Raw genomic sequence first — 55,338 nt, forward strand, 5'->3', positions numbered from 1 at the left:
GTTCTGGTCGGGGAGGGCGGCCAGGCGGGCGGCGTACGTCTCGCGGCGGGGGTCGCCGGGCGGGAGCTGGCTGAACCAGCCCCGGTGCAGGTCGGCGATGGTGCTGCGGGGGCTGCGGCCCTGGCCGGTGCCGGGGAAGGAGGAGTGCCCGGCGAGGGCGAGCCCGTGCCGGGCGGCGTGCGCGGTGACGAGGTCGGCGGCGTCCGCGGCGGGGCGGATGGGCCGGCCGGCGAGGGCGGCGTCGATGTCGCTGCCCACGTCGTGCGCGGCGGCCTTGTCGACCGTCGTGACGTACACCCCGCCGGGCCGCAGGACGCGGGCGCACTCGGCGAGGACGGCGTCCAGGTCTTCGGGGTCGGGCAGCAGGTGCAGCAGCCAGACGCTGACGACGGCGTCGAAGGTGGCGCCGGGGAAGGGCAGTCGGCGGCTGTCGGCCCGGACGAGCGCGCCGGGCAGCCGGGCGGCGGCCCGGCGGATCATGCCGTCCGCGAGGTCCGCGCCGGTCACGCGGGTCGCGGGGCGGGCCGCGGCGAGCCTGCGGGTGACGATGCCGGTGCCGCAGGCCAGGTCGAGGAGGCGGCCGGGGCGGTCGGGTATCAGGTCGAGGACGGCGGCCGCGGCGGCTTCGGCGCGCTCCTCGCCGCCGCGTAGGGCGTCGTAGTCACGGGCTTCCTTGTCGTAATCGAGCACAGCGCTCAGTGTGCGCCGTGTCCCGGTGCGATGTCCTCCACCCTGCGGGCGAGAGCGAAGTCCTTCTCGGTGAGGGTGCCGCCGGCGCTGTGGGTGGTGATGGTCAGGTCGACGGAGTGGTAGCCGAGGGTGCAGTCGGAGTGGTGGTCCAGCTCGTCCTGGATGCGGGCGATGTGCATGACCAGGGCGGCCGCGGCGAAGTGCGAGGCGAGCCGGTAGGTGCGGGTGAGCCGGTCGCCGTCCGCGGACCAGCCGGGGAGCCCGGCGACCCGGTCCTCGATCTCCTGCGGCGACAGCGGTACGGCGGCCATGGCGCGGCTCCCTTCGGGTGGGGCGGATCTCCTCCCAGCCTGCCACGCGCGGGACCGGGGCGGCCCGGCGAGGCGTCCGTGGGACCGGGGCGGCCCGGCGAGGCGTCCGTGGGGCCGGTGCCGGCTGGCGCACCGCCGATTCCGGCCTGACCTGGCGCGTCCGCGTCCGCGAGGTCGTTGCGGTGCGCGCTTCTCGTCTAGGGTCGGGGTATGACCATGGTCGCCACCGAAGCTTCCGTGTCCACCGCCGCCCCCGACACCAAGGGGGTGGGCCCGCTGCTGCGTGCCTGGCGGGAGCGGCGCCGCATCTCCCAGCTGGAGCTGGCCCTGCGCGCCGACTCCTCCGCCCGGCACATCAGTTTCGTGGAGACCGGCAGGTCCCGGCCCAGCGAGGAGATGGTCCTGCGGCTCGCCGAGCATCTGGACGTGCCCGTGCGGGAGCGCAACGCGCTGCTACTGGCCGCCGGTTACGCACCGCGCTACCCGGAGACCCCGCTGGACGACCCCGCCCTGGACGCCCTGCGCGAGGGCATGGAGCGGCTGATCCAGGGCTACGAGCCCTATCCCGCGCTGGTGGTGGACGCCGGGTACACGGTGGTGGCCGCCAACCGGGGCATCACGATGCTGCTGGACGGCGTCCCGGAGAAGCTGCTCCAGCCGCCGAACGCGATGCGGCTGACCCTGCACCCCGAGGGCCTGGCCCCGCGGATCCGCAACCTGCGGGAGTGGCGCGGGCATCTGGTGGCGCAGATGGAGCGCCAGCTCGCGCTGCACCGCTCGGACCAACTGCGCGCGCTGTACGAGGAGGTGACGGCGTACCCGGTGCCCGAGGACGCGCCGGGTGAGGAGCCGGACGAGCCGGTGCCGTACTTCGCACTGCCGATGCGGGTCGAACACGAGGGCCGGATCCTGTCGTTCGTGTCCTCCATCTCGACCTTCAACACGCCGATGGACGTCACCGTCGCCGAACTCGCCATCGAGACCTTCCTGCCGGCCGACCCGGCGACCGCCAAGTACCTCCAGACCCTGGCGGGTTGACGGGCCCGCTCGCGGGTTGACGAACCTGTGATCCTTTAGTGCGTTCGATCCGCTGTGCGAGCGGGCCGCGCGTGACAGACTGCTGCGCGCCAGGGCGGCACGGCAGGGGAGGGCGTGGCGTGAGTGAGCGGCGGGCCGCACCCACCGTGGGGCAGGTGGTGCTCGGCAAGCGGTTGCAGGAGCTGCGGGAGGCGGCGGGCCTCAGCCGGGAGGAGGCCGCCGGGGTGCTGCGGGTCGCGGCGGCGACCGTACGGCGCATGGAGACGGCCGAAGTCGCGCTGAAGATACCGTACTTGCAGGTACTCCTGGACACGTACGGGGTGGCGCGGGAGGAGGCGGCCGCGTTCGTGCGGCTGGCGGAGGAGGCCAACCAGCCGGGCTGGTGGCAGCGGTTCCACGATGTGCTGCCGGACTGGTTCAGCCTCTACGTCAGCCTGGAGGGCGCCGCCCGGATCATCCGTTCCTACGAGCCGCACTTCGTGCCGGGGCTGCTCCAGACCGAGGCGTACGCGCGGGCGGTGCTGGAGGCGGGGACGATCGGGCAGAGCTCGCCGGAGGCGGTGGAGCGGCATGTGGCGCTGCGGATGGAGCGGCAGCGGCTGCTGGAGCGCGCGGATCCCCCGCACCTGTGGGTGATCATGGACGAGACGGTGCTGCGGCGCCCGGTGAGCGCGTCCCCCGAGGTGATGCGGGACCAGCTGGACCGGCTGGTGGAGTGCGCCGAGCAGGACCGGATCACGCTCCAGATCGCGGAGTTCGCGGCGGGCCCGCATCCGGGGACGTACGCGCCGTTCACGCTGTTCCGGTTCGCCGAGCCGGAGTTGCCGGACATGGTGTTCACGGAGTATCTGACCGGCGCCCTGTATCTGGACGCGCGGCGGGAGGTCGCCGCGCATCTGGAGGTGCTGGACCATATGACGGCGCGGGCCGCCTCGGCACGGCGCACGCGGAAGATCCTGCGGGAGTACCGGGCGCGGTTCTGAGCAGGGCGGGCCGGCCGGTTGTCAGGGGCGCGGGCCCGCGCCCGGCTCTCCGTCGTACGACTTCCCGGTGCCGCGCCCCACTCTCCCTCGTACGGCCCCGGAGTGCCGCGCTCCGCAAGGGAGCGCGGCACCCGTGTCGGCCGACTCCGGTCCGGCTCAGGCCAGTTCGGCGGTCAGGGTGATGGTCGTACCGGTGAGCGCCTGGCTGACCGGGCAGTTCTTCTTGGCGTCCTCGGCGGCGGACTGGAAGCCCTGCTCGTCCAGGCCGGGCACGGTGCCGATCACGGTGAGGTGGATGCCGGTGATGCCGGTGCCGGGCTGGAAGGTGACGTCGGCCTTGGTCTCCAGCTTGGTGGGCGGGGTGCCGGCGCCGGTCAGGCCGTGGGCGAGGGCCATGGAGAAGCAGCTGGAGTGGGCGGCCGCGATCAGCTCCTCGGGGCTGGTCCTGCCGTTCGGCTCCTCGGCGCGCGACGGCCAGGTCACCGGGTAGGCGCCGATGCCGGAGGAGTCGAAGGTGACGAGGCCCTTGCCGTCGGCAAGGTTGCCTTCCCATTCGGTGTGCGCGGTGCGCGTGGTGGCCACGATGGTTCCTTTCGCGAGGGTGCGGTTCCGTTGCCGGGTGTCCGGGATCCCTATCCGATCACATCGGGGCGGCGCGGGCGGGGGTTCGGCGGCACCCCGTGGGACGCGTCGTCAGGCGGCCCGCTCGTCCTCCTCGGCGGCGGCCCCGGTGAGCGGGACCTCGGGTCCGGACAACTCGCCGAGCCAGCGGCGCAGCACCCGGTGCACCCGCTCGGCCCCGGTCAGCCGCTCCCCCGGTGCGACCGGCGCGGACAGCTCCAGCGGGGAGAGCAGGAAGGGGCAGGACTGGGCGCCGCCGAGCCCGCCGTGGGAGCCGATCTGCTCCTCGAAGGCGAGCACCTCGCCGTCGGCGGGGTCGTACGCGGAGTTCACCATGATGTCGGCGGTGTGCGGGAAGGAGTGGCTGCGGCGCACCGCCTCGACGGCGCCGGGGCCGAAGCCGGCCAGCGGTCCGGGGTCGCGGTCGAGGTCGGCCAGCGGGATCTCGGTGCCGCCGGGGCCGAGCAGCACACCGTCGTGCGCCTCGCTCGCCACCAGGAGGAAGCCGATGCCGGGGTGGTTGGCGAGGGTGGTGAGCAGGGCGGGGTGGCGGGCCTCGATCTGCTCCTTGGTCATGCGGTGGCGCACGTCCGGGAAGGAGACGAGGCCGAGGTTGCCGGAGGCCAGCACGATGGGTTCGCGGCGGCGGGCGGGCCGGTGCCGCTCGCCCTCCTCCACGGGCCGGCGCAGCGCGGCGCGTACGGCGGCCCGCGCCTCGGTGCCGCTGCGGGTGCGCTCCGCGCGGCGCGGCACGTGCAGTCCGCAGCCGGCCCGTACCAGGTCGGCGAGGGTGAGGCCGTAGCGGGCGTGGAAGGTCTCGCCGGGGCTCTGCCCGTGGTCGGAGAGGACCACGAGGCGGTACGGGCGCGGGGCGTGCTCGGCGACGCGGGCGAGCAGGGCGAGGCAGCGGTCGAGGCGGGTGAGCACCTTCGCGGCGTCGCGGCTGTGCGGTCCGGAGTGGTGGGCCACCTCGTCGTAGGCGACCAGGTCGGCGTAGACGGCGGTGCGTCCGGCGAGCATGTCGCCCATCACCGCGGCGACGACGACGTCCCGTTCCACGACGGTGGCGAAGGCGCGGACCAGCGGGTAGAGCCCGCCGCGGGAGACGCGGGGGCGCCGGCGGCGGATCCGGGCACGGGTGGACTCGCCGATCTCGCGGGCCACCTCGGCGAGGAAGGACAGGGCGGTGCGCACGGCGTTGGCCGGGTCGGAGAAGTAGGCGAAGTACCCGGCGCGGGAACGGTTCTCCCGGCCCCGGCGGCGGGCCGCTATGGACAGCACCAGGGCCTGTTCCCCGGCGCCGCCGCTGAAGAGGTTGCCGCGGCTGGCGCCGTCCTCGGTGAGCAGTCCGCCGTCGCCGGTGCGGGCGATGGCGCGGCGCTGGAGTTCGGCGGCGCTGGTGGGCCGGTTGCAGACCATCACCTCCCCGCGGTCCTTCTCGTACCAGCGGAAGGCGGGCACGTCGTACGTGCTGCCGTGCAGGATGCCGAGCTGGCTGGCGCCGGTCTGGCTGGACCAGTCGGTGTACCAGGGGGTGAGGCGGTGGGTCGGGCGGGCCGCCGGGGGCGGGTCGTCCGCCGCCAGCCAGTGGGCGACCGTGGGCATCAGCCCCTGTTCCACGGCCGCGGTCAGCACGTCGTGGCCGACACCGTCGAGCTGGAGGAAGACCACGCCGGGGGTGGCCGGGCAGGGCGGGTCGGTTCTCCGGCGGCGGGCGGCGAGGCGGTGCAGCCGGCGCCGGTACGCCTCGTCGTCGCGCACGGCGAGCGCGCCGCCGGTGGCCGAGGCGACGGCCGACATGACCGCGGCCACGATGACGGCGGTCTCCGGCGCGACCGCGCCCCGGCCGGTGGGGTTCAGGCGCAGGGCGAGCAGCAGCAGGGAGCCGTTGAGGAAGAAGACCAGCAGGCCGAGGACGAGGGCGGGGACGAGCAGCAGCAGCCGGACGAGCAGCGGCCATACCACGGCGGACAGGACGCCGAACGCGCCCGCGCCGAGGGCGGCGGTGAGGGCGATCCGGGTGGCGCTGTCACCGTCGGCGGACTGGAGCCGGAAGTCGGGCAGGAGCAGCGCGAGGACCAGCATGGTGAGCGTGGAGACCGCCCATACGGCGACGCTGCGCCCGATCTGGCGGGCGATCCGCCGCCATCCGGCCCCACCGGTGATCCGCCGCCACGCTACGCCCCGCACGCCCGCGCTTCCTCCGCCTCGACCCTCCCCCGCCGCGCGGCGAGGCCACCGTCCCGGCGCACCGCGGCGACCGGGCCGCCCTCCACCTTGTCATACCGGCCGGAATCCACTCGAAGGAGTGACGCCGGCCTCACGGCCCGTGGTGCCGGTGGGCTCACCGTCCGTCGTACCCGGCGGTCGGCATGGACAGCCGGCGGTGCACTCGGGCCTTCATCTGCGCGTCGTACGACGGCTCCGCGCGGCCCACCGTGACCACCCGCACCCCGCGCCGGGCGCACTCGGCGGTGAACTCCTCCACGGAGGACAGGGCCCGGCGCAAGACCCGCAGGCTGGGCGCGACGAACACGTCCACGCCGGGGCGTACGCCGTCCCACAGCGCGCGGTGGTCGAAGCGGAGCCCGCCGACGAGCAGTTCCCGCGCGACGACGTAGCCGTGCTCGTGGGCCCAGCGGGCGCACATGGCGTGCTGGGTGCGGCTGTCGACGAGGAAGGGGTCGGCGTCGAGTTCCTCCAGGGGGGTCAGGCTGGCGATGGCGATGACCCGTGCCGGTGTGCGCGCGCCGGAGGCGCCCCGTGGTTGTCCCATGGCGTCCCCCCTCACCTCCGGTTTTCGCCGCCGACCCTACTCCTGCACGTAGGCTTCGGACAGGCGCGTGAAGGAGGCGAAGAAGGTGCCGGTGGAGATCACCTGGTGGGGTCATGCCACCTGCACGATCGAGGATTCGAACATACGAGTGCTCACCGATCCCCTGTTCGCACGTCGCCTCGCGCATCTACGGCGCCGGAGGGGCCCGCTGCCTTCCGCCGAGGCCCGGCGCGCCGACGTGGTGCTCGTCTCCCATCTGCACGCCGACCATCTGCATCTGCCGTCCCTGGGGGCGCTCGATCCGGGCACGCGCCTGCTTGTGCCCCGAGGCGCACTCCGGGTGGTGCCCGGCGTGCGCCGGCTGCGGCACCTGCGCGTCACCGAGGTGGTGCCGGGGGACGAGATACGCGTCGGCGACCTGCTGGTGCGGGTGGTGCCCGCACGGCACGACGGGCGGCGGCTGCCGGTGGGTCCGCACCGCACGCCCGCGCTGGGCTTCGTCGTCGAGGGCGAGGCGCGGACCTACTTCGCGGGCGACACCGGGCTGTTCGACGCGATGGCCGACTGGGTGGGGCCGGTGGAGGTGGCGCTGCTGCCGGTGGGCGGCTGGGGGCCGTTCCTCGGAGAAGGCCACCTGGACGCGGGCCGGGCGGCACAGGCGCTGGACCGGCTGGCGCCGCAGGCGGCGGTGCCGGTGCACTACGGGACATACTGGCCGATCGGCATGGACGCGGTGCGCCCGCACGAATTCCACGCGCCGGGCGACGAGTTCGTACGACTGGCCGCCCTGGCCGCCCCGAAGGTGGCGGTGCACAAGCTGGCGCACGGGGAGCGCGTCCGGCCGGCGGCCACCCGGTGAGCCGGCTGTCCGCCGCCGCGGTGCTGGCCGCCGCGACGACGTCGGCGGTGCCGCCGGAGACGACCCAACAGGCGCTCGGCTACCCGTCGTTGTTCCTGCTGGTGCTGATCGGCGCGCTGGTGCCGGTGGTGCCGACGGGGGCGCTGGTGAGTTCGGCGGCGGTGGTGGCGTTCCACCAGACGGCGCCGTTCGCGCCGGCGCTGGTGTTCGTCACGGCGTCGCTCGCGGCGTTCCTCGGGGACGCGGCGCTGTACTGGCTGGGGTGGCGGGGGATGCGGTCGCGGGGCGGGTCGCGGTGGCTGGCGGCGATACGGTCGCGGGCCCCGGAGGAGCGGCTGGCGCAGGCGCGCGGGAAGCTGGCGGAGCACGGGGTGGCGGTGCTGGTGCTGTCCCGGCTGGTGCCGGCCGGGCGGATCCCGGTGATGCTGGCGTGTCTGATGGCGGAGTGGCCGCCCCGGCGGTTCGCGCGGGGGAATGTGGCGGCGTGTCTGGCGTGGGCGGCGACGTACCAGGTGATCGGGATCGTGGGCGGTTCGCTGTTTCCCCAGCCGTGGGAGGGCGTGGTGGTGGCGGTGGTGCTGACGGTGGTGGTCAGCGCCGTGCCGGGTGTGGTGCGCCGGTTCCGGTAGCGCCGCGGGGGTCGCGTGGGGTCCGCACAGCGTCCCGCGCCCCTTGTCCGGGGCGTTTCAGTCGAGGGTTCTCGACGATCCGATGGGCATGTCCCACAGGTCTTCTCTGGGCAGGCCCGCCTTTTCCCAGGCTGCTTGCACACGGGTCAGTGGTTCGAGGACCGGTTCCGCCGAGAGGATGAAGGTGGCCCAGTGCATCGGGGCCATCCGGCGGGCGCCCAGGTCGAGGGTGGCCTGGACGGCTTCCTCGGGGTCGCAGTGGACGTCGCTGAGCCACCAGCGGGGGTCGTAGGCGCCGATGGGCATCAGCGCGAGGTCGATGCCGGGGTAGCGGCGGCCGATGCGGGAGAACCAGTGGCCGTAGCCGGTGTCGCCGGCGAAGTAGAGGCGCGGGCCGCCGGGGGCGGTGAGCACCCAGCCGCCCCACAGGCTGTGGCAGGTGTCGGTCAGGGTGCGCTTGGACCAGTGGTGGGCGGGCACGAAGTCGAAGCGCACGCCCGCCAGTTCGGCGCCCTCCCACCAGTCCAGCTCGGTGACGCAGGTGAACTCGCGGCGCCGGAACCAGCGGCCGAGCCCGGCCGGGGCGAACACCGGGGTGTCGCGCGGGAGTCGGCGCAGGGTGGGGGCGTCCAGATGGTCGTAGTGGTTGTGGCTGATGACGACCGCGTCGACGCGGGGCAGCCGGTCCCAGGGCACGCCGACGGGGGTGATGCGGGCCGGGGTGCCGAGGATGCGGCGCGACCAGACCGGGTCGGTGAGCACGGTCAGACCGCCCACCTGGACGATCCAGCTCGCGTGCCCCGCCCAGGTGACGGCGAGGGTGCCGGTGCCGGCGCGGGGCAGCGGGGCGGGCGCGTACGGCAGCCGGGAGATGTCGGCGAGGCCCTGCGCGTCGGGGCGTACGGCACCCTCGCGGGCGAAGCGGGCGAGGGCCTTGAGGCCGGGCAGGGGCGCGGTGAGCCGGTCGTGGAACGTGCGCGGCCACACCCGGCGTTCGCCCAGCGGACGGGGTTCGGCCAGTGGCGGGAAGGGGGGTGTGCCGGGGGCGGGCGGGGCGGCCGTCGTGGTGGTGGGGGCGCCGGTCGCCGTCGCCGTACCGGTGTCGGGTCCGGTCGCCGGCGCCGTGCCGATGTCCGTGCCGGTCGACGTCGAGGTCACAGGAGCCGTGGGCGAGGTGTCGGACGGCGGGGTCGATCCGGGCTCATGCGTCTGCTGCGTCATCGAGGGGGCTCCCGTCGCTGGGCGTCGTCGCGGAGATCGTCGAGGACCGACCTCAAGGAGATCAACGAGCTTTGCACAAAAGGCAATTCCCACGGCGTGGATGACGTGAGGGCTTGCGCGCGTTCCTCGTCCGTGCCGGCCAGCAGCGGCCCGGTGCCCAGCCGTACGCGCGGCGCCGCCAGGTCGTCGCCGAAGCGGTGGCCGCCGGGCGCCGGCATGCCGGTCGCCGCGGTGAGGAAGTCCTCCAACTCCTGGGCGTCGCCCACCCCTTGGGCGGCGAGGGCGTCGCGGAAGGGGCTCAGGTCGGCGTACAGGTGGCGGCCGGCCTGCGGGGGGCGGGCGACGGCGCCGGCGGCGGTGACCTCGGCGTGCGCGGCGGCGGCGAGACGGGCGTGCAGCCGTACCGCGGCCGCGCGGCGTTCGGTGACCGGCGGGGGTTCGTCGAGGGCGTAGCAGGCGGCCGCGGCGACGGGGGCGGCGAGGCGGGCGCCGAGCGCGGTGAGGATGTCCAGGACCCGTGCGTGCAGGCGCCGTCCGCCGTCACCGGCGGGGAAGCGGGCGACGGCGGCGGGCCAGCCGGGCGGCAGCAGGGCCCCGGCCAGGTCGGTGACGACGGTGACCCGGTCGGGCCGCATCTCGGCGGGGCTGAGCAGGACGGTGTCGTGCGGCGCGTGCACGGTGTCGCGCCAGGTCTCGTCGCTCACCAGGTGCAGGCCCTCGGCGGTGGCGGCCTCCACGGTCTCGTGCAGCAGTTCGGGCGGGGCGACGGTGGCGGTGGGGTCGTCGGCGACGGACAGCACCAGCAGCCGGGGGTCGCCGCCCTCGGCGCGGACCCGGCGCACGGTCTCCAGCAGCGCGTAGGGGTCGGGCACGCCGCCGCTCTCGGCGGGCGTCGGCACATGGAAGACGGGCCGGCCCAGGACGCGGGCGTAGGGGGCCCACCAGGCGGCGCAGGGGCGGGGTACGAGGATGTCGGCGCCGTCTCCGGCGAGCGCGGCGGTGAGGGCGAGGAGCAGCGCGGGGGCGCCGGGTCCGGCGGCGATCTGGTCGGGGACGCAGGGCAGCGCGCGCCGGGTCCAGTAGCCGCAGGCCGACTCCAGCAGGGCGGGGGCGCCGCCCACGGGCGGGGCGTCGGCGCGGCCCGCGGCGGCGGCGACCACGGCGGTCAGTTCGGGGAGCACGGGCAGGCCGTCGCCGGGCAGCGGGGGGCCGTAGCGGACCGGGCCGTGGCCCTCGGGGTCCGTCCGCCGCATGTCCGCCTCCGCGCAGTCCGTGGTGCCGCCCGCCCTGGGCCGTGCCGTCCGGTGTGCCGCCCAGGGGTCGCGTCCTGCCCCGCGCCGGACGGTGCCGGGGGTACGGCGAACGGTGGGTGGTTCCGGTGTTCCGCTGTTCCGGTGTTCTGGTGTCTGGTGGGTCGGGTGGTGTCCTTCGGGATGCTGTGTACCCGCTGGGCGTAACTCCATGGCCGGCGCGGGAGTTGTGCGGGTCACATGCCCAGGGGCCGCTCCCCCGCGCCGTCGCGGACGCGGCCGTGGAGCCGGTAGCCGGCGCCCGCGCAGGCGGCGGCGATCAGGGCCGCGCCGGCGGCCAGGGCGGGGACCGAGTCGCCGAAGGTGCCGCCGGCGCCGGCGGCGACACCGTGCCCGCTGCCGGTGCCGCCCGCGGCGCAGCCGACGCCCTCGTCGCCCTCGTCGTCGCCCTTTCCGGGGCTCCAGCCCGTGTCGCCGTTGCGGTCGTCGCCGCCGCCGTCGTCGTAGGTGTCGCGGGAATCGTACGAGCGGGAGGAGTCGTCGGCGCCGTCGGAGTCCCTGGAGGAGGTGCGGGGTTCGCGGCAGGAGTCGTCGTCAAAGTCCGCGCAGGCGCCGGAGCGTGCGCCGTCGCACGCGTGGTCGTCGTCGGCGCAGGACCCGCTTCTGGCGCCGGTGCACTGGCGCGCGTCACCGGTACAGCTCTCCCCCGCCCGGCACTGGCTGCCGGTCCCGGTCCCGGCGCACGGTGTGCCGGGGCCACCGCTCGCGCGGGTGTCGGGACCCCCGCTCGCGCGGGACGTGGGTCCGGGCACGCGGCCCGCGGTGCCTCCCGTGTCCGGTGCCGGCGCCCGGCTGGTGCCCGGCATCCGGGGCTCGGGGGCGTTCGTGGGGGCGCAGGTCGCGGACCCCGCGCCGGGGGTGGCCGCCGCGGCGAGGGCGACGGGGCCGGTCAGGGCGAGCGCGGCGCCGGCGGCGAGGGCGACGGGCAGGGCGCGGGCGGTGCGGCGCATGGAGGGGCTCCTCGGGAGCTGCGGCGGACTGCGGAACGGGACGGCGGACGGGGGCGGCGGGAGGTGGATGGCGACCGGTGGGCGGGAGGTGGATGGCAAGAGGTGGATGGCGGGCGGATGGGCTGACAGTCGTACAAGCGGGGTCGCGGGCGTCGTCGTAAGGGCGGCGTGGTCGTAAGGGCGGCATGGTCGTACGGGCGGCGGGGCCGGTGGTACGGCACCCGCGCCGTCCGGCGCCCCGGAGTCGCACTCCTGCCCCTCAGCCATCACAGCCCGCCGCACGCCCCGGCGCGCGCGGCCGGGCCCCATTCGCGGGACGCGGACGGCCGGCCGGGTGACGGCGTGGCGCGAATGGGGCCCCGCGGCGGGAGTCACCGGCCCCGAGAGGTTTTCCGGTCAGCCCACCGGTGACTCGGTCAACGCTGACCGGATCGTCCGCTCCGCAACCCCACCGGGAGGTCCCTCCATGAGCACGAAGGTGTCCGACCACATCCTGGAGCGTCTGCGCGCCTGGGATGTCGAGCAGGTGTTCGCCTATCCGGGCGACGGCATCAACGGGCTGCTCGCCGCCTGGGGCCGCGCCGGGGACAAGCCGCGCTTCATCCAGTCCCGGCACGAGGAGATGTCCGCGTTCGAGGCGGTCGGGTACGCGAAGTTCAGCGGGCGCCTCGGCGTGTGCGCGGCGACCTCCGGGCCGGGCGCGATCCACCTCCTGAACGGCCTGTACGACGCCAAGCTCGACCACGTCCCGGTGCTGGCGATCGTCGGCCAGACCAACCGCACCGCGATGGGCGGCTCCTACCAGCAGGAAGTCGACCTGCACACGCTGTACAAGGACGTCGCCTCCGAGTTCGTGGAGACGGTGACGGTGCCCGAGCAGCTGCCGAACGTGCTGGACCGGGCGATTCGCACGGCGTACGCGCGGCGCTGCCCGACCGCGCTGATCATCCCCGGCGATGTGCAGGAGCTGGACTACTCGCCGCCGACGCACGCGTTCAAGATGGTGCCCTCCAGCCTGGGCATGAGCGAGTGGACGGCGACCCCGACGGACGAGGCGCTGCGCCGGGCCGCGGAGGTGCTGAACGCGGGCGACAAGCCGGCGATCCTGATCGGGCAGGGCGCCGCGGGCGCGGTCGCCGAGGTGCGGGAGATCGCGGAACTGCTCGGCGCGGGCGTCGCCAAGGCGCTGCTCGGCAAGGACGTGCTCAGCGACGAGCTGCCGTACGTCACCGGGCCGATCGGGCTGCTGGGCAGCCGGCCGTCGTACGAGCTGATGCGGGACTGCGACACGCTGCTGACCATCGGATCCTCGTTCCCGTACACCCAGTTCATGCCGGAGTTCGGCAAGGCGCGCGCCGTGCAGATCGATCTCGACCCGCACATGATCGGGATGCGGTACCCGTACGAGGTGAACCTCGTCGGCGATGCGCGGGAGACGTTGCGGCGGCTGATCCCGCTGCTGGAGACCGACCGGGGCGGCCGGGAGTGGGCCGACACGGTGGCCGCGAGCGTGCGGCGCTGGCACGAGACGATGGACCGGCGGGCCGCCCTCGAAGCGGACCCGATCAACCCGGAGTACGTGGCGCGGGCCCTCGATCCGCTGCTCCCGGACAATGTGATCCTCACCTCCGACTCCGGTTCGGTGGCCAACTGGTACGCCCGGCACATCACCATGCGGCCCGGCATGCGCGGCTCGCTGTCCGGGACGCTCGCGACGATGGGGCCCGGCGTGCCGTACGCCATCGGGGCGAAGTTCGCGCACCCGGACCGGCCGGTGGTCGCGCTGGTCGGCGACGGCGCGATGCAGATGAACGGGCTGGCGGAGATGATCACCGCGGCCAAGTACCGGGACCGCTGGACGGACCCGCGGCTGGTGGTCGCGGTCTGGAACAACCAGGACCTGAACCAGGTGACGTGGGAGATGCGCGCCATGGAGGGCGCGCCGTCCTTCCTGCCGTCGCAGGAGATCCCGGACGTGCAGTACGCCGCCTTCGCGCGCTCGCTCGGCCTGGAGGGCATCCGGGTGGAGAAGCCCGAGGACGTCGAGGCGGGCTGGCGGGCGGCGCTCGCCGCGGACCGGCCCTGCCTGATCGAGTTCCTGACCGACCCCGCCGTGCCGCCGATCCCGCCGCACGCCACCTGGGAGCAGATGGAGGCCACGGCCTCCTCCATCCTCAAGGGCGACCCGGACCGGGGTTCGGTGGTCAAGCAGGGGTTGAAGGCGAAGGTCCAGGAGTTCCTGCCGGGCCGCACCCGGCAGTAGGCGGCGGTGTCGGTGGTGCCGTACCGGGTACGCGGTGCGGACGTTCGACCCCTGGAGGGAGATATGCAGCGAGGCAGTGACCGGCTGAACGTGCACCGGGACGACGAGATGAAGCACGAGCTCAAGGGGCTGCTGCGGACCGGGCACCCGACCCGCGTCGAGGAGTGGCACGACCCGGAGCCCGCCGCCGACGACGACCCGGAGGTGACCGGCGGCCCGGTCGGCGGGATCGGTTCCCCCGCGTCCCTGGAACGGGTGCGGCTGGAGCTGGCCCGCAGCCTGAGCCGCAGCGCTTTCCCGGCGCGGCCCGGCGAGCTGGTCTCGGCCCTGCGCCGGGACAACGCGCCGGACCCGCTGGTGGACGCGGTGGCCCGGCTGCCGCGCGGCGAGCGGTACCGCAATGTGCAGCAGCTGGCCGAGGCGCTGGCGGGCGGCGGATGAGCGAGGACCAGGCGGCACGGATCGCGCGGGGCGCCACCGTCGAGGTCGGCGACGTCACCACCCGGTTCCTGCTCTACGGGCTGCTGCCCGGCTGGTTCGTGCCGGGGCTCGCCGACTGGGCGATGCACCGGCGCACCCGCATCGAGGACACGGCGGGGACCAAGGAGTCCCTGATCCTCCCCCACTGCCTTGAAGGCGTGGGGGGACCCCCAGCTGATGATGGCCGAGGTGGGCGCGCCCATCGCGCTGACCCTGCGCTACGAGGTGAATGCGCACGGCCGTCGACAGCGACCGCGAGGTCAGGCCGGTGGAGCAGCACATCCACAGCTTTCTGGAGTCGCTGCCCTTCGGCGGGCTGGTCTCGCTGATGTGTCTGCACGCTGATCAGGTGCGCTCGCTGCTGCGCGGCGGGCGCGGCGATCCGGACGCCTGGCGTCTGCTGCCGCGCCGGCGCCCGCTGTCGGCGGGCTATCTGGCGGGCGTCTCGCTCGCGATCGGTGCCTGTGTGCTGCTGCCGTACGGCGAGGAGCTGCTGCGCTGCGCGCGTGCGGGCAGGGCAAGGAAGCGGCGCCCCGGACCGCCGAGGCGGACCGGGGCGCCGGGAAAGGAGTACGAGGATCATGCGTATCGCGTTTCTGGTGGCGCCCGAGGGCGTCGAGCAGGTGGAGCTGACCGAGCCGTGGAAGGCGGCCTCGGACGCGGGGCACCAGCCGGTGCTGGTGTCGACCGAGTCCGGGAAGGTTCAGGGGTTCAACCATCTCGACAAGGCGGACACCTTCGACGTGGACGAGGTGGTCGGCGAGGCGGACGCCGGTTCCTTCGGGGGCCTGGTGCTGCCCGGCGGGGTGGCGAACCCGGACTTCCTGCGGATGGACGAGAAGGCCGTGGCGTTCGTGAAGGACTTCTTCGAGCAGGGGCGGCCGGTCGCCGCGATCTGCCACGCGCCGTGGACGCTGGTGGAGGCGGATGTCGTACGGGGCCGGGTGCTGACCTCCTGGCCGAGCCTGAAGACGGACATCCGCAACGCGGGCGGCACCTGGGTGGACGAGCAGGTCAAGATCTGCGACCACGGGTCCAACCAGCTGGTGACCAGCCGTAAGCCGGACGATCTGAAGGCGTTCTGCGACGCGTTTCTGCATGTGTTCGCGGGAGAGGCCGGCTGAGGAATCGCACTGCGGAAAAAAGGGGGCCGGCCCGCGGTGGGCCGACCCCTTTTCCTTGTTTCCTGCCAGGTCAGGTCAGGTGCCCGACTGCCCCGGCGTCACCGATTCGCCGGGGTGGCGCTCGCGGGCGCCCTCACGGGTGCGGGCAGCGCTGACCACGCGGCGCGGGTTGCGGCGCAGATACTCGCCCTCCAGCTGCGCCATGCGCTCGTTGTGGGCCCGCAGCGCGTCGTTCGAGCCGTACAGGAGGGTGTCGTGGCGCGTGCGGTGGATCGTCTCCAGCTCCTTCATGAGCTGCTGGTCGTCCAGTCGGCTGGGGTCGACTCCGGTCATGGTGGTGCCCCGCTCGTCGTGTCCGTTCATGGGGTCCGGGTACCCGCGTTCCTCAGTCCACTGTACGAACATCCCGGACCCGCGGCCTCCGCATCCGGGCGGCGGCCCCGGCGGCGGCTACCGGGCCCGCTGGACGCGGCGCTCGTCCCACACCGGCTCCGGGGTCTCGCGGACGTGGCCGTCGGTGCCGAAGACCAGGAAGCGGTCGAAGGAGCGGGCGAACCAGCGGTCGTGGGTGACCGCGAGGACCGTGCCGTCGAACGCCTCAAGACCCTCCTGGAGGGCCTCGGCGGACTCCAGGTCCAGGTTGTCGGTCGGCTCGTCCAGCAACAGGGCGGTGGCGCCCGCGAGTTCGAGCAGCAGGATCTGGAAGCGGGCCTGCTGGCCGCCGGACAGCCGCTCGAAGGACTGCTCGGCCTGCTGGGTCAGCTCGTAGCGGCGCAGCCGGGACATGGCGGCGCCCCGGTCCTGGGCGTGCTCCTTCCACAGGATGTCCAGCAGGGTGCGGCCCTGGAGTTCGGGGTGCGCGTGGGTCTGCGCGAAGTGGCCGGGCACGACGCGGGCGCCGAGCTTCCACTGCCCCGAGTGCGCGATGTCCTCCCCGGCCAGCAGGCGCAGGAAGTGGGACTTGCCGGAGCCGTTGGAGCCGAGGACGGCGACCCGTTCGCCGTAGAACACCTCCAGGTCGAACGGTTTCATCAGGCCGGTCAGCTCCAGCGCCTCGCAGGTGACCGCCCGCACCCCGGTACGGCCGCCCTTCAGGCGCATGCTGATGTCCTGCTCACGCGGCGGCTCGGGGGGCGGTCCCGCCTCCTCGAACTTGCGCAGCCTGGTCTGCGCGGCGGCGTAGCGCGAGGCCATCTCGTGGCTGACGGCGGCGGCCTGACGGAGGTTCAGGACGAGCTTCTTCAGCTGGGCGTGCTTCTCGTCCCAGCGGCGGCGCAACTCCTCGAAGCGGGCGAAGCGTTCGCGGCGGGCCTCGTGGTAGGTGGCGAAGCCGCCGCCGTGCACCCAGGCGTCCGCGCCGGCCGGTCCCGGTTCGACGGAGACGATCTTCTCAGCGGCGCGGGCGAGGAGTTCGCGGTCGTGGGAGACGAACAGGACCGTCTTGCGGGTCTCCCTGAGCTGCTGCTCCAGCCACCGCTTGCCGGGTACGTCCAGGTAGTTGTCCGGTTCGTCGAGGAGCAGGACCTCGTCGGTGCCGCGCAGCAGCGCCTCCAGCACCAGGCGCTTCTGCTCGCCGCCGGACAGGGTGCGCACCTGGCGCCACTGCGCCTTGTCGTACGGCATCCCGAGCGCGGCGGTGGTGCACATGTCCCACAGGGTCTCGGCCTCGTAGCCGCGTGCCTCGGCCCAGTCGGCGAGCGCCTGCGCGTAGGCCAGCTGGGCGGCCTCGTCGTCCACCGTCATGAGGGCGTGCTCGGCCTCGTCCACGGCCTTCGCCGCCTCGCGGATCCGGGGCGTGGCGACGGAGACCAGCAGGTCGCGCACGGTGGTCTCGTCGCGCACGGAGCCCACGAACTGGCGCATCACGCCGAGGCCGCCGCTGACGGTGACCGAGCCGCCGTGCGGCTTCAGCTCGCCGGAGATCAGCCGCAGCAGGGTGGTCTTGCCCGCGCCGTTCGGGCCGACCAGGGCGACGGCGGAGCCTTCGCCGACCCGGAAGGAGACATCGCCGAGCAGCGTCCTCCCGTCGGGGAGGTGGTATTCGAGATGTGCGGCTTCCAGATGTCCCATGGGGAGGCATTCTCCGTGCCGGGGGCGGAGGGGGGCAAACCGATATCGGAGGGGCGGGAAAGCGCGATCGGCTCGGCTCTGGGAGGCGAGGGGATGCGGAGGGGGTTGGGGCGCGGGGGTCCGGCGCGGGGGGCGGCGCGGGGGCGGGGCGGGGGCCGGCGGAGGGGGCGGGAGGCACGGGGGCGCAGAGGCCGCGGGCCGCGAGGGGCGCGGTGCGGGGGGAATGGCGGAGGGGCGAGGGGCGGGCGGCATGGTGGCGCGGGAGGCCGCGGGCCGGGGGGCGCGGTGCGGGGGAAATGGCGGAGGGGGCGGGGGCACGGTGGCGCGGGAGGCCGCGGGGGGCGCGGTGCGTGCGCGCGGAGAACACGAGAGCCGCAGGGGGGCGGTGCCACACGGGGACCGCGGGGCGCGCGGAGGCGCGGGGGCGCTGCGGGACGCGGAGCCGCAGTAGGCGCGGGGGCCGCAGCGGGGCGCACGGCCGCAGCGGGGGCGCCGAGACTAGGGGCCACGGAACGCCGTGCGCGCGGACGCGAAGGCCACCGAACACCATGCACGCGGACGCGAAGGCCACCCAATGCCATGCACGCGCACACGACGGCCACCCAACACCATGCACGCGCACACGACGACCACCCAACACCATGCACGCGCACACGACGACCACCCAACACCATGCACGCGGACGCGACGGCGGCAGTGGGCGCGGGGGGTGCTCACGGTTCCCCGTGCGCCTTCGCCGGTGGCCCCCTCGGCCGCCCCGGTTCAGCCGCTGGTGTCCAGGGGCTCTCCCGTCGGGCCGGGCGTGCCCGGTGGCTCGATGGTGTGGGTCTCCCAGGTCAGGACCCGCCAGCCGGTGCCGGGGTCGCCCTCCAGGGTGATCACACCGGTGTTGGCCAGCGGGCGCGCGGCGGCGAAGGCGACGTCGATGTTGCGGGCGCGGGCCGCGGTCCACATCCGGATCGCGGCGCCGTGGCTGACCAGGGCGGCCGTCGCGGCGCCGCTACCGTACGCCTCCTCGATCACGGCGTCGTAGCGCGCGAGTGCCTCCTCGCCGCTCTCCCCGCCGGGGACGCGCAGCGCGGTGTGCCCGGCCGACCAGGCGAAGACGGTCCGCAGATAGGGCTGGGCCTCGGGGGCGTCGCCGGGCAGCATCTCCAGGTGGCCCGCGGACAGCTCCCGGATGCCGTCGCGGACGGTCACTCCGAGCCCCCGTGCCAGGGCCAGCGGGGCGGCGGTGAGCTGGGTGCGGATCAGCGGGGAGGCGTACAGGGCGTCGATGTCCTCGGCGGCCAGCGCCCGCGGCAGCGCGGCGGCCTGTGCCTCGCCGAGCGGGGTGAGCCCCGGTCCGGGTGCGGCGGTGTCCAGCAGATCGCGCACATTGGACGTGGTCTGGCCGTGGCGGATCATAAGTAGGCGCATCCGGGCGTCCTCCTCGCGGCATCCGGGCGTCCTCCTCGCGGCGTCCGGGCGGCGCCCTCGCGGGGCAGGCCGTCGCGGGACAGGAAACGGGCACTTCAGGGTATCCGCACCCCCATGGACCTGACCGAGACTCCGGACGTGGATCTGACCGCCCCGACCGCCGCCGCGCACCCCCTGTACGAGCGGCTGCTCGCCGCCGACGGCCGCCTCTTCGAGCGGGCCGCCCGCTGGAACTGGCCGGGCGCCGAACACGTGCTGCCCCGGCTGAGCCGCGCCGCCAACCACGGGGTGCTGTGGGGCGCGGTGGCCGCCGCGGTGGCGGCGAGCCGTACGCCGCGGGCCCGGCGGGCGGCCGTACGGGGCCTGGCCTCGCTCGCCGTGGCCTCCGCGACCGTCAACACGCTCGGCAAGCGCTCGGTGCGCCGGGCCCGGCCGCTGCTCGACCCGGTGCCCCTGGGGCGGCGGCTGCGGCACCAGCCGTTCACCACCTCCTTCCCCTCGGGCCACGCGGCGTCGGCGGCCGCCTTCGCCACCGGGGTCGCCCTGGAGTCCCCCGCGTGGGGCTCGGCGGTGGCGCCGCTGGCGCTCTCGGTGGCCGCCTCCCGCGTCTACACCGGGGTGCACTTCCCGAGCGACGTGCTGGCCGGCGCGGCGCTGGGCGCGGGCGCCGCCTTCCTGGTACGGCGGCTCGTGCCGGTCCGCGCCGCGACGGTGCCCGGCGCCCGGCCGCGCGCCGAGGTGCCCGCACTGGTGGAGGGCGAGGGTCTGGTGATGGTCGTCAACCAGGGCTCGGGCACCGCGGACCGGGTGGGCGCGCTGCGGGCGGCGCTGCCGCGCGCGGAGATCGTGGAGTGCGAGCCCGGCGAGGCGGGCGGCGCGCTCGCGAAGGCGGCGACGCGGGCGCGGGTGCTCGGGGTGTGCGGCGGCGACGGCACCGTGAACACGGCCGCCGCCGTCGCCCTGCGCCACGGGCTGCCGCTGGCCGTGCTGCCGGGCGGCACCCTGAACCACTTCGCCCACGATCTGGGCGTGGAGGACGAGCGCGATCTGGCCCGTGCGGTGCGCAAGGGCGAGGCGGTACGGGTGGACGTGGGCCGCTTCGTCTCCGACGGCGACCAGGGCCTGTTCCTGAACACGCTGAGCCTCGGGGTGTACCCGGAGCTGGTGCGCGCCCGCGACGCCTGGTCGCACCGGATCGGCGGCTGGCCGGCCGGGCTGCTCGGCGCGCTGCGGGTGCTGCGCGCGGGCCGGCATCCGCTGGAGGTGGAGGTGGGCGGTGAACGGCGGCCGCTGTGGCTGCTGTTCACCGGCAACGGCGTCTACCACCGGATGGGGCTCGCGCCGGGCCGCCGCAACGACCTGGCCGACGGACTGCTGGACGTGCGGGTGGTGCACGGCAGCGGCCGGGCCGCGCTGCGGCTGCTGGCCGCGGCCGCCGCGGGACCCCTGACCCGCTCGCCCGCCCATGCGGCCGTCCAGGTGAACCGGCTGCGGCTGACCGGCCTGGCGCCCGGCACCCCGCTGGCGTACGACGGGGAGGTCACGACCGTCTCGGGCGAGGTGACGGTGGAGAAGCTGCCGGAGGCACTGACGGTCTACCGTCCGCTGCCCGAGTCCTCCTGACGGCCCATCAGTCCGTATGGCGAAACACAGGTCTCGCCATACGGTCGCCGCGCGTACTGTGAACCGTGACGCGGGCCGGGTCCGGCCGGTGCGACGAGAAGGGGTACGGGCATGGCGAAAGCACGGGAGACTGCCGTCTACACACACGGGCATCACGAGTCGGTGCTGCGCTCGCACACCTGGCGCACCGCCGCCAACTCGGCGGGCTACCTGCTCGGTTCGCTCAAGCCGCACATGAGGATCCTGGACATCGGCTGCGGGCCCGGCACCATCACCGCCGATCTGGCCGAGCTGGTGCCCGACGGCCGGGTGACGGGCGTGGACCAGGCCCCCGGCGTCCTGGAGCAGGCGCGAAAGACGGCCGCCGCGCGCGGGCTCGCCAACGTCGACTTCGCGGTCGCCGACGTGCACGCCCTGGACTACCCGGACGACACCTTCTGCGTGGTCCACGCCCACCAGGTGCTCCAGCACGTGGGCGACCCGGTGCAGGCGCTGCGCGAGATGCGGCGGGTGACGAAGCCGGGCGGGTTCATCGCCGTACGGGACGCCGACTACGCGGCGATGACCTGGTACCCGGCGGTGCCGGGCCTGGACGACTGGCTGGAGCTGTACGAGCGGGTGGCGCGGGCCAACGGCGGCGAGCCGGACGCCGGGCGCCGGCTGAAGTCCTGGGCGCTGGCCGCGGGGCTGCGGGACATCACCGCGACCTGCGGCACCTGGACCTTCGCCACCGAGGAGGAGCGCGCCTGGTGGAGCGGCCTGTGGGCGGACCGCACCCTCGCCTCCGCCTACGCCGAACGGGCCACGGCATCCGGCCATGCCACGCCCGAGCGGCTGCGGGCCGTCTCGGACGCCTGGCGGGAGTGGGGACGGCGGGAGGACGGCTGGTTCGCGGTACTGCACGGAGAGATCCTGTGCCGCAAGGAGGCGTGAGCTGCGGCACGGTTCCCAGCGTCTGGAAGAAGGGGGCGTGCCCGTGGACTTCTCCGGTTGCCATCGACGAGACGCCCGGAAGTCCGGCTCACCCGCGAGGCCGCGAGTGAGGCCGCCCGTGGGTGCGAGCCCGTACGTGGACGCTCCTGCGTGGCCGCCCCGGCGTGCCCGTCAGTCGCGGGGCAGCAGGGGGCCGAGGGGGCCGAGGTCCAGGTTGAGGTCCTCGGGGCGCAGGCCGTAGCGGTTGCGGAGTTCCGCCATCCGGTCTTCCAGGAGCATCAGGGTGAGCCCGATCCGCTCCTCCTGCTCCTCGGTCAGGTCGCCGGTGTCGAAGCGCCGTACCGCCTGCCGCTCCATCAGCTGGCGCAGCAGCTCCACCACGGTCAGGACGAGTTTCACCAGGTCGCGCTCGACGGTGTCGGGTTCGAGGTCGAGCCGGTTGCGCGCGGACATCACAGCTCCTTCGCGGGCGGCCCGGACGGCGCTTCGAGCGGTATCTCGAACGGCGAGGGCACGGTTTCGTTGACCGAGCTGATCAGCGCGTTCAGGTCGATGCGGACCAGGTCCACGTCGGCGATGCGCAGCGTGAGGTCGCCGGCGATGACGACGCCGCCCGCCAGCAGCCGGTCCAGCAGGTCGACCAGGGCGATCTCCCGGCGCTCCACGACGGTCACCGGCCCTCCCCCGCCCGCGCACCGTGCCGCGCGTCCTCCTCGGCGAACCCGCTGAACGAGTACGCGGCCCAGGGCCCGGTCAGCTCCACCCGCAGCCCGCCGGCCTCGTCCTTCGTGCGGTCCACCAGCTCCACGAACTCCTCGGACCGGTCGCGGGGCACCAGATAGGCCGCGTTGAGCACATTGCGGCCACGGGCGCCGGACAGCGAGGCGTTCTGCGGGGGGTGCAGCCTGCAGTCCTCGGCGTGCGCGCACAGCCGCTCGTGCAGGGCGTCCGCGAACGCCTCGGCGGCCTGGAGGTCCGCCTCGTGGGCGCGGGTGTCCGCGCGGCGGCGGCGCAGATAGTCCCGGCCGCTCATGGGCTTGCCGGACGCGCCGGCCGGCGCGGCGGGTTCGGCGGGCGGCGGCTCCGTGAACACCTTGACGCCCCACTCCACCCGGCCCTCCAGCCGGTCCAGGGCGCCCAGGAAGTCCGCCTCGCGGGCCTCCATCATGCTGCGCACCCCGCTGTCGTCCCGGAAGACGGTCGCGAGGCGCAGCGGCAGCGGGGTGGTGACGGTGGTGAGCGCGTCGATCACGCCCTGGTGGGCGCGGGCGGTCGCGGCCAGCCAGTCCAGGTCCTCCAGGTGGGCCTTGAGCCCCTCCTCGCAGAAGTCGGCCTCGGGGACCGTACTGACCACCGCGACCAGGCCGCGGTGGGACAGCAGGGCCGGCGGGGCGCCCCCGACGCCCGTCAGCTGGGCCTGGAGGGGCGCCCCGAGGGGGCGGCAGACGGCATACACATAACGCAGCCCGCTCATGGCGCCTCCTTCCGCGCACGGCCCGGCTCCAGTTCCTCCAGCCGGGCCAGCCGCTCTCTCAGCTCGGCGTTCTCCCGTGTCAGCTCGTCCCGGCGGGCCCGTGAGGACAGGGCCGGGTCGCTCTCCCACCAGTCGATCCCCATCTCCTTCGCCTTGTCCACCGAAGCCACGATGAGCCTCAGCTTGATGGTGAGCAGTTCGATGTCGAGCAGGTTGATCCGGATGTCACCGGCGATGACGACACCCTTGTCGAGGACGCGTTCCAGGATGTCGGCGAGGTTCGCGCCCGAGCTGTGGCCGTACGGTTCGGCGAACCCGCCCGACCGGGGGGCGGGGGTCGTCATCGACGGCTCCCGCGCTCGGCGTACTCGGGTTCTTCCTCCTCGTCACCCTCGTACTCCTCGTCCTCGGGCTCCTCGTCCTCGTACTCGTCCGCCAGCTCCTCCTCGTCCTCCTCGTCCTCTTCCGGCTCCCCGGCTTCGTCCTCGTCCTCGTACTCGTACGAGCCCTCGTCCTCGTACTCCTCGGGCTCCTCCGATTCCCGGTCCCCGGCCCGGCCCTCGGGCTCCTGGTCCTGGTCCTCCGGCTCCTCGGATTCCTCCGGCTCCCCGGATTCCCCGGACTCCTCTCCGGATTCCTGGGACTCCTCCTCCGCGATCGCGTCCTCGTGGCTGCGGACGACCTCGCCGTCGCGGATCTCGCCGCGCCAGCTGTCCTCCGCCTCCGCCTTGAGGGTGATGAAGCGGGCGAAGTGCTTCAGGTCCAGCCTGACCCGGCGGCCCTGGGCGCGCCACAGGTTGCCGGTCTTCTCGAAGAAACCGCTCGGGTAGTACTCGATGACCAGCAGGATCCTCGTCAGGTTGTCCCCGAGGGCATGGAAGGTGACGACGCCCTTGGTGCTGCCCTTGGCGCCCTCGGAGGTCCACTGGATGCGCTGGTCGGGGATCTGCTCGGTGGTGCGGGCCTTCCAGCTGCGGCTGGACAGGAAGATCTTCGCCTGCCAGTCGGTCTCGGTGTCGCCCGCGCGGGAGACGCTCTTGACGCCGTGCGCGAAGGTGGAGAACTCCTGGAACTGCGTCCACTGGTCGTAGGCGGTGCGCAGCGGCACGCCCACGTCGATGGACTCCATGATCACGGTGGGCTTGTTGCCGCCGCGGCCCTTGCCGCCCTTCTTGCCGCCGCCGAGGTTCTTGACGGCGTCCGTGACGCTGTCCTTGGCGCGGGAGGCGCCGAGTTCCAGCGCGGTGCGCAGCGGGCCCTTGCCCTCGGCGAGCTTGCGGCCGCCGTCGAGCGCGAGCTTCGCGAAGCCGGGGCTGTTGCCCTCCGCGATGTCGTTCAGCTTGCCGGTGGTCTCGCCGAGTTTGCGGCCGAGGCCGGTGAGCAGCCGCTGGGCCTGCGCGGACAGGTACTCCTGCGCCTCCTCCTTCAGCCGGTCGGCGGCCTCGCTGTGGGCGAGGTCGGCGAGCGGCCCCGCGTCCTTGGCGGCGCCCTTGGCCCGCCCGGCGGCCGAGGCCGCGGATCCCACGGTGTCGGTCATCGTTCGTCACCGCCCTTCGCGGAACCGCCGCGGCGCGAGCCGGCCTGCTTCTTCGCGGCCGTCTGACGCTGGGCGCCGGTCTTCTTGGCCGCCGTCTTCTTCGCGGGGCCCCGCTTCTCCGTCGTGCCGGTGCGCCGCGCCGCGGTCTTCCTGGCGGCGGGCTTCCGGTCGCCGGACTTCCCGGCCGCGCGGTCCTCGTCCCGGCCCTCGCGGTCGCCGTCCCCGTCGTCGCGCCCGCTGTCGCGGGTCTCGCGGTCCTCGTCCTCCCGCTCGTCGCCGCCCCCGTCCGCGTTCTCGCCGGAGAGTTCGCCGCGCACCTGGGCCGTACGGTCGTGCAGGCGGTCGGCGAGGCTGCTCATCTGCCGTTCGACCATGGCCCCGGAGGCCGCCTTGCCGACGCCCCGCAGATCGGTGCGGAGCTGGTCGCCGATCTCCTTGAACTGCGGGTTGTCCCGCAGCTGCCGGCGGGCGAGGTCGGCGAGCGCACCCGGACCGAGGTTGAGCTTCTTGCCCGCCACGAGCGAGCCGACCGCGAGTGCCATCTTCAGTTTCCTGGTACGTCCCAGGAAGTATCCGGCCCCTACGGCGAGGCCCAGTGCCGTTCGGTTCATCGTCCCGTTCCGTTGCCTGTGGTGTCGCCGGGGCCCTGCTGGGCCTCCAGCCGGTCGAGCAGTTCGTCCTCGCGCCGGTCGAACTCCTCCTCGGTGATCTCGCCCGCGTTCAGCTGTTCTTCGAGGCGGGCGAGTTCGGCCCGTACGGTGGCGGGGTCGTAGTAGATCCGTTCCGCCTCGCGGAGCACCTGGTTGATCGCCCAGCCGCTGCCGCGCACGGGCGCGAAGGGCAGCAGCAGCACTTCCTTGATCAGCCCCATGGGATCCTCCTTCCGCTCTCCGTCCGGGCCGTTCTCGTGGGTCGGCCGCGCCCCTAGGGGGCCGGGGCGGTGGCCTCCGCGGGCTGGGCGGGGCCCGGCTCGACGAAGCTGTACGGCGGCAACGGGCCGTTGACGCGCAGCTCCAGGTGGGAATGGCCGGCGCGGACCCGCTCGACGGCGGCCAGGAACTCCTCCGCGGTGTCGCGGGCCACCAGGAACGAGTCGTTGAGCAGCCAGCCGGTGGACTGGGGGCCGGAGCTCACCGCGGCGGCGGCCGGCTCCAGCAGGGCGCGCACCTCGGCGGCGTCCGCGGCCTCCCGTGCCTTGACGGCACCGGCGACCATCTCGCCGAGGCGCAGCTTGTCGTCGTAACTCCCGCCGCCCGCCTTGCGGTTGGCCTCCGCCAGGGCGCGTACGTCCGGCTGCTCGGCCATCACCAGATGCAGCACGGCCTCCTCGATGTGGTTGGCCTTGACGTTGTACTCGACCTTGCCCTCCAGGGCCGCGAGCCGCTCCCGGTAGTGGTCGGCGCGCTCCTGGAGGACCCGGATGACGGTGTCGTCGTCGGGGGCCACGTTGCCGAACCGCATGGGCAGCACGCAGCCGCCGGCGCCCGCCTCGGCGAGCACGTTCTGGTGGGCGAGCAGGTCCCGGCGCTTGGGGCGCAGGTTCTCCGGGGCCTCGCTGACCAGGGCGGCCAGCTCGCCGGCGGCGAGGACCCGCACGGGCCGGGCCGGGTCGCCCACGCCGGTCATCCCCTCGGGGAGTGCCGGGTGCGAACGGGCGGTGATCCCGTAGACGTACGTGCTCACTCCTGCTCCTCCTTGCGGCGGGCCGCGGCCTTGCGGGTGCGGGGCCGCTCCTCGCCCTCCTCGCGGGCCTGCTTGAACGCGTCGGATATGGTCTCGGCGGCGCCGGAGAGCGCGCCCTTGGACTTGCCGCGTGCGCCGGACTCGGTGACCTGGCCGACCACGTCGGGCAGGCCGGGGCTCTTGTTGGGTCCGGATTCCAGATCGAGGCGGTTGCAGGCCTCGGCGAAGCGCAGGTAGGTGTCGACGCTCGCGACGACGACCCTGACGTCGATCTTCAGGATCTCGATGCCGACCAGGGAGACGCGCACGAAGGCGTCGATCACCAGGCCGCGGTCGAGTACCAGTTCCAGGACGTCGTAGAGGCCGCTGCTGCCTCCGCCGCCGGTCTGCTGTGCCGGGACAACGGTCATGCCGGCCGTTCCTCCTCCGGGATAGGTGCCGAATGGTCGTGGTGGGCGGTGCGTCTAGCGGCCGCCGGGGCGCGGGTCGGCTCTGCCGCGTTCGTAGCGGCGGACCCGCCGGTAGCCGGTGAGCTGCCCGTCCTGGTCGAGTTCGACCTGGTAGGCGCCCATGAGGCTCATGGTGTCCGGCACCCGCTCCAGCTCCAGTACCTCCACTTCGAGCGACCAGCCGTCCTCGGTCTGCTCGAAGGAGGAGACCGACTCGGGTACGAGTCCGGTCAGCTCGGCGAGCTGGGCGCGTGCCTGGCGCAGTACCTCCATGGGGCCCGGCGCGCGGGCCTCGGGCTCGTGCGTGGACTCCTCGCCCTCGGGGGAGGGCCGGGTCCGCTTCCGGGTCTTCCGGGGCTCCCGCTCCGGTTCCTGTTCGATTTCTTCGGGTGCTTCGCGGTCTTCTTCCCGCTCGGATTCCTGCTGGGAATCCCGTGAATTCTGTGTCCGTGTTGTGCGATGTGTGTTCGACATGGCCACCTCTTGGTGCGGGTGGCCGCTCATTCCGTGGCCAAACCTTCGGAGCGCCCTCAGTCGCGCAGCTCCGCGAGGCGCCGCCGGGCGGGTCCCAGGCCGCGGGCGCGGGCCGGGAGGCCGGCCCAGGGGTCGGTGCGGGCCTGTTCGAGGGCGTCGGCGATGGTCCAGCGGCGGGCGTGGACGCCGGGCTCGTCCAGCTGCGGCCAGGCGAGGGGCACGGCGACGGGGGCGCCGGGGCGGGCGCGGACCGTGTAGGGGGCCACGGCGGTCTGGGCGTAGGCGTTGCGCTGCACATCGAGGTAGAGGCGGTCGCCGCGGTCCTCCTTGCGGACGGCTGTGGTGAGCCGGTCCGGATGCCGTGCGGCGGCGAGTTCGGCGACGTCGTGGGCGAACTGCCGTACCTCGGCGAAGCCCTGGCGTCCGTCGAGCGGGACCACGAGGTGCAGTCCGCGCGAGCCGGTGGTCATCGGGGCGGCGGGCAGGGCGAGTTCGTCCAGCAGCGCGCGCAGCACGGCGGCGGCCTCGCGGACGGGGGCGAAGTCCTCGTCCGGTGGGTCGAGGTCGAACACCAGCCGGTCGGGGCGGCCGGGCCCGGCGGCCCGGTCGGTGCGGGAGAGCCAGCGGTGCAGGGTGACGCAGGCCTGGTCGGCGAGGAAGAGGAGGGTGGCGGTGTCGTCGCACACGACGTGCGTGACGGTGCCGCCCTCCTTGGCGACCTCGGCGCGGGTGATCCACTCCGGGTAGTGCTCGGGGCTGTTCTTCTGCATGAACCGCGGGCCGTCGACACCGTCCGGGTGGCGCTCCAGCATCAGCGGGCGGCCCCTGAGGTGCGGCAGCAGGTAAGGGGCGACGGAGCGGTAGTAGTCGGCGAGGTCGCCCTTGGTGTACTCCGGCGCACCCCCGCGGCCGGGGAAGAGGATCTTCCCCGGCCGCTGGATCTCCACCGCGCGGCGGCCCGCCCGTATCCGCCGCGGCGCGCCGTCGCTCACCGCACCACCGCCTCCTCCACCAGCAGTTTCGCCGCGGCCACGATGCCGAGGGCGTCGATGCCCGCGGCGTGCAGCTGCTCGTCGGGGGCGGCCGAACCGGGCATCGTACGGACCCCGAGCCGGACCAGGCGGGGCACCGGGCGGCCGTCCGCGAAGGACTCCGCGACCGCGTCCCCGATGCCGCCCTCGGGGTGGTGGTCCTCGACGGTGAGCAGGCAGCCGGTCTCCTCGGCGGCCCGGCGCAGCGTCTCGGCGTCCACGGGCTTGACCGAGTACAGGTCGATCACCCGGACCGCGATGCCGTCCTCGGCGAGCCGGTCGGCCGCCGTGAGGGCCTCGGGCACGGTGACCCCGGCAGCGACGATGGTCAGCCGGTCCTCCTCCGAGGAGCGCAGCGTCTTGCTGCCGCCGACCGGGAACTCCTCGTCGGCGTCGTAGAGCACCGGGGTCTTGCCGCGGGAGGTACGCAGATAGCGGATGCCGTCGAGGCCGGCCATGGCGGCGGTCAGCCGGGCGGTCTGGTTGGCGTCGCAGGGGTAGAGGACGGTGGAGCCGTACACGGAGCGGAACATGGCGAGGTCTTCCAGGCCCATCTGGGAGGGCCCGTCCTGGCCGATGGCGACGCCGGCGTGCGAGCCGACGAGGTTGATGCCGGAGCCGCTGATGGACGCCATGCGTACGAAGTCGTGGGCGCGGGTGAGGAACGCGGCGAACGTCGCGGCGTACGGCACCCAGCCGCGCGCCGCCATCCCGACGGCGGTGGCGACGAGTTGCTGCTCGGCGATGTAGCACTCGAAGAAGCGCTCGGGGTGCGCCTTGGCGAACTCCTCGGTGCGGGTGGAGTCACCGACCTCGCCGTCCAGGGCGACGACGTCGCCGCGCGCGTCGCCGAGCGCGGCGAGGGCGGCGCCGAAGGCGTCACGGGTGGCGGCCTCGTCGCCCTTGTCGTAGCGCGGCAGCCGGACCGCCTCGGTGGTGTGGTCGTGCAGCGCGGCGGCGGCCGGCGGCTCGCCCACGCGCAGCCGCAGCCGGCGGGGGCCGCCGAGTTCGGCGATCGCCTCGTCGGCGTCGGGCAGCGGCTTGCCGTGCTGGCCCTCCCGGTCCTCCACGGCGGCCACGCCCTTGCCCTTGAGGGTGCGGGCGAGGATCACCACGGGCTGCCCGGTGGTGGACAGCGCCTCTCCGTACGCCCGGTCGATCGCGTCCACGTCATGGCCGTCGATCTCGATGGTGTGCCAGCCGAAGGCCTGGAAGCGGCGGGCGTAGGCGTCCAGGTCGTGGCCGTGCCGGGTGGGGCCGCGCTGCCCGAGCCGGTTGACGTCCACGATCACCTTCAGGTTGTCCAGGTTCTCGAACCCGGCGTGCTCGGCGGCCTCCCAGATCGAGCCCTCCGCCAGCTCGCTGTCCCCGCACAGCACCCACACCCGGTAGCCGGTGCGGTCCAGGCGCAGCCCGGCGAGCGCGATGCCGACCCCTACCGGCAGCCCCTGGCCGAGGGAGCCGGTGGCCGTCTCCACCCAGGGCAGCCTGCGGGGCGTCGGATGTCCTTCGAGCCGGCTACCCAGCTTGCGGAAGGTGACCAGCTCGCCGTCCTCGATGGCGCCGGCCGCCTTGTACGCGGAGTACAGCAGGGGCGAGGCGTGGCCCTTGGAGAGCACGAAGCGGTCGTTGGCGGGATGCTCGGGGCGCTCGAAGTCGTAGCGCAGATGGTTGGCGAGCAGGACGGCCATCAGGTCGGCGGCGGACATCGAGGACGTGGGGTGCCCGGAGCCCGCCGCCGCGGCGGCCCGTACGCTGTCGACGCGCAACTGCTGTCCGAGTTCGGCGAGTTCGGCGGTGTCCATGGTTCTCCTTGCGCGAGATCGTGGTCGTCGGTCGATGGCGGGCACCGGTTTCACCGGGGCGGCGCGCGGGCGTCCGGGGCGGCCCCTCGCCGGGCCGGTCCGGGGCCGGCTTCCCCGCGGCGCGGTCGGCCCACGGCGGCGCCTCGGGCGGTGGGCTCGTGCGAGGTTTTCCGCGTATCCGGGGCCCGGCCAACCAAACGCGGGGGCGCTCACCCGGCCGGAGCACACGGGCCGCCCGCCGGGGCGCGGGCGCGGGGCGCGTCGGTGCGGGCCGCGTTTCACCCCCGGTACCCCCGGTTACCCGGCCCCGGACACGCACACCCGGTTCGGCACGCGGAGGTCCCCTCATGCCCGAGTACGGCTATTTCCTGGCGAGCGAGGAGCACGGTCCGGCCGCGCTCGTGGAGCAGGCGCGGATGGCCGAGCAGGCCGGGTTCCAGGCACTGTGGATCTCGGACCACTTCCACCCGTGGAACGACGCGCAGGGTCAGAGCCCCTTCGTCTGGTCGGTGATCGGCGCGCTCTCCCAGGCCGTGTCGCTGCCCATCGAGACCGCCGTGACCTGCCCGACCGTGCGGATGCACCCGGCGGTGACGGCGCATGCCGCGGCCACCTGCGCGGTGCAGACCGAGGGCCGCTTCCGGCTGGGCCTCGGCACCGGCGAGGCTTTGAACGAGCACATCCTCGGCGACCGCTGGCCCCCGGCGCACGTGCGGCTGGAGATGCTGGAGGAGGCGGTGCAGGTGATGCGCCGGCTGTTCACCGGCGAGGAGGTCGATCACCACGGGACGCACTACACCGTGGAGAACGCCCGCCTGTACACGGTGCCCGACGAGCCGGTGCCGATCGACATCTCCGGTTTCGGCCCCAAGGCGACGGCGCTCGCCGCGCGGGTGGGCGACGGCTACATCACCATGATGCCGGAGGAGGAGATGGTCACCTCCTTCCGCAAGGGCGGCGGCGGGGCCAAGCTCGTCAGCGGCGGCACCAAGGTCTGCTACGGCACCGACCGCGAGAGTTGCGTCCGCCAGGTGCACCGGCTCTGGTACAACGAGCTGCTGCCCGGCGAGATGGGCCAAGTCCTGCCCTCCCCCAAGCACTTCGAGCAGCTGCACGAGCTGGTCACACCGGACATGGTCCGGCAGAACGTGGTGTGCGGCGACGACCCGGACGAACACGCCGCCGCCCTGCGCGCCTTCGGCGACGCCGGGTTCGACCGCGTGTACGTCAACCAGATCGGCCCCGACCAGCAGGGCTTCTTCGACTTCTACCGTACGAAGGTGCTGCCCCGGCTGGCCGAGGGGTGAGCCGGACGGGAGCGCCCCCGGACGGGGCGCCCCGTGCCGGTCACCGGCGCGGGTCGTCCAGTCCGGCCGGGGGCTCCGGCGGGTTCTCGGGGACCGGCGGGTAGGGCAGCCCGAGGCCGCCCGGCGGGGCGACCGGCGGGGTGCCGCCGATCACATGGTGCGGCGGGTGCGGCTGGTGCCGGGAGGACGAGGAGTGGGCGCCGGCCCGCAGCGCGTACGCCACCGCGGCCAGCAGCGCCCCGGTGATCAGGGCGGCGGCCCAGCCGGGCAGCCCGGTCGCCAGGGCCAGGCCGACGGCGACGACCACCGCGCCGCCCGCGTACAGGGCGGCGGCGCCCGACGCGCCGTAGAGCACGGCGGTACGGCGCTGCTTGCGGGTCTGCTCGCGCAGCTCCTCCCGTACCGTCACGCGGGCCACCTGAGCCAGCTCCTCGACCAGCTCCTTGTCGAGATGTTCCAGATGATCCAAAGGCTGTGAACGGTTCATGGTACGCGGGTACCCTGTGCGCATCTCGGGTAACTCCGGGGAACCTGCGCGCGGACCCTGGTCCCAACTAGGCTCGTCCGTATGGAGATTATGGGCGCCTCGCTGCGTATCTGCGTTGCCGACATCGAGACCGCGATCCCCTTCTACGAGCGGCTGGCCGGTGGCACCGCGCAGCGTTTCGAACGCGGCGGGGTGCGGGTCGCCGCGATCGGCTCCTTCCTGCTGATGAGCGGCCCAGAGGCGGAGCTGGACATCCTGCGGAAGGTCACCGCGACCATCGCCGTCAAGGACGTGGGCGAGGCGCAGGAACTGCTGACCGGCCTCGGCGCCCGCATCCTGGTGGAGCCGGTACCGACCCCGGCGGGCCGCAACATGCTCGCGATGCACCCGGACGGGTCGATCTTCGAGTACGTGGACCAGCACGGCTGAGGGCTCAGTCGGGGTCGGGGCGCATCCGGAAGTCGTAGCGGGCGGGCAGGGGTTCACCAGTGAGCCGGGCCCACACCCGGTCGAGCGCGCGGGAGCCCTCCCGCAGGTCGGCGACCTCGAACCCGGCGTCGAACACGGCCCGCGCCGCGTCCCGCCGGCCCTCCGCGAGCAGCAACTCCGCCTCCAGCAGCCGGAATCGGCCGCGCTGCCGGACGGGAGGCGGCAGCCGCTCCCAGACGGCGCGGGCGGCCGCCGTCCGCCCGGCCCGCAGCAGCGCTTCGAGCGTCTCGCGGCCGAGGGCGGCCGGCACGGCGGTGCGGTCCGCGTCCCGGCCGCCGTCCTCGGGGCCCCCGGCGGCGCACAGGTCGGCGAAGGCGTCGGTGTACCGGTCGGCGGCCCGCTCGTGGTGGCCGTCGTCCGCGTCGGCGACGGCGAGGGCGCGCAGCAGCGGCCAGCGCGCGGGCGCGTGCGGCAGGGCGCGTTCCCAGCTGCGCACGGCCTGGGCGCGGTCGCCCGCGTGCCACTGGGCGATGCCGAGGTGGTACTCGGTGTGCCAGGTGGCGGGCGCGGTCTCCAGCAGTTCCCGCCAGTGCGGGGCGACCAGCGTCTCCGTGTACGGCCGCGGGCCGGGCGGGGCGGGCAGGCTGCCGGTGCGCAGCAACTGACGCCAGGGTTCCTGGCCTTGGCCGAGCGTGGACTCGGGGAAGGGGGTGCCGGGCAGCTTCCAGCCGGCGCGCAGCACTTCGAGCGCGCCCCAGCCGGAGCCGGTGGCGAGGATTTCGCCGGGTTCGGTGTCGGCGGCGGGCCGCCACAGTGCGTACGCCTCCTCGACGCGGGCGCGGGGCAGCACCGACTCCAGCCGCTCCCCGGCCCGCCGGACGGCGCCGTGCCACTCCCCCGCGGGCTCGGTGTCGAGCGGGCCGTACGCCTCCAGCCAGCTCACCTCGCTCTCCGCGTCCAGCCGGACGTGCTCCAGCTGGGTGCGGGCGAGGCCCGCCTGGATCTCGCAGTAGCCGCCGGTGCCGGGCTCGGTGAGCCACTGCTGCCAGCGGCGGCCGCCGGTCCCGCTGCCCCAGACGAACAGCTTACGGCCGCGCAGCGCGTCGGTGGAGGTCTGCACCAGCCCGTGCCCGTCCGCGTCCAGCGCCGCGATCCAGCGGCGCCGCCCGTCGGGCACGTCGTAGAAGTAGTCGGCGGCGTAAGGGCTGTTGAGCGGGTACGTGCGGTCGATGCCGTCGTACGACGGGACGGGCACCCGGCGCAGCCGCCGCTCGTAGCCGAAGTGCCAGGCCTCCCCGGCCGGGGCGAGGACGCGGACCTCCTCGGGTACCGCGATGTTGGACCACCAGTACGTGGGCACCGGGTGCTGGTGCGGGTTGCGGACGCGCACGCCGGCGTAGAGGAAGTCGGAGCCGTCCGGCAGCCACAGGTCGACCTGGAAGGGCAGGTCGCGCAGCCGCTCCCACTCCCACAGGCGCAGCATCTGCCCGCCGTCGGGGGCGGGGACGCGGGCGGCGTGCAGGGGTGCGCAGGAGAGGGTGGTGTGGCCGGTGGCGCCGATGTTCCACTCGATGCCACCGGAGTACCAGGCGCCGTTCAGGGCGAAGTCGGCGGGCTGGAACACCGGGTTGCGGTACAGGAGTTCGCGGCCGGTCGGCAGGTGGACGAGGGAGGCGACACGGCCGCCGAGTCCGGGCAGGACGGTGGCGCGCAGCCGGTCGTTCTCGATCACCAGGGCGTCGAGCGGGCGGGGTGCGCGGGTTCTGTCGTAGCCGTCGCGGAGGCGGACCGGCAGCAGGCTGCGCAGCGGCGCGTAGCCGAGAGCGCGCGCCATGTCGCGGGGTATGCCGTCGAGGTCGCGGTCGTCGAGGCGGTGGACCTCGTCGAGCGGGCGCAGCGCGGGCAGCGGGTTGTCCGGGCCCAACTCGGCGGCGGGCAGAGTCAGTACCTCACGTCGGATCCTTGTCACGACGACCATGGAACCCGGCGGGCGATGACTCGGCCAGGGGAGCTGCCGGTCTAGATTGCGCAAAGGGCGCCGGGGCCCCGACGCGGCGGGGCGTGCGAGGTCAGGCGCGCATCTCGGCGGTGAGCGCCCAGCGTTCGTGGTCCCGCCAGTCCCCGTCGACGTAGATCATCTTCGGCGAGAAGCCCTCCAGGCGGAACCCGGCGCTCCGGGCCAGCGCGATCGAGGCGGTGTTTTCCGGCTGGGCGTTGATCTCCAGGCGGTGCAGTCCGAGCGGCCCGAAGGCGTGGCCGATCACCAGTTCCAGGCCCTCGCGCATCAGGCCCCGCCCGGCGGCGTGCGCGAACGCGCCGTAGCCGAGGGCGCCGCAGCGGAAGCCGCCCCGGACGATGTTGTTGATGTTGATGAACCCGGCGATGTCCCCGCTGTCGCGCTCGCACACCAGGAAGCCGGCCCTCGCCGGGTCCTCGATCAGCCGCCCGGCGTAGTCGGCGTAGGCGTCCTCGGTGTCCGGCGGGAACAGCCACGGCCGGTGCAGGTCCTTGCTCTCGCGGGCGCGCGCGGTGAACGCGGGTCCGTCCGCCAGGGTGAAGTGGCGGATGCCCACACGGGGGCCTTCGGCGAGGTAGCGGGACGCGGTGTGCGGCATCCGGCCACTTTACGCGTCCCGCACCGGAGATCAGCGCAGCGCGGGCTCCGCCAGCGTCAGCGTTCCTGCGTCGGCGTCGAGTTCCGCCCGCACCCCGAACGGGATGGTCAGCGCGCCCTCGCAGTGCCCGAACCCCATCTCCTCAAGGACCGGCACCCCGAGTCCGCCGAGCCGGTCCGCGAGGACGGCGCGCACCTCCTCGTACGGGCCGCAGCGTTCCCAGGAGCCGAGTCCGATCCCGGCGACCCCGTCGAGCCACCCGGAGCGCAGCAGCTGGGTGAGCAACCGGTCGATGCGGTACGGCTGTTCGGTCACGTCCTCGATCATCAGCAGCCCGCCGCGCGCACCGGCCGGGGCGAACGGGGTTGCGAGGTCGGCGGCGAGCCCGCCGAGGTAGCCGCCGAGGGTCACCCCGCGGGCCCGGCCGGGCACCAGCGGGGTTCCGGTCGTGGCGATGGTGCGTACCGTCTCGGGCGCGAACAGCGTGGCCCTGAGGTGGTCCTGCGCCCGCGCGCTCTTGATGAAGTCGATCCCGGCGGCCACCGGCCCGTACAGCGTGACCAGGCCCAGGCGGGCGGCGAACGCCTGGTGCAGATGGGTGATGTCGCTGAACCCGGCGAAGACCTTCGGTCCGGCCGCGCGCATCGCCTCCCAGTCGAGCAGGTCGACCATGCGCTGGGCGCCGTAGCCGCCGCGGGCGCACAGCACCGCGGCCACCGACGGATCGCACCAGGCTCGCTGGAGATCCGCGGCCCGCTCCGCGTCGCTGCCCGCCAGGTAGCCCAACTCGCCGTGCCGGGACAGGACATGGGGCATGACGACCGGGTCGAGGTCCCAGCCGCGCAGTACGTCGAGGCCCGCCTGGACGCGTTCCTCGGGCACGGGCCCGCTGGGGGCGACGACGGCCACGCGGGCGCCCGGAGCCAGCCGCGGCGGGCGGACGAGGGGGTTCACCGGTGCAGCTCCAGCCGGGGCAGGCCGGGCACGTCCAGCTTGAACACCTGGGCGTACAGGGAGAGTTCGGCCTCCAGCGCGCGGATCATGGTGTCCGCCCTGCGGAACCCGTGCCCCTCCCCCTCGAAGGTGAGGTAGGCGTGCGGGACGCCCTTGCCCTGGAGGCGGGCGAGGAATTCCTCGCACTGCACGGGCGGGCAGATCACGTCGTCCAGGCCCTGGAGCATCAGGAACGGCACGGTGAGCCGGTCGGCGTGGCTGGCCGGCGAGCGCTCGGTGTAGCGGGTCGGCACGTCGGTGAACGGCCCGATCAGGGACTCCAGGTAGCGCGACTCGAAGTCGTGGGTGCCGCCGGAGGCCCAGCTGGTGAGGTCCAGGATGGGGTAGAGGATGGTGCCGCAGGCGTAGACGCCGGTGTTGGTGAGGGAGGCCGCGGTGGTCCAGCCGCCCGCGCTGCCGCCCCGGATCGCGAGCCGGCACGGGTCCGCGGTGCCCTCCTCGGCCAGCGCGCGGGCGACGGCCGCGCAGTCCTCCACGTCGACCACGCCCCACTGCTCGCGCAGCCGCTCGCGGTAGGCGCGGCCGTACCCGGTGGAGCCGCCGTAGTCGACCTCGGCGACGCCGATGCCCCGCGAGGTGAAGTAGGCGATCTCCAGGTCGAGGACGAGCGGCACCCTGCTGGTGGGGCCGCCGTGCGCCCAGACGACGTACGGCGGCAGCTCGCCGTCGGGCGCGGTGTGCTCGGGGTGGTGCGGCGGGTAGATGTGGGCGTGCACCTCGCGGCCGTCGGGTCCGGTGAAGACGCGGATCTGCGGCTCGGGGTAGTAGGCGGGGTCCACCGGGTCCCGGTGGCGGGCGCCGACGGCGCGGGCGCGACCGGTGGTGGTGTCCAGCTCGACCACCTCGTAGGCGGTGCGCGGGCTGGCGCCGACGGCGGCGACCCGGCCGCCGTGCACGGCGAGGCTCGGGGCGAACTCGGTCCACGGTCCGGCGGCGTCCACGATCTCCCCGGTCTCCGGGTCGAGGATGCCGAGCAGGGTCGAGCCCTTGCCGTGCACGACCGCGATCAGGCCGCTGTCCAGCGGCGCGAACCAGCGCAGGCCCAGCTGCCACAGCGGGCCGCCGAACTCCTCCTCGCGGGTGCACAGCGGGACGCCGTCGCGGTAGAGGTTCCACCAGCCGCCGCGGTCGCTGGAGTACAGGAGTCTGCCGTCCGGGGCCCATTCCACCTGTGCGACGGCCTCGTCGGGGCCCCCGGCGACGGTGTGCGCGCCGTGCAGGGTGCCGTCCTCGCCGACGTCGGCGACCAGCAGTTCGGTGCCCTCCCAGGGCATCCGCGGATGGTCCCAGGCGAGCCAGGCGGCGCGCCGGCCGTCCGGGGAGAGCCGGGGTCCGGTGACGAACCGGTGCCGTTCCGCGGTGAGTTCGCGCACCGCGCCGCGGTCCCCGGCGGCCGAGCCGTCCAGCGGTACGGCCGCGAGGACGCGCCGCACGTCGCCGGGGTCGTCGCCGGTGAACTCCTCCAGCACGCACCACACTTCGCCCCGTTCGAGGTCGAGGCGCGGCTCGGCCCAGCGCAGTCCGCCGCCGACCGGGGAGAGCGGGGTGAGCGGGCGGGGCTCGCCGCCGGGCTCGTACCGGTAGAGCCGCTGGTCGGCGAAGTGGGTGAACACCACGAGGGGCGTGCCGCCTCGCGTCCCGGCGGTCCAGGGCCGGCCGCCGTACTCGATGACGCGGCTGCGCACGTTCCACGGCGCGGGCAGCAGCGACTCCTCGGTGCCGTCGGCACGGCGCCGCATCAGGGCGCGGCGGCCGCCCTCGCCGGGGCGGGGTTCGGTCCACCAGGTCTCGTCCCCGACGTAGCCCACCCAGTCCGGGCGGCCGTCGTGGGCGGCGGCGAGCGCCGCGTCGATGGGTGACGGCCAGGTGCCGTACGGCATCGTGAGCATGTTGTCCTCCCCCATGTCGTCTAGGCCGTGCGCAGGAAGCGGTCGAGGACGCGGACACCGAAGTGCAGCGCCGCGACGGGCACGCGTTCGTCCACGCCGTGGAACAGCGCCTGGTAGTCGAGGTCTTCGGGCAGCTTCAGCGGGGCGAAGCCGTAGCCGGTGATGCCGAGCCGGGAGAACTGCTTGGCGTCGGTGCCGCCGGACATGCAGTACGGCACGACGTGGCCCTCGGGCGCGAACTCCCGTACGGCGTCCCGCATCCGCGCGAACAGCGGCACGTCCACCGGTGCCTGGAGGGCGACCTCGCGGTGCGCGAACTCCCAGTCGACGTCCGGGCCGGTGAGCCGGTCGAGGGTGGCGGTGAACTCCTCCTCGCCGCCGGGCAGATAGCGTCCGTCGACATGGGCGACGGCCTCGCCGGGGATCACGTTCAGCTTGTAACCGGCGTCCAGCATGGTCGGGTTGGCGCTGTTGCGGACGGTCGCCTCGACCAGCCTGGCGGCCGGGCCCAGCTTCTCCAGCAGCCGGTCGACATCGCGGAAGTCGGCGTCGATGCCGTACAGCGCGGCGAGTTCGGTGAGCGCGGCGCGCACGGTCGGGGTGAGCCGCAGCGGCCACTCGTGCTCGCCGATGCGGGTGACGGCGGCGGCGAGCCGGGTCACCGCGTTCTCCTTGTTCACCTTCGAGCCGTGCCCGGCGCGGCCGCGGGCGGTCAGCTTGAGCCAGCCGGTGCCGCGTTCCCCGGCCGCGATCGGGTAGATCTGCCGCCCGGCGCCGTCGTGGAAGGTGAAGGCGCCGGACTCGCCGATGCCCTCGGTGCAGCCCTCGAACAGCTCGGCGTGCTCGTCGGCGAGGAAGCCGGAGCCGTCCTCGGCGCTGGCCTCCTCGTCGGCGGTGAACGCGATGACCAGGTCGCGGCGGGGCCGCACTCCCGAGCGGGCCCAGGAGCGGACGACGGCGAGGATCATCGCGTCCATGTTCTTCATGTCCACGGCGCCGCGCCCCCACACCACCCCGTCGCGGACCTCCCCGGAGAAGGGGTGCACGCTCCAGTCGGCGGCCTCGGCGGGCACCACGTCGAGATGACCGTGGACCAGCAGGGCGTCGGCCCCCGGATCGGTGCCCTCGATCCGGGCGACCACATTGGTACGGCCCCCGGTGCGCTCCAGCAGCAGCGGTTCGAGGCCGGCGCCGGCCAGCCGCTCGGCGGCGTACTCGGCGGCGGGCCGCTCCCGGCAGTCGCCGCCGCCCCGGTTGGTGGTGTCGATCCGGATCAGCCCCGAGGTGAACTCCACGACCTCGTCGAGGGCTTGCGCGTCAGCCATACTGCTCCTCCACGGCGTTGGAGACGATCGTGGTGACCGCCTTGAACGTCCGGATGCCCTCGTACATGGTGGCGCTGGTGTACGCCACCTTCCGCTCGCCGATGCGCGCGACCCCCGGCACCACGGTCGCGGCCATCGCCAGGTGCTCGGCGTCGAACTCCACGGCGACGGTGAACGGCCCCGCCTCCACGGGCGCGTGGCGCACGGCGAGCCGCGCGGCCTCCTTGGCGGCGGCACGGATGCCGGCGGCGGTGCGGGCCGGGGTGCGGCACACGGCCGCGTACCGCGACACATGGTCCTTGACGGCGACCTTCAGCGCCTCGGGGGCGTAGCCGAGCGCGTCCTCGCAGGCCACGTCGTCGCCCGTGACGAGGACGACGGGGACGCCGTACTCGGCGACGACGTGCGCGTTGAGCAGGCCCTCGCTGGCGCGTACGTCGTTCAGCCAGACGCCGGTGATCTGGTTGGCGAGGTAGGTGTGGGCGAGCACGCCCTCCATTCCGGCGCCCGCGTGGTAGCCGACGAAGGCGATGCCGTCCACGTCGCCGTGCTGGACGCCCTCCACCATGGACAGCTCCTTGTGCCGCCCGGTGAGCATCTTTACCCGCTCGTCCAGCTGTTCCAGCAGCAGGTTGCGCATGGTCCAGTGGGCCTCGTTGACGAGCACCTCGTCGGCGCCGCCGTCGAAGAAGCCCTGTACGGCGGCGTTCACGTCCGAGGTGAACATCCCCCGGCACCGCTCCCACTGCGGCGTCCCCGGCAGCACGTCCGCCGGCCAGGTGACGCCCGTGGCCCCCTCCATGTCGGCACTGATGAGGATCTTCATGGAGCGTCACGTTACGCGCTGCGGGGTCCCCGGACCACCAAAGCCGGGGAGGCGCCGTGGCGGCATCCCCCACACGTTTTGCATACTGCAAAAGTGAGGGAGGAGAATCAATGAGTGCCATATCGGTGGCAAAGGAGACAAAGCGCGGGCCGGGCGAGGCGGCACGGGGCCGGGCGCCCGCACCAGGACCGGCAGGTCCACCGCAGGGCGCCTGGATCGTCCTGGTCCTGGCCGTGGTCGTGGGCGCCGGGGCGGGCCTGGGCTCGATCGTCTTCCGCTGGTGCATCCAGACCTTCACCCGGCTGCTGTCCGGCCATGCCGACTACGCCGCCTCCCCCGGCGTGGACAACCCGCACGTGCCCTGGCTCGGCCCGTACTTCGTGCTCCTCGCCCCGGTCGTCGGCGGGCTGCTCTACGGCCCCCTGGTCAACCGGTTCGCCAAGGAGGCGCGCGGGCACGGCGTGCCCGAGGTCATGCTGGCCGTCGCCCAGCGCGGCGGGCGGATCAGTCCGAAGGTCGCCGTCGTCAAGACGCTGGCCTCGGCACTCACCATCGGCTCCGGCGGCTCGGTGGGCCGCGAGGGCCCCATCGTCCAGATCGGCTCGGCGCTCGGCTCCACCCTCGGCCGGCTGACCCGGTCGACCGAGGGCCGGATGAAGCTGCTGGTCGCCTGCGGCGCCGCGGGCGGCATCGCGGCCACCTTCAACGCGCCCCTGGCCGGCGTCTTCTTCGCCATGGAGCTGATCCTCGGCACCTTCACCGCCGAGGCGTTCGGCGCGACCGTCCTGGCCAGCGTCACCGCGAGCGTGATCGGACGGGCCGCGTTCGGCGACAACGCCTTCCTGAACCTGCCGGACTTCCACGTCGGCCACCTCCCCCAGTACGGCCTGTTCGCCCTGCTCGGGGTCGTCGCGGCCGCCGTCGGCGTGGGCTTCACCCGCTTCCTCTACCTGGTCGAGGACGCCTGCGACTGGCTGTGGCGGGGCCCGGAGTGGCTGCGCCCGGCGGTCGGCGGCCTCGGGCTCGGCCTGGTGCTGCTGGCACTGCCCCAGATGTACGGCGTCGGCTACCCGGTCCTCCAGAGGGCGACCGAGGGCGGCTACGCGGCGGGCTTCCTGCTGCTGCTCCTCGCCGGAAAGATGCTGGCGACCAGCCTCACCATCGGCATCGGCGGCTCGGGCGGCGTCTTCGCGCCGAGCCTGTTCATCGGCGCGATGCTCGGCTCCGCGTACGGCATCGGCGTCCACCACCTGCTGCCCGGCTCGGCCGGCGCCGTGGGCGCGTACGCGCTGGTCGGCATGGGCGCGGTGTTCGCCGGCGCGGCACGGGCGCCGATCACCGCCGTGGTCATCCTCTTCGAGCTGACCGGCGAGTACTCGATCATCCTGCCCCTGATGCTGGCCGTCGTGCTGGCCACCGTCACCAGCAGGCTGCTGTGCCGGGACACCGTCTACACCCTCAAGCTGCGCCGACGCGGCATCGACCTCCAGGGCCCCGCCCCCGGCGCGCCGATCGGCGCCCAGCACGTCGGCACCGTCATGGAGCCACTGCCCGCCCTCCTGCCCGCCGCCACCCCGCTGGCCGACGCCGCCGAACTGCTCGGCCGCTCGGGCCACGGCGCGCTGCCGGTGGTCGACGACCGCGGGGCGTACGTCGGTGTCGTCACCGCGCGGGCGGTCGCCGAGGCCCTGGCCGAACAGCCGGACGCGGCACCGGCCACCGTGGGTCCGCTCGCCGAGCCGCCCGCGCCGGTGACCGCCGACCAGCCGCTCGCCCAGGCCCTGCACACCCTGCTCTCCGCGGCCGGGAGCGGGGTACCGGTGCTCGACGCGGAGCGGGGCAGCCCGGTGGGCTGGCTCAGCCATCAGGGCGCGTTGCGGGCGGTGCATGCGCCGGGCTGAGCGCCGGGCGGCTTGCGCGGTGTACGCGAGGGGCTGAGCGCCGCCCCCGCTTCTTTGCATCATGCAAGGGACGCGGGGGGCCGGGGGCTCAGACCTCGTGGGCCAGCGATCCGTCCACGATCCAGCCCAGCGGGTGCGGTTCGGGGTCGTCCGCGCCGGGGGCCGGGGGCTCGCCGCCCGCCTCGTTGAACGCGTCGAGGGCCTCGACGAGGGCCAGCCGCTCGGTGGGGCGGAGCCGGGCCACGATGGCGGCGATCTCGGCGCGGCGCCCGGCCGTCACGTCCGCCACGATGCGCCGGCCCTCGTCGGTCGCCCGCAGCAGGGTCTCGCGCCGGTTGTCCGGATTGGGCTGCCGGTCCGCGAGCCCGGCGGCGATGAGCCGGTCGACCATGCGCATCGCGGTCGAGGGCGCCACCTGGAGGAGTTCGGCGAGCGCCACCAGCTTGGTCGTCCCCCGCGTCGCCAGCACCACGAGCATCCGGAACTGGGCGAGGGTCACCCGCTCCTCCACCGCGGCGAGGGAGCGGGCGGACACGGCCACCAGCAGACGGGATGCGGTCAGCACGGCCCTGGTGACCGCGTCGACATCGTCCAAGGCGCCCGCGGGGGTCTTTCGTTCCGGCATGGGTCCTTTCTACCGCGTGCGGGCCGCCACGCTCCACGAGAGCCCCGCCGGGTCCGGCGCGGGACGGCGCCACCGACCGCCCCGCACCGCGCACCGCGCACCGCGCACCGCGCACCGCGCACCGGCGTCCGGCTACCGTCCCGCGAGCACGAACCAGCGGGCCGGCAGGTCGATACGGGTGCCGTCGGTGAGGTGTTCGGTCTGCGGCAGGACGGTGTCGCCCTCGGCGAGGACGGTCAGTCCGGCCTCGCCGAGCAGGCGCGGGATCTCGCCCTCGTCGGCGTCGGCGGGCTTGAGGCGGTGGTGGAAGACGCGCTGGAGCTTGGGCGGCGGCCCGGACGGCTCGGCGGCGGCCCGCCCCAGGACGTCGCGGGAGGCGGGGGTCAGCTCCACGACGAAGGCGCGGCCCGCGCTGCCGATGAGCGTGGCGACCGCGGCGGCGACGGCGGGCCGGGCGGCGGGCTCGCTCTGGTGGATGACGGCCCGCATATAGACGTTGCAGTCGCCGAGCCGGTCGTGCAGGGCCTTCACCGCGTCGCTGTCGGTCAGATCGAGCTGTTCGAACTCCACGGGCGCGTCCCCGGCGGCGCGCCGGGCGTGTTCGACGGCGGCGTGCGAGAGGTCCACGCCGATGGCGCGGGCGAACCGGGTGGCCAGGTAGCGGGTCTGGGTGCCGTTGCCGCAGCCGAGGTCGACTATGGGGCGGGCCGGGTCCGCGTGCGGCAGGAGCAGCGCGGAGTGCGGCTCGGCGGTCAGCGAGGGATCGGAGTCCCAGATCGCCTCGCCCGGAGCGTCGGAGGTCTCGCTCCAGTAACTCTCCCAGTTGGCACGGTAGTTGTCCGAAACGTTCATGCGCTCTCCCACGATCGGTTGCCGTGATCGGGATATCGCGCGGAGCGGGGTGCGGGCAAGGGGCGGGCGGCCACCTTCACCGGACGTACCGACGCTCCTCGCCGATTCGGTCGCTGCCCGTGACCGGCTGTTCGAACCAGACCGTCTTGCGGTGCCCGGTGGCGCTCGCGCCCCATTCGCGGGCGAGCCTGCTGACCACGCGCAGCCCGCGCCCGTACTCGTCGCGGGGACCGGCGGCGATCATCGCGGGCAGGGTGGGCTCATCGTCGGTGACCTCGAACAGCAGCGCGTCGGTGCGCACCACCCGCAGCCCGATCCGGTCGCCCTCGGCATGCCGTACGGCGTTGGTGACGACCTCGCTCACCAGCAGTTCCGCGGTCTCCACGGGCCCCGGCAGCCCCCAGGCGAGGAGTTGCTCGCGGACCAGGCGGCGGGCCCGGCCCACCTCGCGGGGATCGTTGCCGAGCCGCCACTCGGCTACGTGTTCGGCGGGGATGCCGTTGAGCCGGGCCATGAGCAGGGCGACGTCGTCCTTGCGTCCGCCGCGGGTGTTGAGGGCGCGGATGATGGTGTCGCAGGCGTCGTCCATGGAGGCGGCGGGGTGCGCGGCGGACTCGCAGAGCGCGGCGAGGCCCTCGCCGATGTCCGAGCCGCGCACCTCGACCAGCCCGTCGGTGCACAGCACCAGCCGGTCTCCGGGCGAGACCCTGATCCGGGCCGCCTCGAACGGGACTCCGCCGACGCCGATGGGCGCCCCGGTGGGCAGGTCGAGCAGTTCGCTGCCGCCGTCCTCGGCGCGCACCACCACCGGCGGGATGTGTCCGGCGTTGGCGAGGGTGACCTCGCCGCGGATCGGGTCGTAGACCGCGTACAGACAGGTGGCGAGGTAGTTGTCGCCGAGCCGGCGGGCCAGGTCGTCCAGGTTGCGCAGGAGCTGGGCGGGCGGGGACTCCATCGCGGCCATGGTCTGGACGGCGGTGCGCAACTGGCCCATCATCGCGGCCGAGTTGAGGCCGTGGCCCATGACGTCGCCGACGACGAGGGCGGTGCGCGAGCCGGGCAGCTTGATGGTGTCGAACCAGTCGCCGCCGATCCGCCCGAGCAGGGTGCCCGGAAGGTAGCGGGTGGCCACGTCGCAGCCGGCCATCCGCGGGGCGACCTGCGGGAGCATGCTGTCCTGGAGGGTGTCGGCGACGTTCTCCTGGTACGTGTACATGCGCGCGTTGTCGAGCACGAGCCCGGCGCGGGCGGCGAGTTCGGCGCCGGTGGTGCGGTCCATGTCGTCGAACGCGGGCCGGTCGGGGCGGCGCATCAGCACCATGAAGCCGAGGACGACATTGCGCGCCTTGAGCGGCACGATCAGCAGCGAGCGCCCGCCGATGAGCGGTCTGAGGTCGCGCTTCTCGAACTGTCCGGAGATGCGCTCGGACAGCTCCTCGGTGACCTCCGGGATGAGGACCGGGTCGCCGGTGACCATGCACCGGTAGAACGGGGTGTGTTCGGGGAAGGCGAAGGCCTCGCCGACCGGCACGGTGTCGTCCCAGCGGCCCGGTTCGTCGTTGTGCTCGACCCAGACGCGGAACATCACGGTGCTGGCGTCGGGCGGGCCGTCCGGGAAGCCCTCGCCCGCGAGGACGGCCGCGCGCAGATGGGTGCCGGCGAAGTCGGCGAAGCGGGGCACGGCGGCGCTGGTGACCTCGCGGATGGTCTCGCCGAGGTCGAGGGAGGAACCAATGCGGGAACTGACCTCGTTGAGGAATTCGAGGCGCTCGCGGACGGCGGCGTACTCCAGGTCCCGTTCGGCGCCCGCCGGTACGGCGGTCACGGCGGGCGTGCGCTGCCGCGGTACCCGGTGGCCGGCGGCCTCGGCCCGGTCGCGGCCGAGTCGGCGGGGCACGCCCCAGTACGGGGTCACCGGCACCCGATCGAACTGGCTGAACTCCAGGACCGGGTAGCCGAGTTCGAGGACCTGGGAGACGATGCGGCCGCTGAGGCCGGGGCCCATGTTGGGCAGGATCTCCGGCAGCCGCCGTTCGAGTTCGTCGAAGGCGGGCAGTTCGGTGTGGCGGGCGAAGCCGGGTGCGATGCGTTCGGCGGTCTCGTCCTCGTCACCGCGCTCCTCGCGCAGCCGGGTGGCGTCGGCGGCGAGCACCAGCAGCCGGGCGGGACCGGGGCCGACCAACGGGTAGGCCCACCACAGCACGTCGACTCGCTCGCCGTCCGCACGCGGATCGCCGTCCGGGTCCCGGCGCACCGAGAGGTGGGCGCGGCCGGCCGTGGGGAAGGAGGTCTGGCCGCCGAGGGACGCCTCCAGGTCGGGGCCCGGTCCCGGCTCGTCGCCGCCCGGACCGCCGTACTGCGCGCCGCCGTCGCGCTCCGGGTCGTACGCCTCGTACGCGTCCGGCATGGCGCCGCCGTGGAGGTGGTCGGGGAGGGCGCCGGAGACCGGCAGCAGATCGCCGGCGGGGCGGCCGACGGCCTCCTCCCGGCCGACGCCGAACAGCCGCCGCGCCCCGCTGCTCCAGTGGGATACCAGGCCGGTGCGGTCCACGACGATCACGGCAAGCGGAATCCGGCCCGCGTCGGTGTCGCCGGCGCCGCGCGCGGGAGTCGTGTCCCGCTCGCTGCCACGGTCCATGGCCCAGGCCCCTTCTCCCCACGGCTGTTCGCAAACGATCTGTGCCGCCGACCACTACGGTACGGCGGCGGCCGGTGGCGATGTGTGGCAATCCGGGAATTGGTTTCACATGATCGCACCGGCCCGCGGCCCCGGCGCCCGGCGGGGCGCCGCCTCAGTCCTCGTGCCCGAGCTGGAGATCCCGTTCCGTCCGGCCGCCGCCCGCGACCTGGAGGACCGTGGCGACCGGCGGGTAGCCCGCCGCGATGACCGTGTACTCGCCGGAGGACAGGTCGACGAACCGGAAGGCGCCGTCCGCCCCGGTGGTGAGGGTGTCCACGACATTGCCCGCGGCATCCAGCAGGGTGACCCGCGCGTCCTCCACGGGCCGTCCCCCGCTGGCCCGTACGACGCCCCGCAGCACGGCGCCGCCCGCGAGCTCGACGTCCTGCCGGGTCTCGCGGGACGCCTGCACGCTGACCGGGAGGGCGGCCGGGCGGAAGGCGGGGGCACTGGCGGCGAGGGTGTACTCGCCGGCGACCAACTCGGTGATGACGTAGCCGCCCTCGCGGCCGCTGCGGGTGGTGGCGACGACCTCGCCGTGCACATTGGTGAGCGTGACGGTGGCGTCCCGCACCGGGCTGCCGTCGGCGGTGAGCACGCTGCCCGCGAGGCGTCCGGCGCCGCCGAGGACGACGTCGAGTTCCACGGGCCGCTCGCCCACGGTGACGGAGACGGCCTGCGGCTGGTGCCCCCCGGCGGCGGCGATCAGCACGTACGACCCGGAGCCGGGCGTGCTCAGCGCGTACCGCCCGTCGTCGCCGCTCGCGCCCCGGCCGATCTGCTGTCCGGTGACGTCGATGAGGGTGAGCGCGGCGCGGGGCACCACGGTACCGTCGGGGTGCTGCACGGTGCCGCAGACGGGGAGTCCGGCGGCGTACGGCGAACGGGCGTGCGGGACCGAGGGGTTGGCGCTCTCGGGGTCGGAGTCGGTGGCGTGGTGGGACACCAGGGGTTTCTCCTTGAGGAAGAAGGCGATGAGGAGGCCGAGGACGAGCACCGGGACCAGGTACAGGAAGATCCGGGGCATGGCGTCGGCGTACGCGCGGATGTAGGCGTCGCGCAGGGCCGGGGGCAGCGCGTGGACGAGCCCCGGCGTGAGGGATTCGGGGTCGGGCAGCCGGGCGCCGGTGCGCGGGGGCAGCTCCCGGCGCAGGGCGTGGCCGAGCCGGTTCGCGAAGAGGGTGCCGAAGACGGCGGCGCCGACGCTGCCGCCGATCTGCCGGAAGTAGTTGTTGGCGCTGGTGGCGGTGCCGAGGTCGGCGGGGCGCGCCGAGTTCTGCACGGCGAGGACGAGGACGGGCATCACCAGGCCGATACCCGCGCCGAGTACGGCCATCCAGACGCTGTACTCCAGCCGGGAGGTGCCGGCGTCCAGGCGGGACAGCAGCCACATGCCGGCGACGGAGACGGCGCTGCCGAGCACGGGGTAGAGCTTGTAGCGCCCGGTGTGGCTGATGAGCTGGCCGGAGAGCAGGGAAGCCACGACGATGCCGGCCGTCATGGGCAGCATCAGCAGCCCGGAGCCGGTGGCGCTGGCCCCGTCGACCATCTGGAGGAAGGTGGGCAGGTAGCTCGCGGCGCCGAACAGGGCGACACCGACGACGAGTCCGACCAGACCGGTGACGTTGAAGACGGAGTCCCGGAACAGCCGCAGCGGGATGAGGGGTTCGGCGGCGAAGCGCTCGGCGACGAGGAAGAGGACGGTGGCGGCGAGCGCGCCCGCGCCGAGGCCGAGGATCTGCCGGGAGCCCCACGCGTACTCGGTGCCGCCCCAACTGGTCAGCAGGACCAGGCAGGTCGACGCGGCGGCGAGCAGCAGGGAGCCCAGCACGTCGAGGCGGCCGCGCGCTTCGGGCCTCGGCAGCTTGAGGACGGCGGCGACCACGGCGAACGTGACCAGTCCGAAGGGGACGTTGACGTAGAAGCACCAGCGCCAGGAGAGGTGGTCGGTGAAGTAGCCGCCGAGCAGGGGGCCCGCGACGGAGGCGAGGCCGAAGGCGGCGCCGATCAGGCCCATGTAGCGGCCGCGCTGCCGGGGCGGCACGATGTCGGCGATGATCGCCTGCACCCCGATCATGAGCCCGCCCGCGCCGACGCCCTGGAGGGCGCGGTAGGCGATCAGCTGGTCCATGCTGCCGGCGCGTCCGGCGAGCGCCGAGCCGGCGACGAAGACCGCGATGGCGAACAGGAACACGCCCTTGCGGCCGAGGAGGTCGCCGAGCTTGCCGTACAGCGGCAGGCCGATGGTGGAGGTCAGCAGGTAGGCGGTGATCGCCCAGGACATCCGGTCCAGGCCGTGCAGTTCGCCGACCACCTTGGGCAGGGCGGTGGCGACGATCATCTGGTCGAGGGCGGCCAGCAGCATCGCCAGCATCAGCCCGAGGAAGACCAGCCGCACCCGGCGCGGGCTCAGCGCGGAGGCGGGAGCCGGCGCTCCGGGACCGCCCGCCCCGCCGTCCCCCGCGCCGCCCGCCCCGCCGTCCTCCAGGGGGTCCGCCGGGGCGCCCTCGGCGGGCGCCTTCCGGGCGGTGGGCAGCAGCACGAGCGTGTCGTGATCCACCAGAGTCGTCCCGCCCACGTGCCGCTCCCCTCGTCGCCGTCATCGCGGCTGCCGTAACCCGTGCGATTTCTCGCGCGAGGCGACAACTACGAACAACAGCGGTGAGTTACGGGGCGGTTCCCGGTGGGCGGGACTTCCACTCGAACCGGTGAAGAAAGGCAACTTCCTTTCACCGTCCGGGGGTTGGGGCTATTTCTCGACCTCGGTGGCGAGCCGGGCGAGCACGGCGTCGTAGATGCGGCCGAGGCCCTTGGGGGCGAAGGTCCGCTCGAAGAAGCCGCCGATGCCGCCGGCGCCCTTCCAGGTGCTGGTGACGACGACGCGGGCGCGACCCTCGCCGGCGGGGGTGACGCGCCAGGTGGTGACCATGGAGGAGTTGCGGTCCTTCTCGACCAGCTCGCCGTCGGTGGGCTCGCTCACCTCCAGCAGGCAGTCGCGCACCCGCTTGCTGGTGGCCTGGAGCTTCCAGTGGACGAGGGTGCCCTCGCCGTCGCCGCCCTCGCGCACCTCGTACTCGCTGAACTGCTCGGGCAGCAGCTTGCGCCGGGTGCCGCGGTAGTCGGCGAGGGCGTCGAGCACCTTCTCCGCGTCCGCCGCGACGACCCGCTCCGTAGTGGCCTCGACCTGCGCCATTGCGTTCCTCCAGGACCTGATTGCTCGGGGTTGGGAAAAGCCAACCACTTCGGGTTCCGACCGCCCAAATCGGGGGGCGTATCCGGGTGCGCACGATCATGGGAACAGATGTTCTATTGTGGCGGCGAGTGCTACCGAGGAGGAGGGCTCATGCGCTGGGACAACCTCACCGACGAGCCCGTCGAACACGGCCGGGCCCCGGACGCCGCGCTGTTCGGCGCGGACGTTGTGACCACCCGCACCTTCGACACGCCCGAGTTCCGTGGGATCACCTTCCACGAGGTCCGCGCGCGCTCGGTGCTCAACCGGGTGCCGGGGGCCTCCCGGATGCCGTTCGAGTGGACGGTGAACCCGTACCGGGGGTGCTCGCACGCGTGTGTGTACTGCTTCGCGCGCAAGACGCACGGCTATCTGGACCTGGACACGGGCATCGGCTTCGACACCCAGATCGTGGTCAAGGTGAACGCCCCGGAGGTGCTGCGCCGCCAGCTCGGCTCCGGCCGCTGGCGCGGCGACCATGTGGCGATGGGCACGAACGTCGACTGCTACCAGCGCGCCGAGGGCCGCTACCGGCTCATGCCGGGCATCATCTCGGCCCTCACCGAGCACGCGAACCCGTTCTCCATCCTGACCAAGGGCACGCTCATCCTGCGCGACCTGGACCTGCTGGTGCGGGCGGCCGAGGTGACCGACGTCGGCATCTCGGTCTCGGTCGGCTTCCTGGACGCCGCCCTGTGGCGCACCGTCGAGCCGGGCACGCCCGCGCCCGAGCGGCGGCTCGACGTCGTCCGCGCCTTCGGTGAGCACGGCATCGGCTGCGGTGTCCTGATGGCGCCGGTGATCCCGTTCCTGAGCGATCGTCCGGAGCAGCTGCGGGCGACCGTGGAGGCCATCGCGGCGGCCGGGGCGACCTCGGTGACCCCGCTGGTGCTGCATCTGCGGCCGGGCGCGCGGGAGTGGTTCATGGCCTGGCTCGCCGAGCACCACCCGTACCTGGTGCGCCGTTACGAGCGGATGTACGCCGGCGGGTCGTACGCGCCGACCTGGTACCAGCGCCGGATCACCCGTCAGGTGCACGAGCTGGCGCGGGAGTACGGCATCGGGCCCGCGCGCGCGGGCGCGTCCCGCCGGATCCGCCCGGCCCAGTCCGCGCCGGTGCCCGAGGCGGCCGGGCCGACGCAGCTCACCCTGATGTGAGGCGCCGTCAGGAGCGGTCGAGCGCTTCGTGCGGGCAATTCGAGCGCTTCGCGCGGGCAATAGGGTCAACTATCGGTCCGACACGTTCTCCAGGGGCCTCGCATCGGGACGATGCGGCGAGGACCGCGATCGCGCGGTCCGCTCGACCTCTCCGTCCTCCGGGAGGACCCATGAGAAGACGCGCAGCCGTGCTGTGCGCGGCCGCCGCCGTCCTGGCGGGCTCGGTCACCGGAGCACCGGCGCGGGCCGCCGCGCCCGCGCCGCTCAGCTGGAAGAAGTGCGCCACCGCCGACTACCCGACGCTCCAGTGCGCCTCCCTCAAGGTGCCGCTGGACCACGCGAACCCCGCGGGCCGGCAGATCACGCTCGCCCTGTCCCGCGTCCCGCACACCGCGGCGGCCTCCCAGGGCCCGCTGCTGGTCAACCCCGGCGGCCCCGGCGGCAGCGGGCTCACGCTCGCCGGGTTCGTGGCCTCGGCGCTGCCGAAGGACGTGGCGGCGCGGTACGACGTGATCGGCTTCGACCCGCGCGGGGTCGGCCGCAGCAGCCCGGCGCTCGACTGCGCCCCCGGCCACTTCCAGCCGGTGCGCCCGGACACCGTGCCGGGCACACCCGCGCTCGAACAGGCGAACCTGGAGCGGGCGCGGACCTTCGCCGCCGACTGCGGCAAGCGGTACGGCGATGTGCTGCCGTACATGGACACGGTCAGCGCCGCGCAGGACATGGACGGCATCCGCGCGGCCCTCGGCGCGCCGCGGATCAGCTACTTCGGCTACTCGTACGGCACCTACCTCGGCGCGATGTACGCCAGGCTGCACCCCGACCGGGTCCGCCGGCTGGTGCTGGACTCGATCGTCGATCCGACCGGGGTCTGGTACGCGGACAACATCGGCCAGGAGCGGGCCTTCGACGACCGGCACCGCGCGCTGATGGCGTGGATCGCCAAGTACGACGCGGCGTACGGGCTCGGCAAGGATCCCGCGAAGGTCGAGGCCGCCTGGTACGCGATGCGCTCGGACCTGGCGAAGAAGCCGGCCGGGGGGAAGGTGGGCGCGGCCGAGCTGGAGGACACGTTCATTCCGGGCGGCTACTACAACGGCTACTGGCCCTATCTCGCCGAGGCGTTCGCCTCCTACGTCCACGACAAGAAGACCGGGCCGCTGGTGGCGGCGTACGACGACTTCGCCGGGGTGGACTCCTCCGGCGACAACGGCTACAGCGTGTACACGGCCGTGCAGTGCTCGGACACCGCCTGGCCGCACGACTGGGCGCGCTGGAAGCAGGACGCGTGGGCGGTGTACGCGAAGTCGCCGTTCATGGCCTGGAACAACGTCTGGTACAACGCGCCGTGCATGTTCTGGCCGACGGGCCGCACCCAGCAGCCGAGCGTGGCCAACGACAAGCTGCCGCCCACCCTCCTCTTCCAGGCGACGGACGACGCGGCGACGCCGTACGCCGGGGGCGTCGCGGTGCACCGGCTGCTGGCGGGCTCCCGTCTGGTGGTCGAGCAGGGCGGCGGCAACCACGGCATCACCCTGAGCGGCAACGCGTGCCTGGACCGCTACCTGTCCGCGTACCTGGCCGACGGCACGGTCCCGCACGGCTCCGGCCCGGCCGACGCCGTCTGCCCCAAGTCCCCCGACCCGGCCCCGCTCGCCTCGAAGGCGGCGTCGCGGACCTCCCCCGGCTCGATCCTGCACGACCTGCTGGGTTTCCGGAGCTGAGAGCGGGGGCCGGCGCGGGGGCGGGGGCTGTCGGTGGCGCGGTCCATGATGGGGATCATGACCGAACCGATGAGAATCGCCGCCCCCGCCGGTGTCGCGCCCGCGGCGCAGTACAGCCATGTGGTCACGGCGACGGGCCGGCTCGTCGCCGTCTCCGGCCAGCTGGCCCTGGACGAGGACGGCAAGCTGGTCGGGCCCGGCGATCCCGCGGCCCAGGCCCGCCAGGTCTTCGAGAACCTGAGCCGCTGTCTGGCCGCGGCGGGCGCGGGCTTCGAGCACGTGGTGAAGCTGACGTACTTCGTCACCGACATGGCCCACATGCCGGCCATCCGCGCGGCCCGCACCGCTCGCATACCCGACGACCGCCTCCCGGCTTCCTCCGCGATCCAGGTGGCCGGTCTGGTCTCGCCGGACTTCCTGATGGAGATCGAGGCGCTGGCGGTGGTCCCGGAGGGCGGGCCCGGCGCCGTCTGACTCCGGTCGTACGACTCGCGCGGACTCGGGGTACTCGCCCCCCATGGACAAGCCGCATCTGCCAGGACGCAGGAACCATCACGGCGATGACGCCGGGCCGACGAAGCGGGTGCCCAGCCCCGAGGAGGCCGGGCCGGGGCGGGAGGTGGAGGAGAGGGCGCCGCGGTCGCCCGCGAAGTTGCCGAGGGCCGCCTGGGTGGCGGTGTTCAAGGGGAGCCTGAAGGAGTTCAAGAAGGACGAGCTGACCGACCGGGCCGCGGCGCTGACCTACTACTCGGTGCTGGCCCTGTTCCCCGCGCTGCTGGTGCTGGTGGCTCTGCTGGGCATCACCGGCCGTTCGACCACGGACCGGCTGCTGAGCAGCATCAAGCAGCTCGCCCCCGGCTCGGCGCGGGACATCCTCACCCGGACCGTGCAGCAGTTGCAGCACAGCGCCGGTACGGGCTCGATCCTGGCGATCGTGGGCCTCGTCCTGGCGCTGTGGTCGGCGTCCGGGTACGTCGCCGCCTTCATCCGCACCGCCAACGCCGTCTACGACGTGCCCGAGGGCCGCCCGATCTGGAAGGTGCTGCCGGTGCGCCTCGGCGTCACCGTGGTGCTGATGCTGCTCGCGCTGGTCTGCGCGGTGATCGTGGTGTTCAGCGGCGGCCTGGCCCGGCACGTCGGGCAGGCGCTGCACATGGGGGACGCGGCGCTGACCGCCTGGTCGATCGCCAAGTGGCCGGTGCTGGTCGTCCTGGTCGTCCTGATGATCGCCATCCTGTACTGGGCCTGCCCGAACGCCAAGGTCAGGGGCTTCAGGTGGATCACTCCGGGCAGCTTCCTGGCGCTGCTCATCTGGATGGCCGCCTCCGCGGGCTTCGCGATCTACGTGGCGAACTTCTCGTCGTACAACAAGACCTACGGCGCCATGGCGGGCGTCATCATCTTCCTGATCTGGCTGTGGATCACGAATCTGGCGATTCTGCTGGGCCTGGAGTTCGACGCGGAGACCGCACGGCAGCGGGCCATCGCGGGCGGCCATCCGCCCGAGTCCGACGCGCCGTACGCCGAACCGCGGGACACCGCGAAGTGGGACGAGGACGACGTCCGCCATATGAAAGACAGCTGATCGCCGCCCGCGCGCCGGATGCGCGGGGGCGGCGCGCGGTACGTGCCCCCACTGCCCCTTGTCCACGCCCCCGCACTGCTGTCAGCCTCGGGCTCAGGCCACTGTGCGCACGGTGTGTCAACAGCCGGTGACACCACGCAGTCGGCAGGAGGGGGCAGCCGCATGATCATCAAGTCCAGGGGTGTGGTGGCCGCGATGGCCGGCGTGGCGATGCTGGCCGCCGCGTCGGCCGCGACCGCGACGGCGGCGCAGTCCGCGCGTCCGGCCGGCGCCGCGGCCTCGTGCGGTACGAGCATCGATCCCGGCGCACGGATCCCCAGCGGCCGCCGGCACACCGGGCCGACCGTGCGGATCGGCGGTGCCACGGTCACGGTGCGGTACGGCAATGCGAAGCAGGGCGCGCCGTACTACGCGTGGGCGGCGATCTCCGGCGCGAGCAAGGGTGACACGGTCGCGCTGGAGTGGGACGTCGACTACGGCTCGTGGGCGGACTTCGGTGTCTGCTCGGCGACCGTGCACTCGGGCGGCAAGCAGAACACCCGCGCGGTCAAGTACGTGCACGGCAAGGGCTGGCACTTGGAGGCCCAGGCCTGCGGACGCCACGCGGGCCGCCGGGTGTGCACGGCGTACTGGCCCTGACCGACGCGTCCAGCCACAGGCGGCGGGTCGGACAAGCCGCGGGCCGGGCGCCGAACCGCCCGGCCCGCCCGCCGCCCGATCCGCCCGCCGACACCCGGCCCGCCCGCTCCTCACTCGGTCCGTCCGCCGACACCCGATCGGTTCGTCCGCCCGCCCGTCACCCCGTCCGCTTCTCCCTCCCCCTGCTTCTCGCCCCCGCCTTCTCCTCCCCCTTCGGCAGCCGTGCCAGCGCATGCACCGCCGCCTCCGCGAGTGCCGGGTGGGCGAGGGCCTCCGTGAGGACGCGCCGGGCGCGGGGGTCGCCGAGGGTGCCGAGGCCCTCCACGCAGGCGAGGGCGACCCGCCGGTACGGATCGTGCGGGCGCAGCCGGCGCTCCAGGGTGGTGATCAGCGCGGGCACGGACTCCGGGGCGCGCAGGGCGACGAGCAGCCGTACCGGGTGCAGGGCGTAGGCGACGCGGAGTTCGTTGGTGGCGAGGGCGGCGGCCGCGCGGGCGGTGCGGGGGTCGCCGAGCCGGGCCAGCGCGTGCGCGGCTCCCGCGCAGCGCGGCGGGTCGCGGTGGTTGAGCAGGAGCACCAGGGACTCGAAGGCCCGCCGGTCGCCCGCGCGGCCGAGCCGGAAGGCGGCCAACTCCCGTGCCCACAGCGGCTGTCCGGGTGCGGTGAGGACTTCAGCCAGCTCGTCCGGATCCTCGGTCGCCGCCAGCGCGTCGAAGGCCGCCGAGCCTCCCGACTCCTGCCGTAAGCGCTCCGTGAGCGATCGCAACTCTTCGTCCACGGCTTCAGGTTAAGCATGTCGCCGGGGCAACGGGAGTCACCTGGCACACAAAGAACCCGAAGGGGGCTGGCGCGCTCGTTACCCACCGGTTAAGCTCAGACGAGCGAGCAACCCTCTCGCACTCCGCTGGCGACGGTCTGGTGACGCGGCCGTCGCGGGCAAGGATCGGTTCGGTACGCGTGTGCGCTTCGTGCGCCAAGTACCGCGAGTACGACCCGGCTTCGGGACAGAGCCGGTCGGAAGACATCGCCGCTGCCGGGCGTGTGCACGCCCGTCGGCACCGGCACCGGGCGTGTGCGCTCGTCAGCCCGGCAACACCCGCACTCCTTCGCGTTCCGTGGTGCGCCTTCGGCGCACCCGGCGCTTCCTCGTCGTCACCCTCTTTCCCTGGAGTCCCGCGATGGCCGCTCCCCTGTCCGACACCCCTCTGTCCCTGAAGAAGATCGCCGTCGTCGGCCTCGGCACGATGGGCACCGGCATCACCGAGGTCCTCGTGACGGCCGGCCGCGAGGTCGTCGG

General features: G+C 74.0%; 54 protein-coding genes and 1 pseudogene (2 of these 55 only partly in view). 19 read left to right on the forward strand and 36 right to left on the reverse strand.

Annotated elements, in window-relative coordinates:
• Together AC069R_RS03490 and AC069R_RS03495 are read right to left on the reverse strand one after the other, a co-directional pair.
• On the reverse strand, positions 1–690 hold the 5' portion of the coding sequence (locus tag AC069R_RS03490; protein WP_478764116.1) for a class I SAM-dependent methyltransferase. 51 nt of this gene lie to the left of the window's left edge; only the first 690 of its 741 coding nucleotides appear in the window; it begins with the start codon at positions 688–690; the stop codon falls past the left edge of the window.
• A gap of 5 nt (positions 691–695) precedes the next feature.
• Positions 696–1,001, reverse strand: coding sequence for a 4a-hydroxytetrahydrobiopterin dehydratase (locus AC069R_RS03495; RefSeq protein WP_478764118.1), 306 nt, complete (start codon positions 999–1,001; stop codon positions 696–698).
• Positions 1,002–1,211: 210 nt separating this feature from the next.
• On the opposite strand from AC069R_RS03495, the gene AC069R_RS03500 reads away from it, so the two are divergent.
• A complete protein-coding gene (locus tag AC069R_RS03500; protein WP_478764120.1) occupies positions 1,212–2,039 on the forward strand; it encodes a helix-turn-helix domain-containing protein in 828 nt (275 codons plus the stop codon).
• Between the two features lie 119 nt (positions 2,040–2,158).
• Positions 2,159–3,022, forward strand: coding sequence for a helix-turn-helix domain-containing protein (locus AC069R_RS03505; protein WP_478764122.1), 864 nt, complete (start codon positions 2,159–2,161; stop codon positions 3,020–3,022).
• A 156-nt stretch (positions 3,023–3,178) separates the two neighbouring features.
• Here the strand turns inward: AC069R_RS03505 and AC069R_RS03510 are convergent, their stop codons facing one another.
• The 3 genes from AC069R_RS03510 to AC069R_RS03520 all read right to left on the reverse strand — a co-directional run bounded on the left by AC069R_RS03510 (position 3,179) and on the right by AC069R_RS03520 (position 6,419).
• A complete protein-coding gene (locus AC069R_RS03510) occupies positions 3,179–3,604 on the reverse strand; it encodes an OsmC family protein (protein ID WP_478764124.1) in 426 nt (141 codons plus the stop codon).
• Positions 3,605–3,715: 111 nt separating this feature from the next.
• The gene (locus tag AC069R_RS03515) at positions 3,716–5,833 is read right to left on the reverse strand and encodes a phage holin family protein (RefSeq protein ID WP_478764126.1); all 2,118 of its coding nucleotides are present in this window, start codon (positions 5,831–5,833) and stop codon (positions 3,716–3,718) included.
• Between the two features lie 154 nt (positions 5,834–5,987).
• Positions 5,988–6,419 carry a hypothetical protein gene (locus AC069R_RS03520; RefSeq protein ID WP_397983068.1) on the reverse strand — a complete coding sequence of 144 codons (432 nt, stop codon included), beginning with the start codon at positions 6,417–6,419 and terminating at the stop codon, positions 5,988–5,990.
• A gap of 85 nt (positions 6,420–6,504) precedes the next feature.
• Between AC069R_RS03520 and AC069R_RS03525 the strand changes: the two genes are divergently transcribed.
• Both AC069R_RS03525 and AC069R_RS03530 read left to right on the forward strand, forming a co-directional pair.
• Positions 6,505–7,278 (forward strand): MBL fold metallo-hydrolase, encoded by a 774-nt coding sequence (locus tag AC069R_RS03525; protein WP_478764236.1) that lies wholly within the window; start codon positions 6,505–6,507, stop codon positions 7,276–7,278.
• 20 nt (positions 7,279–7,298) lie between these two features.
• On the forward strand, positions 7,299–7,907 hold the full coding sequence (locus AC069R_RS03530) for a DedA family protein (protein WP_478764238.1): 609 nt from the start codon (positions 7,299–7,301) through the stop codon (positions 7,905–7,907).
• A 57-nt stretch (positions 7,908–7,964) separates the two neighbouring features.
• Here the strand turns inward: AC069R_RS03530 and AC069R_RS03535 are convergent, their stop codons facing one another.
• The 3 genes from AC069R_RS03535 to AC069R_RS03545 all read right to left on the reverse strand — a co-directional run bounded on the left by AC069R_RS03535 (position 7,965) and on the right by AC069R_RS03545 (position 11,388).
• Positions 7,965–9,128 (reverse strand): MBL fold metallo-hydrolase, encoded by a 1,164-nt coding sequence (locus tag AC069R_RS03535; protein WP_478764129.1) that lies wholly within the window; start codon positions 9,126–9,128, stop codon positions 7,965–7,967.
• On the reverse strand, positions 9,125–10,381 hold the full coding sequence (locus tag AC069R_RS03540; RefSeq protein ID WP_478764131.1) for an aminotransferase class I/II-fold pyridoxal phosphate-dependent enzyme: 1,257 nt from the start codon (positions 10,379–10,381) through the stop codon (positions 9,125–9,127). Before AC069R_RS03540 ends, AC069R_RS03535 begins: the two co-directional genes overlap by 4 nt.
• A gap of 233 nt (positions 10,382–10,614) precedes the next feature.
• A complete protein-coding gene (locus AC069R_RS03545) occupies positions 10,615–11,388 on the reverse strand; it encodes a hypothetical protein (protein ID WP_478764133.1) in 774 nt (257 codons plus the stop codon).
• Positions 11,389–11,854: 466 nt separating this feature from the next.
• Between AC069R_RS03545 and AC069R_RS03550 the strand changes: the two genes are divergently transcribed.
• The 4 genes and pseudogenes from AC069R_RS03550 to AC069R_RS03565 all read left to right on the forward strand — a co-directional run bounded on the left by AC069R_RS03550 (position 11,855) and on the right by AC069R_RS03565 (position 15,255).
• Positions 11,855–13,651 (forward strand): thiamine pyrophosphate-requiring protein, encoded by a 1,797-nt coding sequence (locus AC069R_RS03550; RefSeq protein ID WP_478764135.1) that lies wholly within the window; start codon positions 11,855–11,857, stop codon positions 13,649–13,651.
• Between the two features lie 63 nt (positions 13,652–13,714).
• The gene (locus AC069R_RS03555) at positions 13,715–14,092 is read left to right on the forward strand and encodes a DUF2795 domain-containing protein (protein ID WP_478764137.1); all 378 of its coding nucleotides are present in this window, start codon (positions 13,715–13,717) and stop codon (positions 14,090–14,092) included.
• Positions 14,089–14,684: pseudogene (locus tag AC069R_RS03560) on the forward strand (diguanylate cyclase); the annotation flags it as partial. The gene AC069R_RS03555 and the pseudogene AC069R_RS03560, both read left to right, overlap by 4 nt.
• Before the next feature lie 28 nt (positions 14,685–14,712).
• Positions 14,713–15,255, forward strand: a complete 543-nt coding sequence (locus AC069R_RS03565; protein ID WP_478764138.1) for a type 1 glutamine amidotransferase domain-containing protein — start codon at positions 14,713–14,715, stop codon at positions 15,253–15,255.
• Positions 15,256–15,330: 75 nt separating this feature from the next.
• Here AC069R_RS03565 and AC069R_RS03570 read toward each other — a convergent pair whose 3' ends face one another.
• The 3 genes from AC069R_RS03570 to AC069R_RS03580 form a co-directional block, all read right to left on the reverse strand.
• Positions 15,331–15,618, reverse strand: coding sequence for a DUF6158 family protein (locus tag AC069R_RS03570; RefSeq protein ID WP_397983076.1), 288 nt, complete (start codon positions 15,616–15,618; stop codon positions 15,331–15,333).
• 87 nt (positions 15,619–15,705) lie between these two features.
• On the reverse strand, positions 15,706–17,325 hold the full coding sequence (locus tag AC069R_RS03575; RefSeq protein WP_478764140.1) for an ABC-F family ATP-binding cassette domain-containing protein: 1,620 nt from the start codon (positions 17,323–17,325) through the stop codon (positions 15,706–15,708).
• 762 nt (positions 17,326–18,087) lie between these two features.
• Positions 18,088–18,744 (reverse strand): histidine phosphatase family protein, encoded by a 657-nt coding sequence (locus tag AC069R_RS03580; protein ID WP_478764142.1) that lies wholly within the window; start codon positions 18,742–18,744, stop codon positions 18,088–18,090.
• 114 nt (positions 18,745–18,858) lie between these two features.
• On the opposite strand from AC069R_RS03580, the gene AC069R_RS03585 reads away from it, so the two are divergent.
• Positions 18,859–20,367 (forward strand): phosphatase PAP2 family protein, encoded by a 1,509-nt coding sequence (locus AC069R_RS03585; RefSeq protein WP_478764144.1) that lies wholly within the window; start codon positions 18,859–18,861, stop codon positions 20,365–20,367.
• Positions 20,368–20,478: 111 nt separating this feature from the next.
• Complete coding sequence (locus AC069R_RS03590) at positions 20,479–21,300, forward strand: class I SAM-dependent methyltransferase (RefSeq protein ID WP_478764146.1); 822 nt, start codon at positions 20,479–20,481, stop codon at positions 21,298–21,300.
• Positions 21,301–21,471: 171 nt separating this feature from the next.
• Here AC069R_RS03590 and AC069R_RS03595 read toward each other — a convergent pair whose 3' ends face one another.
• From AC069R_RS03595 to AC069R_RS03650, 12 genes are read right to left on the reverse strand one after another with little or no spacing between them, the layout of a single operon-like run.
• On the reverse strand, positions 21,472–21,753 hold the full coding sequence (locus AC069R_RS03595; RefSeq protein ID WP_397983081.1) for a gas vesicle protein K: 282 nt from the start codon (positions 21,751–21,753) through the stop codon (positions 21,472–21,474).
• Entirely contained in the window at positions 21,753–21,974 is a 222-nt protein-coding gene (locus AC069R_RS03600; protein WP_478764148.1) for a gas vesicle protein, read from the reverse strand. The genes AC069R_RS03595 and AC069R_RS03600 overlap by 1 nt, the downstream gene beginning before the upstream one ends.
• Positions 21,971–22,774 (reverse strand): GvpL/GvpF family gas vesicle protein, encoded by an 804-nt coding sequence (locus AC069R_RS03605; protein WP_478764150.1) that lies wholly within the window; start codon positions 22,772–22,774, stop codon positions 21,971–21,973. The genes AC069R_RS03600 and AC069R_RS03605 overlap by 4 nt, the downstream gene beginning before the upstream one ends.
• Positions 22,771–23,118, reverse strand: coding sequence for a gas vesicle protein (locus tag AC069R_RS03610; RefSeq protein ID WP_397983084.1), 348 nt, complete (start codon positions 23,116–23,118; stop codon positions 22,771–22,773). The genes AC069R_RS03605 and AC069R_RS03610 overlap by 4 nt, the downstream gene beginning before the upstream one ends.
• Complete coding sequence (locus tag AC069R_RS03615) at positions 23,115–24,311, reverse strand: SRPBCC family protein (RefSeq protein ID WP_478764152.1); 1,197 nt, start codon at positions 24,309–24,311, stop codon at positions 23,115–23,117. Before AC069R_RS03615 ends, AC069R_RS03610 begins: the two co-directional genes overlap by 4 nt.
• On the reverse strand, positions 24,308–24,922 hold the full coding sequence (locus AC069R_RS03620) for a DNA primase (RefSeq protein WP_478764154.1): 615 nt from the start codon (positions 24,920–24,922) through the stop codon (positions 24,308–24,310). Before AC069R_RS03620 ends, AC069R_RS03615 begins: the two co-directional genes overlap by 4 nt.
• Positions 24,919–25,182 carry a gas vesicle protein GvpG gene (locus AC069R_RS03625; RefSeq protein WP_397983087.1) on the reverse strand — a complete coding sequence of 88 codons (264 nt, stop codon included), beginning with the start codon at positions 25,180–25,182 and terminating at the stop codon, positions 24,919–24,921. The genes AC069R_RS03620 and AC069R_RS03625 overlap by 4 nt, the downstream gene beginning before the upstream one ends.
• A 53-nt stretch (positions 25,183–25,235) precedes the next feature.
• A complete protein-coding gene (locus AC069R_RS03630) occupies positions 25,236–25,994 on the reverse strand; it encodes a GvpL/GvpF family gas vesicle protein (protein ID WP_478764156.1) in 759 nt (252 codons plus the stop codon).
• Entirely contained in the window at positions 25,991–26,404 is a 414-nt protein-coding gene (locus AC069R_RS03635; protein WP_085567431.1) for a gas vesicle structural protein GvpA, read from the reverse strand. The genes AC069R_RS03630 and AC069R_RS03635 overlap by 4 nt, the downstream gene beginning before the upstream one ends.
• Positions 26,405–26,458: 54 nt before the next feature.
• Positions 26,459–26,917, reverse strand: coding sequence for a gas vesicle protein GvpO (locus AC069R_RS03640; RefSeq protein WP_478764159.1), 459 nt, complete (start codon positions 26,915–26,917; stop codon positions 26,459–26,461).
• 56 nt (positions 26,918–26,973) lie between these two features.
• Complete coding sequence (gene ligD / locus AC069R_RS03645) at positions 26,974–27,909, reverse strand: non-homologous end-joining DNA ligase (RefSeq protein WP_478764161.1); 936 nt, start codon at positions 27,907–27,909, stop codon at positions 26,974–26,976.
• Complete coding sequence (locus AC069R_RS03650; RefSeq protein ID WP_478764163.1) at positions 27,906–29,753, reverse strand: transketolase; 1,848 nt, start codon at positions 29,751–29,753, stop codon at positions 27,906–27,908. Before AC069R_RS03650 ends, ligD begins: the two co-directional genes overlap by 4 nt.
• 347 nt (positions 29,754–30,100) lie before the next feature.
• On the opposite strand from AC069R_RS03650, the gene AC069R_RS03655 reads away from it, so the two are divergent.
• The gene (locus tag AC069R_RS03655) at positions 30,101–31,060 is read left to right on the forward strand and encodes an LLM class F420-dependent oxidoreductase (protein ID WP_478764165.1); all 960 of its coding nucleotides are present in this window, start codon (positions 30,101–30,103) and stop codon (positions 31,058–31,060) included.
• Positions 31,061–31,100: 40 nt separating this feature from the next.
• On the opposite strand, the gene AC069R_RS03660 is transcribed toward AC069R_RS03655, so the two are convergent.
• A complete protein-coding gene (locus tag AC069R_RS03660; protein WP_478764166.1) occupies positions 31,101–31,547 on the reverse strand; it encodes a phage holin family protein in 447 nt (148 codons plus the stop codon).
• Between the two features lie 81 nt (positions 31,548–31,628).
• On the opposite strand from AC069R_RS03660, the gene AC069R_RS03665 reads away from it, so the two are divergent.
• Positions 31,629–31,976 (forward strand): VOC family protein, encoded by a 348-nt coding sequence (locus AC069R_RS03665; protein ID WP_397983094.1) that lies wholly within the window; start codon positions 31,629–31,631, stop codon positions 31,974–31,976.
• Positions 31,977–31,980: 4 nt separating this feature from the next.
• On the opposite strand, the gene AC069R_RS03670 is transcribed toward AC069R_RS03665, so the two are convergent.
• The 6 genes from AC069R_RS03670 to AC069R_RS03695 form a co-directional block, all read right to left on the reverse strand.
• Positions 31,981–33,954 carry a DUF5107 domain-containing protein gene (locus tag AC069R_RS03670; protein ID WP_478764168.1) on the reverse strand — a complete coding sequence of 658 codons (1,974 nt, stop codon included), beginning with the start codon at positions 33,952–33,954 and terminating at the stop codon, positions 31,981–31,983.
• A 91-nt stretch (positions 33,955–34,045) separates the two neighbouring features.
• A complete protein-coding gene (locus AC069R_RS03675) occupies positions 34,046–34,591 on the reverse strand; it encodes a GNAT family N-acetyltransferase (RefSeq protein ID WP_478764169.1) in 546 nt (181 codons plus the stop codon).
• Positions 34,592–34,621: 30 nt separating this feature from the next.
• Positions 34,622–35,545 (reverse strand): S66 peptidase family protein, encoded by a 924-nt coding sequence (locus tag AC069R_RS03680; RefSeq protein ID WP_478764170.1) that lies wholly within the window; start codon positions 35,543–35,545, stop codon positions 34,622–34,624.
• A complete protein-coding gene (locus AC069R_RS03685; RefSeq protein WP_478764171.1) occupies positions 35,542–37,509 on the reverse strand; it encodes a S9 family peptidase in 1,968 nt (655 codons plus the stop codon). The genes AC069R_RS03680 and AC069R_RS03685 overlap by 4 nt, the downstream gene beginning before the upstream one ends.
• 5 nt (positions 37,510–37,514) lie before the next feature.
• Positions 37,515–38,819 carry a M20/M25/M40 family metallo-hydrolase gene (locus AC069R_RS03690; protein ID WP_478764172.1) on the reverse strand — a complete coding sequence of 435 codons (1,305 nt, stop codon included), beginning with the start codon at positions 38,817–38,819 and terminating at the stop codon, positions 37,515–37,517.
• Positions 38,812–39,645 (reverse strand): M55 family metallopeptidase, encoded by an 834-nt coding sequence (locus AC069R_RS03695; protein WP_478764174.1) that lies wholly within the window; start codon positions 39,643–39,645, stop codon positions 38,812–38,814. The genes AC069R_RS03690 and AC069R_RS03695 overlap by 8 nt, the downstream gene beginning before the upstream one ends.
• 221 nt (positions 39,646–39,866) lie before the next feature.
• On the opposite strand from AC069R_RS03695, the gene AC069R_RS03700 reads away from it, so the two are divergent.
• Positions 39,867–41,546 carry a chloride channel protein gene (locus AC069R_RS03700; protein WP_478764240.1) on the forward strand — a complete coding sequence of 560 codons (1,680 nt, stop codon included), beginning with the start codon at positions 39,867–39,869 and terminating at the stop codon, positions 41,544–41,546.
• A gap of 88 nt (positions 41,547–41,634) precedes the next feature.
• Here AC069R_RS03700 and AC069R_RS03705 read toward each other — a convergent pair whose 3' ends face one another.
• The 5 genes from AC069R_RS03705 to AC069R_RS03725 form a co-directional block, all read right to left on the reverse strand.
• Positions 41,635–42,171, reverse strand: coding sequence for a MarR family winged helix-turn-helix transcriptional regulator (locus AC069R_RS03705; RefSeq protein WP_397983101.1), 537 nt, complete (start codon positions 42,169–42,171; stop codon positions 41,635–41,637).
• Positions 42,172–42,303: 132 nt separating this feature from the next.
• Positions 42,304–43,023, reverse strand: a complete 720-nt coding sequence (locus AC069R_RS03710) for a methyltransferase domain-containing protein (RefSeq protein ID WP_478764175.1) — start codon at positions 43,021–43,023, stop codon at positions 42,304–42,306.
• Between the two features lie 76 nt (positions 43,024–43,099).
• A complete protein-coding gene (locus tag AC069R_RS03715) occupies positions 43,100–45,661 on the reverse strand; it encodes an ATP-binding SpoIIE family protein phosphatase (protein WP_478764177.1) in 2,562 nt (853 codons plus the stop codon).
• Between the two features lie 154 nt (positions 45,662–45,815).
• Entirely contained in the window at positions 45,816–48,281 is a 2,466-nt protein-coding gene (locus AC069R_RS03720) for an MFS transporter (RefSeq protein ID WP_478764179.1), read from the reverse strand.
• Positions 48,282–48,452: 171 nt separating this feature from the next.
• Entirely contained in the window at positions 48,453–48,896 is a 444-nt protein-coding gene (locus tag AC069R_RS03725; protein WP_478764181.1) for an SRPBCC family protein, read from the reverse strand.
• A gap of 150 nt (positions 48,897–49,046) precedes the next feature.
• Between AC069R_RS03725 and AC069R_RS03730 the strand changes: the two genes are divergently transcribed.
• The 5 genes from AC069R_RS03730 to AC069R_RS03750 all read left to right on the forward strand — a co-directional run bounded on the left by AC069R_RS03730 (position 49,047) and on the right by AC069R_RS03750 (position 54,041).
• Entirely contained in the window at positions 49,047–50,093 is a 1,047-nt protein-coding gene (locus tag AC069R_RS03730) for an Rv2578c family radical SAM protein (RefSeq protein ID WP_478764183.1), read from the forward strand.
• Positions 50,094–50,263: 170 nt separating this feature from the next.
• Positions 50,264–51,817, forward strand: a complete 1,554-nt coding sequence (locus AC069R_RS03735; protein WP_478764184.1) for an alpha/beta hydrolase — start codon at positions 50,264–50,266, stop codon at positions 51,815–51,817.
• 57 nt (positions 51,818–51,874) lie between these two features.
• Positions 51,875–52,291 carry a RidA family protein gene (locus AC069R_RS03740; RefSeq protein WP_478764186.1) on the forward strand — a complete coding sequence of 139 codons (417 nt, stop codon included), beginning with the start codon at positions 51,875–51,877 and terminating at the stop codon, positions 52,289–52,291.
• 43 nt (positions 52,292–52,334) lie between these two features.
• A complete protein-coding gene (locus tag AC069R_RS03745) occupies positions 52,335–53,402 on the forward strand; it encodes a YihY/virulence factor BrkB family protein (protein ID WP_478764187.1) in 1,068 nt (355 codons plus the stop codon).
• Between the two features lie 162 nt (positions 53,403–53,564).
• A complete protein-coding gene (locus AC069R_RS03750; protein ID WP_478764188.1) occupies positions 53,565–54,041 on the forward strand; it encodes a hypothetical protein in 477 nt (158 codons plus the stop codon).
• 157 nt (positions 54,042–54,198) lie between these two features.
• On the opposite strand, the gene AC069R_RS03755 is transcribed toward AC069R_RS03750, so the two are convergent.
• A complete protein-coding gene (locus AC069R_RS03755) occupies positions 54,199–54,819 on the reverse strand; it encodes an adenylosuccinate lyase (RefSeq protein ID WP_478764190.1) in 621 nt (206 codons plus the stop codon).
• Between the two features lie 400 nt (positions 54,820–55,219).
• Between AC069R_RS03755 and AC069R_RS03760 the strand changes: the two genes are divergently transcribed.
• Positions 55,220–55,338: the 5' end (the start) of a 3-hydroxyacyl-CoA dehydrogenase family protein gene (locus tag AC069R_RS03760; protein WP_478764191.1), read on the forward strand. The gene runs 1,684 nt beyond the window's last position; the window shows 119 of its 1,803 coding nt (coding positions 1–119); the start codon lies at positions 55,220–55,222; its stop codon lies off the right edge, out of view.

Source organism: Streptomyces sp. NPDC043952, assembly GCF_056435325.1.

Coding starts and splice junctions, on each gene's coding strand:
- AC069R_RS03695 (WP_478764174.1), bottom strand. CDS start 39,645: ATGAAGATCCTCATCAGTGCCGACATGGAGGGGGCCACGGGCGTCACC.
- AC069R_RS03705 (WP_397983101.1), bottom strand. CDS start 42,171: ATGCCGGAACGAAAGACCCCCGCGGGCGCCTTGGACGATGTCGACGCG.
- AC069R_RS03495 (WP_478764118.1), bottom strand. CDS start 1,001: ATGGCCGCCGTACCGCTGTCGCCGCAGGAGATCGAGGACCGGGTCGCC.
- AC069R_RS03575 (WP_478764140.1), bottom strand. CDS start 17,325: ATGGGACATCTGGAAGCCGCACATCTCGAATACCACCTCCCCGACGGG.
- AC069R_RS03725 (WP_478764181.1), bottom strand. CDS start 48,896: ATGGCGCAGGTCGAGGCCACTACGGAGCGGGTCGTCGCGGCGGACGCG.
- AC069R_RS03675 (WP_478764169.1), bottom strand. CDS start 34,591: ATGCCGCACACCGCGTCCCGCTACCTCGCCGAAGGCCCCCGTGTGGGC.
- AC069R_RS03655 (WP_478764165.1), top strand. CDS start 30,101: ATGCCCGAGTACGGCTATTTCCTGGCGAGCGAGGAGCACGGTCCGGCC.
- AC069R_RS03585 (WP_478764144.1), top strand. CDS start 18,859: ATGGACCTGACCGAGACTCCGGACGTGGATCTGACCGCCCCGACCGCC.
- AC069R_RS03620 (WP_478764154.1), bottom strand. CDS start 24,922: ATGAACCGAACGGCACTGGGCCTCGCCGTAGGGGCCGGATACTTCCTG.
- AC069R_RS03635 (WP_085567431.1), bottom strand. CDS start 26,404: ATGACCGTTGTCCCGGCACAGCAGACCGGCGGCGGAGGCAGCAGCGGC.
- AC069R_RS03555 (WP_478764137.1), top strand. CDS start 13,715: ATGCAGCGAGGCAGTGACCGGCTGAACGTGCACCGGGACGACGAGATG.
- AC069R_RS03670 (WP_478764168.1), bottom strand. CDS start 33,954: ATGGTCGTCGTGACAAGGATCCGACGTGAGGTACTGACTCTGCCCGCC.
- AC069R_RS03750 (WP_478764188.1), top strand. CDS start 53,565: ATGATCATCAAGTCCAGGGGTGTGGTGGCCGCGATGGCCGGCGTGGCG.
- AC069R_RS03640 (WP_478764159.1), bottom strand. CDS start 26,917: ATGTCGAACACACATCGCACAACACGGACACAGAATTCACGGGATTCC.
- AC069R_RS03740 (WP_478764186.1), top strand. CDS start 51,875: ATGACCGAACCGATGAGAATCGCCGCCCCCGCCGGTGTCGCGCCCGCG.
- AC069R_RS03715 (WP_478764177.1), bottom strand. CDS start 45,661: ATGGACCGTGGCAGCGAGCGGGACACGACTCCCGCGCGCGGCGCCGGC.
- AC069R_RS03550 (WP_478764135.1), top strand. CDS start 11,855: ATGAGCACGAAGGTGTCCGACCACATCCTGGAGCGTCTGCGCGCCTGG.
- AC069R_RS03730 (WP_478764183.1), top strand. CDS start 49,047: ATGCGCTGGGACAACCTCACCGACGAGCCCGTCGAACACGGCCGGGCC.
- AC069R_RS03590 (WP_478764146.1), top strand. CDS start 20,479: ATGGCGAAAGCACGGGAGACTGCCGTCTACACACACGGGCATCACGAG.
- AC069R_RS03685 (WP_478764171.1), bottom strand. CDS start 37,509: ATGGGGGAGGACAACATGCTCACGATGCCGTACGGCACCTGGCCGTCA.
- AC069R_RS03500 (WP_478764120.1), top strand. CDS start 1,212: ATGACCATGGTCGCCACCGAAGCTTCCGTGTCCACCGCCGCCCCCGAC.
- AC069R_RS03595 (WP_397983081.1), bottom strand. CDS start 21,753: ATGTCCGCGCGCAACCGGCTCGACCTCGAACCCGACACCGTCGAGCGC.
- AC069R_RS03690 (WP_478764172.1), bottom strand. CDS start 38,819: ATGGCTGACGCGCAAGCCCTCGACGAGGTCGTGGAGTTCACCTCGGGG.
- AC069R_RS03660 (WP_478764166.1), bottom strand. CDS start 31,547: ATGAACCGTTCACAGCCTTTGGATCATCTGGAACATCTCGACAAGGAG.
- AC069R_RS03615 (WP_478764152.1), bottom strand. CDS start 24,311: ATGACCGACACCGTGGGATCCGCGGCCTCGGCCGCCGGGCGGGCCAAG.
- AC069R_RS03745 (WP_478764187.1), top strand. CDS start 52,335: ATGGACAAGCCGCATCTGCCAGGACGCAGGAACCATCACGGCGATGAC.
- AC069R_RS03610 (WP_397983084.1), bottom strand. CDS start 23,118: ATGACGACCCCCGCCCCCCGGTCGGGCGGGTTCGCCGAACCGTACGGC.
- AC069R_RS03710 (WP_478764175.1), bottom strand. CDS start 43,023: ATGAACGTTTCGGACAACTACCGTGCCAACTGGGAGAGTTACTGGAGC.
- AC069R_RS03735 (WP_478764184.1), top strand. CDS start 50,264: ATGAGAAGACGCGCAGCCGTGCTGTGCGCGGCCGCCGCCGTCCTGGCG.
- AC069R_RS03665 (WP_397983094.1), top strand. CDS start 31,629: ATGGAGATTATGGGCGCCTCGCTGCGTATCTGCGTTGCCGACATCGAG.
- AC069R_RS03535 (WP_478764129.1), bottom strand. CDS start 9,128: ATGACGCAGCAGACGCATGAGCCCGGATCGACCCCGCCGTCCGACACC.
- AC069R_RS03570 (WP_397983076.1), bottom strand. CDS start 15,618: ATGAACGGACACGACGAGCGGGGCACCACCATGACCGGAGTCGACCCC.
- AC069R_RS03650 (WP_478764163.1), bottom strand. CDS start 29,753: ATGGACACCGCCGAACTCGCCGAACTCGGACAGCAGTTGCGCGTCGAC.
- AC069R_RS03545 (WP_478764133.1), bottom strand. CDS start 11,388: ATGCGCCGCACCGCCCGCGCCCTGCCCGTCGCCCTCGCCGCCGGCGCC.
- AC069R_RS03580 (WP_478764142.1), bottom strand. CDS start 18,744: ATGCGCCTACTTATGATCCGCCACGGCCAGACCACGTCCAATGTGCGC.
- AC069R_RS03565 (WP_478764138.1), top strand. CDS start 14,713: ATGCGTATCGCGTTTCTGGTGGCGCCCGAGGGCGTCGAGCAGGTGGAG.
- AC069R_RS03520 (WP_397983068.1), bottom strand. CDS start 6,419: ATGGGACAACCACGGGGCGCCTCCGGCGCGCGCACACCGGCACGGGTC.
- AC069R_RS03540 (WP_478764131.1), bottom strand. CDS start 10,381: ATGCGGCGGACGGACCCCGAGGGCCACGGCCCGGTCCGCTACGGCCCC.
- AC069R_RS03605 (WP_478764150.1), bottom strand. CDS start 22,774: ATGAGCGGGCTGCGTTATGTGTATGCCGTCTGCCGCCCCCTCGGGGCG.
- AC069R_RS03625 (WP_397983087.1), bottom strand. CDS start 25,182: ATGGGGCTGATCAAGGAAGTGCTGCTGCTGCCCTTCGCGCCCGTGCGC.